The sequence below is a fragment of the Bradyrhizobium sp. 1200_D9_N1_1 genome (genome assembly GCF_052075915.1).
Taxonomy (GTDB): Bacteria; Pseudomonadota; Alphaproteobacteria; order Rhizobiales; family Xanthobacteraceae; genus Bradyrhizobium; species Bradyrhizobium diazoefficiens.
In genome coordinates this window covers 3,569,263-3,626,635 of record NZ_CP197226.1, presented here as the reverse complement: position 1 = coordinate 3,626,635, position 57,373 = coordinate 3,569,263, and the positions used below count along the sequence as shown (strand labels likewise).

Genomic DNA, 57,373 nt, shown 5'->3' with positions numbered 1-57,373 from the left:
GCACATGCCCTCGATCACCGCCGACTGTCTCGCCGTCCTCGCCCTGGCCTGCGCCGCGCTCGCACTCTGGATGACCTGGCTGTGGCGGGGAAGCCATGGCACCTTCAACGGCGGCATCTTGCTCTCCGCCGGCTTCATGACCGGCTGCGCGCTGCCGCTCCTGCCCTGGGCGGAATTGGCCACGGAGGCATCGGACCAAGTCGTTGCAGGCCTTCATCTTTTGGAGGCCGCCTACGTGATTTTGACACTGTAAAGATATTGCTTGACCCACGCGCGCGCCTGAAGTAGGAATCTTTCCATTGTAAAGATCGGCTCGACCGAGGCGACCCATGACAATTTTCCTGATCCTCGCGCCCTACGGCGCCTACACTTTCCTGATGCTGGTGACGTCGGCCACGGTCAGCGTGTTCGCGGCCTCCGCGATCTGCCTCGCCACCGTGGCCATCGACGTGGCGCAGGGCCGCTCGGTGAAGATCCTGGCTGCGGGCTCGGCGATCGAGTTCGCCGCGATCGGCCTCTACCTCGCGCTGCTCGACCCCACGCTCGGCACGCTCGGCATCAAGCTGTCGGTCGATGTCGGCATCTTCGTCATCTCGCTCGGCTCGATGCTGGTCCGCCGTCCCTTCACCCTGCAATATGCGATTGAATCGGTCCCGGCCGAGACCGCGGCGATGCCCGGCTTTCTCTATGCCAATTACGTCATCACCGGCGCTTGGACCGCGGCGGCGCTGCTGATGGCGGCCGCCAATCTCGTGCTGCTCTACGTCCCCGGCCTGCCGCTCTGGTCGAGCCTTGCGGTCGCCTTCGCCGCCCGCAACAGCGCGATCTACTTCACAAAATGGTATCCCGAGTATCGCCAGATCAAGTACGGTACGCCGGCCGCCGCGCTGCCCAACGCCCGCTGAACAGGATCGACGATGAAGGACGTATTCGCCCGCCTCGCCTCCGACTTCCTCTCCGCCATCGTCTTCCTTGTCGTCTACCTCATCACCGACAACGTCGTCCTGGCAACGTCGGTGGCGATTGCCGGTGCGATCGCGCAGGTGATCTACGCCCGCGTCAAGGGGCAGCAGCTCAACTACATGACCTATGCAAGCCTCGCGCTCGTCGTCGTGCTGGGCACGGTCACGCTACTGACCAATGATCCCCGCTTCATGCTGGCAAAGCCCTCGATCGCGCATTTCGCGATCGGCGCCATCATGCTCAAGCGCGGCTGGATGCTGCGCTACATGCCGCCGATCGTCGCTGAGACCGTTCCGGAATATGTCACCGCTGCGGGCTATGCCTGGGCGGCGCTGATGTTCGTGATCGGCGCCGGCATGATCGCGGTCGCCGCTACGGGCGATCTGAAGCTGTGGGCGTTCTACATCACGGTGGTCGCGGGCGGCGCCAAGATCCTCGCCTTTGCCGTGCAGTATGTCGTGCTCCGGCTCATCGTCACCAGCCGCCGGCGCGCCGCGGCCCGCGCCTAAATGCCTCCAATGCAGCGTTAGGCAGGCGCGCCGAGTTGGGTTATAGGCTCGCTCAGGACTGGCCGCGGATCGTCGCGGCCCGCCGGGATTTGTTCGGGAGACGGGAATGGCCGTAGACGGCAACTGGAATCTGACCATGACGACGCCGATGGGCGAGCGCAACTCGACGCTCAGCCTGAAGGCCGCGGGCGGCACGCTCACGGGCGCGCAGGTTGCGGAAGGTAACTCCGCCGAGATCTTCGACGGCAGCGTCTCTGGCGACAACGTCTCCTGGAAAGTCTCGATCGACAAACCGATGCCGCTCACGCTCGAATTCAGCGGCACCGTCTCCGGCGACAGCATCAGCGGCGAGATGGGCATCGGCCCGATGGGCAGCTTCCCGTTCACGGGCGCGCGGGCGTAAGGCCACGCAGCCATGCGCGTGCTCCGTTTCATCGCGGCGGCGATGCTGTGCGTCGTCACACAAGCAGCGCGCGCGGATGACACCGAACCGGCGTGGCGCGCAAGCGCGCTCGCCATGGTGCCGGCGGGCTTTGTGGCCGGCACCGCCTATCGGACCGACGGCTCGACCGGTTACCTCGCCGTTTATCCCGCGACATCGAATGATCCGAAGACGCCCGCAAGCGTGTTCGCCGCACGCCAGGCGCTCGTGGTCACACTGACGCCGGATGCGACGCGCGCCGTCTCAGCCGAGCTGAAGCCGCGCACCGGGCCGGACCCGGACAACGACGACACCGATTTCGCAAAACTGCACGCCGATCTCGCCGCCAAGCGTTCGTCGCTGCTCGACGGCACCGAGCCCTGCGATCTCGGCGCCTGGTCGATCGACAAGGACCCGAGCGGTCTCAACGTGCGCGCCGAGCCGTCAGTGAAGGCGCGCGTGCTCGGCACGCTGCCGCCGCCCTACCGGCTCAAGCTCGGTGGCAGCGAGAACACGCCCGACGGCGGCTGGCTGACCGAATTCCGCATCATCGGATTCAAGGACGGCTGGTTTCTGATCGAAGGCGCCAAGCCGCCGGGCAAGGACTACGAGGACGACAAGAGATATCCGCGCAGCGCGCCAAAGCCCTATGCCGGGCGCGGCTGGGTAGCCTCCAACAAGGTCGGCGCCGCCTATGCCAACGGCGCCACGCGCATGGGCGGGCTGTTCCAGGCGCCGTTCGTCGATGCCACATGGATGCCGGCCCAGCGCGAGCTCGGCGGCGCGATCGATACCGACGGCGGCCCCAAGCGCCTGCTCGCTTGCAGCGGTCTCTGGGGCCTCGTCGAGAGCCACGACGGCGTCCGCGGCTGGTGGCGCGCGCTGTGCTCCAACCAGGTCACGAATTGCAGTTGAACTCTTCCCCCTCGCTGCGCTTGCGGGGACGCGACGAGCTTCGCTCGCGCTGAGAGGGTTGAAGTGAGGGGGAGTCTCCGCGAGGACGGTGACAGTTGGACTCGTGGAGAGTCCCCCTCACCCGGACTTTGCGCGACGCGCAAAGTCCGACCTCTCCCCGCAAGCGGGGAGAGGTGAAGAGCTAGCCCAGATTCAACTCCTTGAAGAAGTCGTTCCCCTTGTCATCGATGATGATGAACGCCGGGAAATCCACGACTTCGATGCGCCAGATCGCTTCCATGCCGAGCTCGGGATATTCGAGCACCTCGACCTTCTTGATGCAGTGCTCGGCGAGGTTCGCCGCGGCGCCGCCGATCGAGCCGAGATAGAAGCCGCCATATTTCTTGCAGGCCTCGCGCACGGCCGGCGCGCGGTTGCCCTTGGCCACCATCACCATGGAGCCGCCCGCGGCCTGGAACTGGTCCACGAAGGAATCCATGCGGCCCGCGGTGGTCGGACCGAACGCTCCGGAGGCGTAGCCCTCGGGCGTCTTGGCGGGACCGGCATAGTAGACCGGATGGTTCTTGAAATAGTCCGGCAGCGGCTCGCCCTTCTCCAGCCGCTCGCGCAGCTTGGCATGGGCGGAATCGCGCGCCACGATCATGGTGCCGGTCATCGAGACCCGCGTCTTGATCGGGTATTTCGAGAACGTCGCCAGGATGTCCTTCATCGGCTGGTTGAGGTCGATCTTGACGACCTCGCCGCCGAGCGCCTCTTCGACCTGCGGCAGATATTGCGCCGGGTTGTGCTCGAGCTCCTCGAGATAGACGCCGTCCCTGGTGATCTTGCCGAGCACCTGGCGATCGGCCGAGCAGGACACGCCGAGCCCGATCGGGAGCGAGGCGCCATGGCGCGGCATGCGGATCACGCGGACGTCGTGGCAGAAATACTTGCCTCCGAACTGAGCGCCGACGCCGAGCGACTGCGTCATCTTGTGGATTTCCTTTTCCATCTCGACGTCGCGGAAGGCGTTGCCGTCGGGCGAGCCGTGGGTCGGCAGCGCGTCGAGATAGCGGGCCGACGCAAGCTTCACCGTCTTCATGCAGAGCTCGGCCGAAGTGCCGCCGATCACGATGGCGAGGTGATAGGGCGGGCACGCCGCGGTGCCGAGCGTGAGGATCTTTTCCTTCAGGAACGCGAGCAGGCGGTCCTTGGTCAGGACGGAAGGCGTCGCCTGGAACAGGAAGCTCTTGTTGGCGGAGCCGCCGCCCTTCGCCATGAACATGAACTTGTAGGCGTCGTCGCCCTCGGCGTAGATCTCGCACTGCGCCGGCATGTTGTTGGCGGTGTTCTTCTCCTCGTACATCGAGAGCGGCGCGACCTGCGAGTAGCGCAGGTTGCGGCGCAGGTACGCATCGCGCGCGCCTTCCGACAGCGCCGCCTCGTCGTCACCGTCGGTGATGACGTTGCAGCCCTTCTTGCCCATGATGATCGCGGTGCCGGTGTCCTGGCACATCGGCAGCACGCCGCCGGCCGCGATGTTGGCGTTCTTCAAGAAGTCGAGCGCGACGAACTTGTCGTTCGGGCTCGCCTCGCCGTCCTCCAGGATCGCGCGGAGCTGCTTCAAATGGCCGGGGCGCAGGTAATGGTTGATGTCGCCGAAAGCCGCCTCCGACAGCGCCCGCAGCGCCTCGCGCGACACCACCAGCATGTCCTTGCCCAGGACCTTCTCGACCCGGACGCCCTCGGACGAAATCTTCTTGTAGGGCGTCTCGTCCTTGCCCAGCGGGAACAGCGGGGTGTGCTTGTAGGGCGGAACGGGCTTTGCGGGGTCGGGGAAGGCGGTGGGAGCGTTCATGGAGCGAATCTCGGGGTTTTGGAGCCCTCGCGCGGGCCCCTGGCATAGAAGCGTTCTAAGCTTTTTTGCCGTAAAGGGAAGGCGTTCCGGCGCGATCGGGGCATCCCGATTCGACGTCATGACGGTCCTTTTTCGGTCACCGTCGGCCGGACGCAGGTGGCGATGATCGTGCCCGGCAGGCCTTGCGTCCACCCCTTGCGCTCGGCGCGCGACGAAGGTTGAATGCGCGCCCTAAGGGGCTTTTCATCATGATTTTCGAACCGAACGTCCGCGGCGCGATCCTGGTCGCCGCCGCCATCACCGGCCTTGTGACCCTCGCCTCGCCTGCCCGCGCGGACCAGTGCGATGACATCGCAAAGCAGCTTGCGAGCGGCATCGACAGGCTGAAGGTCAACTTCAAGGCCGCCAACATCATCTACCTCACCCACCCGGCGGCGAAGGAGCTCTCGCTCGGTTGCCGCGCGCAGGGGCAAAACTATTCCAACGAGCTCTATGCCAAGGGCGATCGCAAGCCGACGCCGCAGTTCTATGACCTCGTCGCGTCCGCGGCCGCGATCATCTTCACGGTGCCGAAGGACGACACCGCCAAAGGCGCAACGCGCTGCCTGAAGCGCATGGGCCTGCTCCGCGGCGACAAGGTGTCGATGCGCTTCAAGCGCCTCAACATGGATTGCTCGCGCACCAAGACGGAAGCCTCGATCGCGATCACGCGTCCGAAGGACGAGTAGGCCGGCGCGTCTGCCGCAGGCCTCGCGCTTTCCGCAGGCGCGACTCGCGTGTGTCGTAACGTCGCCCGCTGCATACTCCGTCATTGCGAGTCCCTCCGCGGAGACAGACTGGATTGCTTCGCTGCGCTCGCAATGACGGATGAGAGAGTTGGCGCCCGTTGAAATTGCACAATGACAGGCGCGAAGACGCCTCCCACCGCACCAGATCCCTCGCATTTTAACGATTGGCTTGAGGGAAATTTCCCTCCTCGCAGGACAGACTCAATTGTTTCCATGTGTGAGGATTTGTGGATGAGCGTTTCTACCGTTGCGCCGCCGCCGATCGCGATCGTGGTCCCGAGCTACGACACGACCAAGCAGCAGGACGATCAGGCCAAGACTGAGGATACCGACCCGACCTACAAGCCGCAGCCGCCCGTGCCGCTGCCGCCGGGTCAGGGCACGCGGATCGATCAGCTCGCCTGATCCGGCCTGCCGAAGTTGAAGCGCCCGATCCGGTCGATCGGGCTTTTCGCGTGTCCGGCCGCATCTTTGCCGGATAGCCGGGTCAATATGGCGCGGGATTGCCCCGGGACCTGCGCGCATGATCGCACGGCTCTTGTTGCAGAACACGGTCTTCGTCGTCGCGACGGGCGCGCTGCTGTTCGCGTCCGCCGGCACGCTGCAGTGGCCCGGCGCCTGGGTGATGCTGATCGCCTCCGCGCTACTCGGCCCGCTCTGCGGCTGGTGGCTCTACCGGCTTGATCCGGCGCTGCTCGCCGAGCGTCTCCGTCCGGTCATCCAGAAAGACCAGCCGCCCGCCGACAAGGCGTTCATCGCCGTGTTCGTGCTCGCGATACTGGCCTGGCTGGTCGCGATGGGCCTCGACCGGCGCCAGCTTGCCTCCGGCATGCCGCTCGCTTTGCAGGTCCTCGGCCTCGTGCTGTTCCTCGCCTCGACGCTGTTCACGATGTGGGTGTTCCGCGAAAACTCGTTCGCCGCGCCGGTGGTGAAGCTGCAAGCCGAACGCGCGCAGCACGTGATCTCGACGGGGCCCTACGCGCATGTGCGCCATCCCATGTACAGCGGCATGATCCTGTTCTTCGCCGGCGTCCCGCTGCTGCTGGGCTCGTGGTGGGGTCTTGCGATGGAGCCGCTCTTCCTCGCGCTGCTAGCAGTCCGAATCCGCATCGAGGAGCGCACGCTGCGCGAGGGCCTGCCGGGCTATGCCGACTATGCGATGCGGGTGCGCTACCGTCTGCTACCCGGCGTGTGGTGAGCGCGCATCTCTGTCCCGTGCAACTCCAGGGAAAAGCGCCTGCCCTCCTCCGATCGACTGACGTCGCCGCAACCGAAGCCCGCTAGAGGGAGCCCGCACCCACGTGAACGGGAGACGCGACGATGTTCTGCAAGCCCCCCTGCCCTGACGAGCATGACCTCGCTCCCGCCCCTGATGATTCAAACGATCGATCTGGTCCGGAGCGTTCACAGATGCTCGGGAGCCACGACGCGTTCGGGCGATTGATCGCGCCCGAAACGGCCGGTCCGGAACGGGGGCTGCCGCCAGCCTCCCTCCGGACCGGCTAACTATCGAGCTCCTTGTAGCGCCGGAAGATGCCCTGCTCGTTGAAGGCAATGCGACGCTCGCTCGCAAGGTAGGCCTTGATGTTCGGTCGCGCGGCGACGCGGTCGTGCAGGCCGACGAGGCCCGGTATGTCTGCCTCGAACGCCTTCATGCGCCTGGGGAAGGCATAGCGCAGCCCGGCGACGATCTGGAACAGCGAGAGGTCGACATAGGTCAGCCGGCGGCCGGTGACGTAAGTGCCGCCATTGCCGGCGAGCAGCTGTTCGAAATAGCCGAGATATTTCGGCACGCGCTCGCTCCAGAACTCGGCCGTGCGCTTCTTCGCCGCAGGCCGCGCGTCCTCGTAATAGAGCGAGGGCCCAAGTGGATGATGGGTGTCGTGAACCTCCAGCACGAGGTCGGTGATGGTGAGCTGGAGCTGGTGCACCCAGAGTTTGCCTGCTTCCGTCTTCGGCGCGAGGGCATGGCGGGCGCCGAGATAGAGCAGGATGTTGGCGGTCTGGCCGATGACGAGCTTGCCGGCTTTGAGGAATGGCGGCGCGAAGGGCGGCGTGCCCTCATGCGCGTCCATCATCTTCATCATCGCGGCCGTTCCGCGCGCGCCGCGCGCAACGTCGACGTAGGCCGCACCCGCCTCCTCCAGCGCCAGCCGCACATATTCGCCGCGGCCCTGAATCTCGGGCCAGTAGTAGAGCTCGTATTTCATGGAAACAGTCCGTGATTGCGTTGCGGCAAGTGTAGCACGCAACCACGAACTCGATAACGGTGGACGGTGTTCCGCGCCTCAATTCGCCGCGAAGCAATACAGCAGCCCGTCGCCACCCGTGCTCTTCAAATCGGCCTGCGAGCAGCCGCCATCGGGACCGCGCGAGGGGTGCGAGCTGTTCCACGATTTCGACGGCTCGTCGTCACGCAGGCCCCGCCGGTCGGCATGGCCGACGACCGCAGTACCTTGCGTGCTGGACGACCAGTTCTTGCAGGTCTTGTCGTCGCCGGCGGCAAATGCAGTGCCGTCGGGTTGCGTCCCCGTGAGAATGTCGTGGCGGTTCGGCGTATCGCCGACTCCGTTGGAGACCTCACCCTTCTCGCTGAGCGCCGTCTGCTTGGTCAGGTTGTTGGCGGGGCCATGAAGCTCGGCAACATCCTTGGCGATGACCGCGCCCTTCGCATTCTGCCACGGCCCCTTGCCGATGCGGTCGCGCGCGTTGACGGCCGGCTTGCCGTCGGCGGCCTGGGTCGAGAGATAGGCGCGCCAGGTTTTGGCGCCGGCGCCGACGGCCTGAGCGAGCTTCTGGCAGTGCGCATCGGCCCCTTCCAGGCCGCCGAGATCGGCACCCTTGCCCGGCCCGCTCGAGGTCACGAAGAAGGTCATATCGGCTGACTGCGCCAGCACCGATGGACTTGCGAAGACCGCGAGCGCAGCGCCTGCTGGTACGATGACCCTGGCAATAAAGTTCATCCTATCCTCCCGTTTGGTCCTGCGATTGCTCTTGGCTGGCCCGTCTTTGACCCTCTGACACGAACCCGTCACGACGGACATTATTCCGGCCGCCCACCGCGCGTCACCTCGAGCGGAGGCGCGGGACCGGCCGCCCCCGAAGGCCGTGTCGATTAATTGCTTCCCGGGACCGTAGCGCCGGGTGAGCATGCCAGCACGGGCCGATCCTCAAGCGATCGCCCAGGGGAGGACGCGGGAGTCCGTTGCGGAGCCGTTCAGGGCGGCATCCGCGATCATATCGGGGCTGCCGCCGGGCGCGGCGCGAGGGGAGATCGTCATGCACTGGAACACCGTCCGCCCAATTGCGGCAATTGCCGGCTATGCCGCGCTTTGCTGCGTTGCCATCGGTCCGGGCTGCGCCTCGGCCGCGGAATTGCTCAAAGCCCGGCTGGCGCAGAACCTCGGACCGATCTCCGGCCTTGCGATCGTCGCCAAATCGAAGGGGATTTTCGAAAAGAACGGACTGGACATCACGGTCTCGAACTTCACGTCCGGCAAGCAGTGCCTGGACACCGTGATCGGGGGCGGCGCCGACATCGCGACGACGGCGGAGGCGCCGGTCACCGCTTCGGCGATGGCAAACCAACCCATCGCCTTCGTCGCCGGCATGGAATATTCCGACCTCAAGACGGTCGTCGCGGCCAAGGCCGGCGTCAAGACCAAGGCAGAGCTTCGCGGCAAGCGAATCGGATTCACGGCCGGCACAGGCAGCGAGGTCTACACGGCGACGTTGCTGAAGTCGGCGGGATTGACGCCCAAGGATGTCACCCTCGTCAACCTGCGGCCGCAGGAAATGCTGCCGGCACTGGCAGCCGGAAGCATCGACGCGATCGACACTTGGGAACCCCACATCGCCAACGCGAAGAAGGCCCTGGGCGAAGCCGTCGCTGAGCTCGATACAACGGGCACCTACTCCGAGACGTTCAACATCGTCGTCATGAGGACCTATCTGGATGCCAACCCTGCGGTGGTCGAGAAGTTCATCGCCGCACTGATCGATGCCGAGGTCTGGATGAAGGCACATCAGGACGAAGCGATCACGGTGGTGGCGGACGCGGTCGGCATGAAGCGGGACGACCTCGCTCCCATCTGGGCCGACTATGTCTACCGGGTGCGTCTCGACGATCGGCTGATCGAGATTCTCAAGACTCACTCCGCATGGCGCCTCGAGAGCGGCAACCATCCTCCGGGAGCGGCGATGCCCGACTTCAGCAAGGTCGTCGTCGCCGAGCCACTGAAGAAGGTCGACCCCGCACGCGTCACCCTCTCGTGGAAATAGGCACCCGCACAGCCATGCAGGACGGCACTTCAGCACGACAGGAGATTGCTCTCCGGACCGACGGTCGCGGTCGGCGGCCGGATTCAGCCCGTCTTCGCCGCCTCAACATTCTGATCGGGGCGCTTTCGCTTCCCTTGTTCGTCGGCCTTTGGGAACTGGTCTCTCGTTCCGGGGCCGTCAACATGGTGCTGTTTCCGCCGCCGACGGTGGTTGCTGCGGCGGTCCTCGAGTGGATACGAAGCGGACAGTTCCTTGGCGATCTGCTGGCCAGCCTCTTTCGCGTCACCACGGGGTTCATCGTGGGCGGCGCGCTCGGCATCCTGCTCGGCATCCTCACCGGCCAATTCCCTGTCATCTCGAGCTTGCTCTCCCCGCTATTCCATATCCTGCGGCCAATTCCGCCGATTGCCTTCGTGCCGATCGTCATCCTCTGGTTCGGCCTGTCGGAAGCGGGAAAACTGTTCCTCGTCGTATGGGGCGTGTTCTTCACGGTTTGGCTTTCGACCCACATCGGCGTGCAGAAGGTCGACCGCGGCCTGATTCGGGCGGCGTTGATGCTCGGCACGCCACGGCGGCAGATGCTGCAGGAGATCGTGCTGCTGGGCGCGCTTCCCTACATCGTGGTCGGGTTGCGCACCGCCGTCAGCATCTCCTTCTACACGCTTGTCGCGGCCGAACTTGCCGGCGCTTTCGCCGGCATTGTCTACAGGATCGAGATTGCGCAGCAGAATTTGCAAACGGGCCAGGTCATGGGCGGGCTCGCAGCGCTCGGGTTGATTTCGTTCATTGCCGACCGGCTGTTTTCGGCGCTTGCAGAACGTACCGTCTGGTGGCGCTGATGTCGGGACCTCGATCGATCATGAAACTGGCTCTGGCAAGCTCGCCCGCCTCCGTCGAATCGGCGCGGAAACAACCGGCCATTCAAGTCTCAAGCCTGAGCATCGTATTTGACACCAATCGCGGGCAGACCATCGCGGTGGATCGCGTTTCCTTTGACGTGGCACCTGGCGAGTTCGTTTGCATCGTCGGGCCCTCCGGCTGCGGCAAGTCGACGGTGCTCAATACGATCGCCGGACTGGAAGTGCCGTTTGAAGGCGACATCCTGGTCGAGGGCTCGCGTGTCTACGGCCCGCGCCCCGATGTCGGCATGGTGTTCCAGCAGCCGCATCTTTTCCCCTGGAAGTCTGTCCGCAGGAACATCGCCCACGGCCCCAGGATGCTTGGGAAGTCCAGGACGGAAGCGAATGCCATCGCCGACGATCTGATCGCGATGATCGGTCTCAAGCGTTTCGCCGACGCCTATCCGAACACGCTGTCCGGCGGCATGCAACAGCGCGTGGCGATCGCGCGAGCGTTGGCCAATCAGCCCCGCGTGTTGCTGATGGACGAGCCCTTCGGAGCCCTCGACGCCCAGACCCGGGCGGTGATGCAAGACAATCTGCTGGAGCTGCGCGACCGGATCAAGGCGACGATCGTGTTCGTCACCCATGACATCGATGAAGCCATCGTGCTGGCCGACCGCGTTCTCATCATGAGCGCGGGACCCGGCCGCATCCTGCGCGAAGTCGCGGTCAAGCTGCCGCGCCCGCGGTCGAGTGCCGTCATGGTCGAGCCAACCTATCTTTCCCTCAAGAAGGATTGTCTCGACGTCATCCGCGCAGAAGGGCTGCGGGCGTTCAATCAGTCGGACGCGAGCTGATCGCCCAGAACTCGGAAATCGAGCAGCAGCCGGCAGCGCGCTGGCATGGTTCTTGAATAATCGATGCCGGGTCTCACAGTGGAGCCGGCGATGCACAGGGCGAATAGCGCGATAGCGGCAGGCGTGATGCTGGCCGAGTCGGACAATCTCGTCAGGCCGCTGCCCGGCTTGCTGGACGGTCTCAGCCGGGCCGATTGCAATCGGCTGCGTGCGATCGGACGCGAGAAGGCCCTGGAAGCCGGCCAACTCGTTTGGTCTCAGGGCGACACACAGGCCGGGATCTACCTGATCAGCGAGGGACGCATCCGCAGCTACTATGCGGCGCCGTCGGGGCGCGAGGTCACGCTCGCCTACTGGTTTCCCGGCAACTTCGTCGGCGGCCCCGATATATTCGGAACGGGCCCGCACATGTGGACATCGGTTGCGGCCGAACGCAGCCGGTTGACGTTCATGCCCGGACCGGCGCTGCGGCGGCTTGCGCTCGAATCGCCGACGATCGCCGTCGCCTTGCTGGATGCCCTGGCATTCAAGGCGCGATGCTATTCGGCGATGGCCCAGATGCTCGGGACGCGCTCGGTGACCGAGCGGCTGCACAGCCTGTTGATCTTCCTGTCGCACGTCTACGGCGTGAAGCGCGGCGGCGAGATCGTCGTCGGGATGCCGTTTACCCACGGCGATCTCGCCAATCTCATCGGCTCCACCCGCCAATGGGTAACAGTACAACTCGCGCGGCTCCAGGAGGAAGGCGTGATCAGGTACGACAGATCCGTGATTTCGATCCTGGATCTTTCGACGCTCGGGCAAGGGATGGAATAATATCCGCCCTTCAGCCGCCAGACTTCAATTCGAAAGCCGCTCGGCCTGCACTGGCCTCGAACCGCCGCGCCAGTCCGATCAGCGCGCGATCATGCCAGGCCGGCGCCAGCAGGGTCACGCCCATGGGCATGCCGTTCGGCAATGTCGCGTTCGGAACCGCCACGCCGCAGAGATCGAGCAGATTGGCGAAGTACGAGTAGTAGCCGAGGCGATTGTTGAGCGTGATCGGATCGCGATCCATCTCCTCCAGCGTGAACGGCCGCGGTGCGGTCGGGACCACCAGCGCATCGATACCCGCAAAGATCGCCTCGGCGTCGCGGCGAAGTCGGTGCAACCGGTGAATGGCACCAAACGTGTCGATCGCTGAATAGCCGGCGGCTGAGCCCAGCACGGTCCTCGTGACGTCAAGCAGGGAGCCGGAATCGATGTCCATCAGCGAAGCGATGGCCGAGTGCCGCTCCGCGACCCAGGGCCCGCTGAACATCAACTCCCCGGCCTGGCGGAACGGGGCGAAGTCCACCTCGATCGCCGTTCCTCCGATCTGCGTGAAACGCTCGCAGGCGCGCTCATAGAGCTCGCCGCATTCCGGCATGCCGAAGCATTCGAGATCGGCGGACGCGATGCGGCCGAACCGGAACGATGGCACCGTCCCTGTGGCGAAAGAAAAGGCCCTGGGCACGCGGCTGTAGGGATCTTCGAAATCGAACCCCTCGATAATTTCGATGATCGCCTCGCCGTCGCTGACGGTATTGCAGAACACCGAGACGCAATCGATCGTCGGGCAATTCGGCACCAGCCCGCGTGATGACACCAGCCCAACGGTCGGCTTGATTCCGACGATGTTGTTGAAGCCGGCAGGTATGCGGCCGGATCCGCCGGTATCGGTGCCGAGCGCGAACGCGACATGCCCGGCCGCCACGGCGACCGCGGACCCGGAACTGGAGCCGCCCGAAACATAGCGCGCGTCGGCAACCGACGCGCAGGGGCCATAGGGCGAACGCGCGCCGGACAGGCCTGTGGCGAACTGGTCGAGATTGGTCTTTCCGAGACAAATTGCGCCGGCCGCGGTGAGGCGTTCGACGCTGTGCGCGGAATGCCAGGGCGTGTAGCTGAACGCCGGGCATGCGGCGGTGGTCGGCATTCCCTCGACGTCGATATTGTCCTTCACACCGAAGGGAATGCCGAGCAGCGGAAGATTTTCGCCCGTCCGCGCGCGCGCCACCAGCTTGCGGCATTCTTCCAGCGCCTCCTCCCGCGGGCGGAGATAGATCCAGCAATTGCGCTCGCGCTCGGCCTCGATCCGGTCGTACGCCGTTTCGATCGCCTCCAGCGCCGATGACGAATTCCTGGCGATGGTTTCGTGATTTGTCCTGGAGCGCGCGACAGACTGACTCACCGAATATCTCCTTCGCTGACCGGCAGGCGCGAAATTGCGGGAGCAGCGCGCGGGCAACAAGCAATTAAGTGCTTCGCCCAAATGGTCGGCCGGATCGGGGATAAATGCGGCTCAAAGAAAAAGGCGCCGTGCCGAAGCACGACGCCCTGATTGTTCAATTCGCTCGCGATCAGTTGGTCTGCTGGATCGCCGACAATTCCCAGGTGCCGCCCGGGCGTCGGGCGAAGGTCCAGACTTCGGTGACCTCACCCGGCTGCTCGCTGCCGGCAACCACAGCGCCGGTGTTGCGGTCAAGCGTCTTGTCGGTGAGCGCGAAGCGCAGCGCCACCGTGGCGTAGTCGGTCTCGCCCTCGCGCCAGGCTTCCGCGAGGTCGCCCTGCAACAGCTTCACGTTCGTGACCTTGTTGACGACGTTGCGCGCGCGGTTCTGGCCGAGGTCCTGCTCGAAATAGGAGACCATTTCCGGCGTCGCGAGCGTGTGCAGCTTGGCCACGTCCTCGTTCGACCATGCGGTCTGGACATCGCCGAGCAGGCGCTCGAACGCCTCATAGTCGACCGGCTTGATCTCGAGCGGCGCGTTGTTGGCGCCGAAACCGAAGCCGCCGAGACCGCCACCGAGGCCGCTGCGATAGCTCGTCTGCGGTCCCGGACCGCTACCTGCATCAGCGTTGGCATAGGCCGCCTGCGGCGTGTGGCGGCGCTGCCACCACGACATCGCCAGCCGCACCACGAACACCACGAGCACGATCTGGATGATCAGGCCCAGGATCGACGACAGGCCGCCGAGGCCGCCGAACAGGCCGCCGCCGAACAGCATGCCCAAGAGGCCTGCGCCGAGGAAGCCGGCCGCAAGGCCGCCCAGGAAACCGCCGCCGCGGCCGAACAGGCCGCCGCGCGCGGGCGCGGTCGCGGCCGAATTCATGCCTGCGCCCGGCTGGGTGTAGGTGCGGTTGAACTGCGAGGTCGAGCCCGGCGCGGTCGTGGTTGACGGCGGCGCCGAATAGGTCCGCGAGCCGCGCGAACCCGACGACATGCCGCCACCGACGCGCGCGTCGGCGGACGAGATCGCCAGCGCTGTCGGCAGCGCAAGCGCCAGCACGACGGCGATCGTCTTGAAGAGACTGCGGGAGCGTTGCGAGAAATTCATGTTCGTTTCCCAAATCCCCGGCATGGGGACGTGCCCCTAAGATGGGCAGCCGGAGCGAAAAGTGAAGCCGGTTTCGGAACTTGTAGCTGCGGCCCTCAGTCGCGGGGATGTGGCAAAAGCCCATATTTGGCGGGGGTTTGGCCGGGCCGCGCGCGAAGGGCCATGGTCGCCCGTTACCGGCGGCCTTTAGGGCTAAAATTCCGCTTTTTCCTCGTCATTGAGCCCTTGCGACAAGGCAATCCAGTCTGGTTCCGCGGAGACAGTCTGGATTGCTTCGCCACGTTCGCAATGACGGTGTTGGGACAATTGCGCGCGGTCTCCTCGATGTCGTCCTGGCGAACGCCAGGACCCATTATCCCAAGAAGCGGTTTGGCGAAGACTGGTCGTTCCGGATTGGCCCCGCGCGCAATCGATGGATCACGCGGTATGGGTCCTGACGTTCGCCAGGACGACGGCGGAGATTGCCGCGCGGTGTGTGCATCCCACGCGCAGCGCTCACCCCTGCTTCGTCATCGTCTCCTTCACCGCCGCCACGAGCTGGCTGAGCGTGAACGGCTTTGGCAGGAAGTCGAACTGCTGGCCCTCGGGCAAGCTCTTCTCGAACGCGTCCTCGGCGTAGCCGGAGACGAAGATGAACTTGATATCAGGGTTCTTCTCGCGCATCGCCTTCAGCAGCGTCGGGCCGTCCATCTCCGGCATCACCACGTCGGAGACGACGAGATCGATCGCACCGCTCTGCTCCTCCAGCATCTCCATGGCCTCGACGCCGTTCTCGGCCTCGACCACGGTGTAGCCGCGCGAGCGCAGGCCGCGTGCGTTGAGGGCGCGCAGGCCTTCTTCATCCTCGACGAGAAGGATCGTGCCTTGTCCGGTCAGATCGGTGCGCGGCTTCGCTTCGGCCGTGGCGGGAACGGCTTCCTTCGCGGCGCCATTGGCCGTGCTGACCACTGCCGCGGGCTGCTCGACCTGCACTTCCGGCTCGGCATGGTGGCGCGGCAGGAAGATGTGGAACGAGGTACCCTGCCCCGGCTCGGAGTCGACATAGATGAAGCCGCCGGTCTGCTTGACGATGCCGTAGACGGTGGAGAGGCCGAGGCCGGTGCCCTTGCCGACTTCCTTGGTCGAGAAGAACGGCTCGAAGATCTTGTCGCGGATGTCGGCGGGGATGCCGGTGCCGGTGTCGGCGACCTCGATCCGCACATAGTCCGCCGCCGGCATGCCCTTGTAGGCGAGCTTGCCCGCATCCTCGGTGGCGACGTTGGCGGTGCGGATGATCAGCTTGCCGCCGTCGGGCATGGCGTCGCGGGCGTTCACCGCGAGGTTGACGATCACCTGCTCGAACTGGGAAACGTCGACCTTCACCGGCCAGAGGTCGCGGCCGTGGATCAGGTCGAGCTTGACCTTCTCGCCGATCAGCCGGCGCAGCAGCATGGTGAGGTCGGAAAGCGCATCGCCGAGATCCAGCACCTGCGGGCGCAGCGTCTGCCGCCGCGAGAACGCCAGCAGCTGCCGCACCAGCGTCGCGGCGCGCGTCGCGTTCTGCTTGATCTGCATGATGTCCTGGAACGACGGATCGGTCGGCTTGTGCGCGTTCAGCAGGAAGTCGTTCGCCATCATGATGGCGGACAGCACGTTGTTGAAGTCGTGGGCGATGCCGCCGGCGAGCTGGCCGACCGTCTCCATCTTCTGCGACTGGTTGATCTGGTTCTCCAGCGCGCGCCGCTCGGTGGTCTCGAGCATGTGCACGATGGCGGCTTCAGCGTCGTTCTCGGCAGCGTCGACCGGCGTGACGAAGAACTGGCCCCAGCGCTCCTTGGTTCCTTCCAGCGCCACCTCGACCGGCGCGATGTCGGCCTTGCCTTCCGCGGCCTGGTTGATGGCCGTGATCACCAGGTGGCGGTCACGTGAATTGATGGCGCGGAAGATCGACTTGCTGGCGCTGTCGAGGCCGAGGCCCTGCGCGAGCTTGGCGTAGCGCGCGTTCGCGCGCACGACGTTGCCGCCGCGGTCGACGGTGGCGATCGCCATCGGCGTGTGGTCGAAGAAGCGCATGAAACGCACTTCGGCGGCACGGTCCGGATCGCTGCGCTCGTCGCGGGCGCGGCTGATCACGAGCGTGCGCGACGGCCCCGGCGCGCCGTCGGCGCCGAAGGCGAGCTTGTGATAGAGCCGCACCGGCATGGTCTTGCCGGTGCGCATGCGCAGGTCGATGTCGAAGACCTCGGTCTTCACCTCGCCCGGCACGGCCACGATGGAGCTGAGCAGCGAAGCGCCGTCGCCGGAGACGATGTCGGCGAGCTTCAGCCCGCCCGAGCCGATCTCGGCGAGGTCGTAATCGAGCCAGTTCGCCAGCGTCGCGTTGACGTAAGCGAGCTCGCCGGCCGGATTGACCGAGAAGAAGCCGCAAGGCGCGTGATCGAGATATTCGATCGCATGCTGGAGCTCCTGGAACACGTCCTCCTGGCGCTCGCGGTCGCGGGTGATGTCGGCGATCGACCACACCGCGTATTTCGCCTCGCGCTTTCCGGTGCCGAGCGGGCGCACCCGCATGCGCAGCCAGCGGCCCTGGCTGCCGTCGTGGCCGGAGATGCGCACCTCTTCCTGCTGCCGCTTGCCTTCCCGGGCGGCCTTCAGCAGACGGAACACGGCTTCGGAGACGTCGGGATTGCCGATGAAGACGCGCTCGACGGGGCGCACGTCCTGCGGGCTCGTGGCACCGGTCAGCGTCAGATAGGCCGCGTTGGAATAGACCACATGGCCGCGCGGATCGGTCACGGCCAGCCCGTCGAAGCCATGATCGGCGATACGACCCACGACTGGATCGTCGAGACTGCGGTCGGCGAAGCGGATGATGCCGGCGGCGAAGGCGAACAGGTTGAACAGGCCGACCATCGCCAGCACGGCGAGGATTCCTAGGATATAGGGCTGCGCCTGCGCGCGGCCGAGCGTCATCAGCCCGACGGCGACCGCGACCAGGCCGGCGGCCACCAACAGCACCAGCGCAATGCTGCCCGAGCGCGGCGAAGGCTCGTGCGCCGCAACGGGCTCGCGTGTGAGGTCGTGGTCGGTCTCAGCAGTCATATCGAGCTGGCGCAGCCTGTCGGCAGAGAATCAACGCGCTGCGGCGCGCGTGGGGTCCTCCCTGCCTGAATCGGACCCGCAGGCGCAAGGGCAGCAAGGGCGAAAGGTACGCTGATTCCCAGATTACGGCCATTTCCGGTACTTTTCGGGTATTTTATCCCCGCCCGGCGCCGAATCCGCGCTTCAGCCGCATGACGTAGCCGATGACCTCGGCGACCGCATGGTAGTGCTCGGTCGGGATTTCCTGGTCGATCTCGACGGTGGCGTAGAGCGCGCGGGCGAGCGGCACGTTCTCGACGATGGGGATGTCGTGCTCGCGCGCGATCTCCCTGATCTTGAAGGCGAGATTGTCGACGCCCTTGGCGACGCAGATCGGTGCCTGCATGCCGCGCTCGTAGGACAGCGCCACCGAAAAGTGGGTCGGGTTGGTGATGATCACGGAGGCCTTGGGAACCGCCGCCATCATGCGCTTCTTGGCGCGCTGCTGCCGCAGCTGCCTGATCTTGCCCTTGATGTGCGGGTCGCCTTCGGACTGCTTGAACTCTTCCTTGATCTCCTGGAGCGACATCTTCTGCCGCTGGAACCAGCTTCGGTACTGGAAGAAGTAGTCGCCTATGGCGATGATCGCGAGCGCCGCGACCACCGCGCCGAGCAGGTGAATGGTCAAGCTGGTGGTGGCGCCGAGCATGGCGGCCGGATCGAGCCTGACCATCGCCTCCATGCGATGCCGCTCCGGCCACAGGATCGTGCCCATGACCACGCCGAGCACGATCAGCTTGCCGAGGCCTTTCAGGAAGTTCGCGGCCGCCTGCTTGCCGAAGATGCGCTTGAAACCGGCCGCGGGCGAGAGCTTGCTGAATTTGGGCTTGAGGGATTCGGCCGACCAGACCAGGCGGTGCTGGAGCATGTTGCCGGCAACGGCCGCCAGCACCAGCATCAGCAGGGGCACGCCAATCGCCGCGAGCACGGCGAATTCGATCTGCTGCAGCAGCGCCAGCAGGGCCCGGCCGTCGGTCTTGATCATCCAGGAATTGGCGAGCAGGTTGCGCATCGGCGTCACCAGCCCGCTGCCCACCGAGCCCGAGAAGGTCGAGACCACGAGCGTGCCGCCCGCGATCATGAACCAGGTGTTGATCTCCTGGCTCTTGGCGACATCGCCGCGTTCGAGCGCCTCGTCGAGGCGTTTTTGCGTCGGGTCTTCTGTTTGACTCTCTGGATCGTTGTCTTCCGCCATCGATCACCTACTTGAGCGGCATCATCTGGTGCATGACACCGATGAAATAGTCCAGAAAGGTGCCCATCATCGCCGTGAGCACCACGGCGAGCACCAGGAAGCCAGCGAAGATCGACAGCGGCACGCCGACGAAATAGACCTGCATCTGCGGCATTAGCCGCGCCAGCACCCCGAGCCCAATGTTGAAGACGAGGCCGAACACCAGGAACGGTCCGGAGAGCTGCAGGCCGAGGCGGAACGCGGCGGCGAAGGCGCGCGTTGCAAGCGAGGCGACGTCGCCGCTCGACACGGTCTCGCCCGGCGAGAAGATCGCATAGCTGTCGTTCAGCGCCGCGATCACCAGATGATGGCTGTCGGTGGCGAACAGCAGCGTCACCCCGAGCATGGTCAGGAAGTTGCCGACCAGCACGCCCTGCTGTCCCTGCGTCGGATCGACCGAGGTGACGAAGCCGAGCCCCATCTGCTGCGCGATCACGGAACCCGCAACCTGGAGCGCCGACAGCGTCACGCGCGCGGTTGCCCCCAGCACGATGCCGATCGCGATCTCATGCAACATCAGCACCAGAAGCGGCGCCAGCGAGCCCATGTCGACGTGATAGGCGCTGCGATGCAGCGGCAGGATGATCAGCGTGAGCAGGAGCGCGATCGACAGCTTCACCCGCGTCGGGATGTTGGTCTCGCCCAGGCCCGGCAACAGCATCACCATCGCGCCGACCCGGGCGAAGACGAGCATGAAGGCCGCCGCAAGCGCCGGCAGCAGCGAGACGTCGATGCGCATAATCTACGCATCTTGCCTCAGCCGCCGATGATTCGCGACGATATCCGCAGCATGTGGGCGTGGAGCGAGTCGGCCATGAACGGCAGCGCCAACAGCATTGTGGCGAAGATGGCCAGAATCTTCGGCACGTAGATCAGCGTCTGCTCCTGGATCTGCGTCAGCGCCTGGAACAGCGACACGATCACGCCGACCACAAGGCCGACCACCATCAGGGGCGACGACACGATCACGATCGTCCAGATCGCATCGCGCGCGACGTCGAGGGTCTCGGGTCCGGTCATTTTCGATTTCTCACTTTGAATTGTTTGTCGTCATTCCGGGGCTCGCGAAGCGAGAACCCGGAATCTCGGGATTCCGGGTTCGGTGCTTCGCACCGCCCCGGAATGACGTGCCTAAAAATCAGATCGGCATCTTCATGATGTCTTCATACGCCGAGATCACGCGGTCGCGGACCGAGACCAGCGTGGAGACGGCAACGTCGGTGTCAGCGACCGCCGTCACCACGTCCATCACGTTGGCCTTGCCGGCGGCCATCGCCACGGTCTGCGCGTCGGATTTGCGCCCGGACTCCATGACGCTGCCGACGGCGTCCTTCAGGAGCGAGGCGAAGGACTGCCCGCTTGCTTCGCTGCCCTTGCCGGCGCCGCTGTTCTCCAGCACGCGGGCAAGGTTGGCATAGGCGTTGGCGGCGATTGTCGGTGATGCCATGGCTCAAATGTCCTGTTCAGCTCTTGAGGATGTCGAGCGTGCGCTGGATCATCCGGCGCGTCGCACTGATGATGTTGAGATTGGCCTCGTAGGACCGCTGCGCGTCGCGCATGTCGGTCATCTCGACCACCGAGTTCACGTTGGGATATTTGACGTTGCCGGTCGCATCGGCGGCCGGATTGTTCGGTTCGTATTTGGTGCGGAAGTTCGACTGGTCCGGCTTGATCCTGCCGAGGGTGACGACCTGCGCGTCGAGCGTGCGGTCGAGCGCGGAGGAGAAGGTCGGCACCTTGCGCCGGTAGGGATCGCCGCCTGCGGTCTGCGACGTCGAATCCGCGTTCGCGATGTTCTCTGAGATCACCCGCATGCGCCCGGCCTGCGCGCGCAGGCCGGAGGTCGCGATCGCCATCGAGCGGGCAAAGTCGCTGCTGTCATTGGCCATGATGCGCCTCCTCTAGCTCTTCTGTTCCGGGATCATGCTCTAGCCCTTGCCGATCGCGGTCTTGAGCAGACGCAGGCTTTTCGAATAGAGCGAGGTCGCCGCCGCGTAATCCATCTGGTTGCTGGCGGCCTTCATCATCTCCTCTTCGAGATTGACGGCGTTGCCCGCAGGGCGGGTCTCGAAGCCGGCATTCCTGTTCTGGTCGAAACCCGAGGCCGCGCCCGATGGCGTCATATGAGACGCGCTGGTGACGGTCATAGCCAGCGGGCCCATCGACCCCGTGACCGCGCCAGCCCTGTCGAGCTTCGGCTCGACCAGGTCGCGCGGCCGGAATTTGGGCGTGTCGGAATTGGAGACGTTCTCGGACAGGACGCGCTGGCGTTCCTGATGCCACTGCATCTTGGTGCGAAGCGCCGACAGCACCGGGAGGTCGTTGATGGACATCGTCGCGGCTCCTTCCGCCTCTTCCGGACCCAGGGTCCGAAGCTAGGCAGAATTTGCCGCCTGTATGGTTAACAGGTGGTTAAGGATGTCACAGATGCATGTCCCGGGCCGGGACACGGATTCGTTCCCCCGTGATTCTACGCCTCCAAAAGTGGCATTAACCCAACCGCTTGGCGGCGCATGCACAGGCCAAGAAGTCGTTTTGGATCGGGCGATTCATAGGTTATTAAGAGTTGGGGACGGCAAAACTTGCCGTGGGACGTTAAGAGATCGCAGTTTGGGGCATCGTAGGCCGGTGGTTGGCGCGTCTGACCATTGGCACGAGAAGAGCGCCATTTCTCGGGGACAAGTATGCAAGGCAGCCCTATCACCTTCATCGTCGCGTTCATCGTCGTTCTGGCGTTGATCGGCGTCGCTGCATGGCTGGTTCGCCGATTCGCCAGCAGCCGGCTCGGCGCCAACACCCAGCGCGGCCGGATGCCCCGGCTCGCCGTGATCGATGCTGCCGCCGTCGACGGCCGGCGCCGCCTGGTGCTGGTCCGGCGCGACAATGTCGAACACCTCCTGATGATCGGCGGCCCGACCGACATCGTCGTCGAGCCCAACATCGTGCGCGCCGCGCCCGGCCGCGACCAGCTTCCGCAGCGTCCCAACGCCGCCGAACCGCCGCGCCTTGCCCCGATGCCCGATGCCGGCAGCTGGGCCGACGAAGTGCCGCGGCCCGAGATGCTCGATCATCCCGAGCCGCAAATGCCCGAGCCGCCGCCGCGGCCCGCGCGCCCGTCCTTCGCCGACGAAGTCCGCCGGCCCGCGCCCGCACTGGCCGAACGCCGCAGCGAGCCGCCGCTGGCGGGCTTTCCGCCCGAGCCGATCGCGCCGCGTCCCGAGCGCGAGCCGCGGCCTGAGCCGCTGCCGCTACCACCGCGCGTTGCCCGCAGCGAGCCGCCGCTGATGCCGCGTCCGCCGCGCCAAAGCGAGCCGGCGAAGGTGCCGCCCGTGCGCGCCGAGCGCGCGGTTGCGCCGCCGCCTCCGCCCGTGCCGCAGGCTCCGCCCGTTCCGCCGCCGCCCCCCGCTCCTGCTGCGCCCTCAAGCGCCGAACAGAATCTGGCCGAAATGGCGCAGCGGTTAGAGGCTGCGCTGCGCCGCCCGGCCGGCGAGACGGTCGCGCCTCCGGTTGCGCCGGAGCCGCCGGCCGCTCCCCCGCGCGCCGCACGCAGCGAACCGCCGGCACCCCCGGCCCCGCCGCCGAAGCCTGCCCCGGAAAAGACCAGCTTTGAGAATCTCGAAGACGAGATGGCCTCCCTGCTCGGCCGTCCGAAGCCGTCTTCGTGAGGCTGCCGGCCCTCCCGCGTAGAGTTCTTTTTCTTTCTGTCCTGATCGGCGCGGCTTCGCTCGCAAGCCTGGCGCATGCGCAGGACATCAGCATCAATCTCGGCGGCCAGGGCGGCGGCGTCACCGAGCGCGCGATTCAGCTCATCGCGCTGCTCACGGTGCTGTCGATCGCGCCGTCGATCCTGATCATGATGACGTCGTTCACGCGCATCGTGGTCGTGCTGTCGCTCCTGCGCACCGCGATGGGCACGGCGACCGCGCCGCCGAACTCGGTGATCATCGCGCTCGCGATGTTCCTCACCTTCTTCGTGATGGGGCCGGTCCTGCAAAAATCCTACGACGAAGGCATCCGTCCGCTCGTCGCCAACCAGATCGGCGTCGAGGATGCGCTCCAGCGCGCCTCGGTCCCGTTGCGCGGCTTCATGCAGAAGAACGTGCGCGAGAAGGATCTCAAGCTGTTCCTCGACCTCTCCGGCGAGCCGCCGCCGGCCACCCCCGACGAGCTCGCGCTCCGCATCCTCATCCCCGCCTTCATGATCTCCGAGCTGAAGCGCGCCTTCGAGATCGGCTTCCTGCTGTTCCTGCCCTTCCTGATCATCGACCTCGTCGTCGCCTCCGTGCTGATGTCGATGGGCATGATGATGCTGCCGCCGGCAACGATATCGCTGCCGTTCAAGCTGATCTTCTTCGTTCTGGTCGACGGCTGGTCGCTGGTGGCTGGGAGCTTGGTGCAGAGCTACGGGGGATGAGGCGACAGCCGTCCTCAGGCGACGAAGCCGGACCTGTCTCGCGTCGCGAGATTGCTACCGCGTCATCTTGATCTGCCGCAGGGCGGGGATCTTCGGCAGCGAGCCGGTGTGGTCGGTCTCTTCCTTGGCCTGCGGCCCGGATGGCGCGCGGGCGGTGGCGTCGGGGAAGCGTTGCTTCATCTCGCGCAGGAAGCCGTCGAGCGTGTCGACGCTCGCAGCCAGCTTGGCGATCTCGGCGAATTCGGCGCTGGAGGCCGCGGCCGGCTTGCTGGCGATGTCGAAGGCGACACGGTCGGCGCTCTCGCTCATCAGCGGCGCGTATTTCTCGCGAAAGCGCGACAGGCCGATCGAATCGTCGGCGAGCGCGTAGCCGACGGCGGCGCGGATGATGTCGCTCTTCTCCACCGCATTGAGCGGCTTGAAGTCGCGGAAGCGCTCGCCGTAATAGAGCTCGATCTGCTCGGCGGACTCGCGCCAGCGCCGCGCCGCCCAGAAGATGTCGGAGCGCAGGCGGAGCACCTCGCGTCCGGAGACGTTGGAGACGATGTCGAGCGCGAGATCGTGCCGGCCGACGTCGCTCTGCGCCCGCGCCTCCAGCAGCAGACGCTGCTGCCTGAGCTCGCCGGAGAGATCGCTGATGCGGCTCGCGCGCAGCGCCGAGATCGCCATGTCCGGCCTGCGGTTGGCGAGATAGATCATGGAAAGACGCGCGGCGACCTGGGCACGCGCGGCGCCTTCGAGACGGTGGTCGACCTGGTATTGCAAGAGCTCGGCGGCCTGGTCGAGCAGATCGATCGAGGCGAGACGGTCGGCGAGACGGCGGATCAGCTCGTCGCCGCGGCGGCCGATCGGCGTCAGCTCGCGGAACTCGTAGAACATCCCGAGCGCCTCGACCGGCGGCAACTCGTCACCCTTGGGCCCCAGGAAGATCTGCGTGAACAGGTCGGAGGCGAGATCCTGCGCCTGGCGCGAGGCTTCCGCGTTCGGCTGCAGCTTCGTCGCGGTGCGCGCCGCCGTGAGCGCGTCCCGGTAGCGCCCGTTCTCGGCATACATCTGCGACAGCATCTGGAGCGTCTTGACCTCGATCGCGTCGCCGCGCCAGGTCATCGACAGCGTCTCGAGCTCGCGCAGCGCGTCTTCCTTGCTGATCTCGTCGCGCTTCTGCCGCAACGCGACCTCGAGCTGCTTGGCTTCGGCCGCAGCCGGCCGGTCGCTCGAGGCGACCGCGAACTTGTAGTCGTCGAGCGCATCCTTGTCGTGGCCGAGCGCCTCGGCGAGCCTGCCGCGCAAAACGGCGAAGCCGGGCGCAGCCTCGGGCGATACGCCGACGATCTCGAGCTCGCTGCGTCGCTTGGAGGCGCCGGCATAGTCCTTCACCTCGAGCGAGGCGCGCATCGCGTCCATCGTCACGATGCGCTGGATGTCGAGCGGCAGCGAGGCGATCGCGAATTCGACGTTCTTGAACTTCTCGCGCGCGTCCGCCCATTTGCCCTGGCGCGCATGGGCGAGCGCCTTCCAGAGCTGGGAGTCGTGGCTGTTGCCGATCACGGGATTGGCGAGGTCCTTCAGGCCCTGCGCCGGCCGGCCGATCAGGATGCTCGCGATCGCGTGCATGATCAGCGCGCCGCTCTCCTCCTTATTGAGCGGATCGCTCAGCATCAATTCGGTCACGGCCTTGGCCTCGTGATACATCGCGCGTGACATGTAGAACTGCGCGAGGTCGAGCCGCGGCAGCGAGCGCAGCGCAGGCTCGACGGCCGAGATCGCCATGATCAGATCGCTCTGGCGCGTTATGAAGTTTTCCGACTGCCCCTTGCGCCAGGCTTCGGGGCTGAAGATCGGGCGCACCGCGGTCGGGGCGCGCTCGGCGGAGATGTCGACCGGCGACAACGTCAGTCCGCCCTTCTTGCCGAGAATGACCTTGTCGGATCCGACCTCGACGCCGACCTCGTCGGAGTTCGGCCGGATCGCGATGCCATGGGCGGATTCCAGCAGCGAGAGATCGACGAGGTCCTGACGCTTGATGAAGCCGCGCACCGGCCGCTGCGCGGTGACGACATAGAGCATGTCGCCGGCGTCGGGATCGGTGAGCTTGTGCAGCAGGCCCGGATTGGCGAAGGGAATCGCGATGTTGGCGAGCGCGGGATCGGTGATGTTGCGCGACATCATCAGCGGCAGCGGCGTCGCCTGGATCTTGTCGGCGAGCGTCAGCAGCCAGTTGGTCTCCTTGCCGACCTCCTCGCTCGTCAGCGAGTAGACCAGCGGCCGGGTGAGACGGATGCGTACCGCCTGCCCCTTGTCGAGGGGGATGCGGCCGACCTCGCCGATCATCGCCCCGCCCTTGGTCCGGATCGCCTCGACGTCGATCGGCTTCGGCGTGTCGAACACCAGCCAGACGGTATCGCCGCGGCGGAACGCCGCCGCAGGCGTTGTGACCTGAAGCGGGAACGTCACGCGCAAGCCGTCGCTGTCGCGGCGCGCATCGACGCTTGGTGCGGCCGGCTGCGGCGCGGCCGGCGCCTCGGCGGGCGCAGCTTTGGCTGCTTCCTTGACCGGCTCCTTCGCCGCTTCCTTCACGACCTCCTTGGGCGCCTCGACCATTGCCGGCTTGGCAGCCGCGGCCGGAGCTTCGGCAACAGGCGGGGTCGGCTTCGCGGCTTCCTTCGTCGCTTCCTTCGCCGCTTCCTTGGGCGCTTCCGCAGCGTGCGCAGCTTCGGCCGCGGGAGCCGCCGCCGGTTTCGGCGCTTCGGCGGCGGGCATCGCGGCGGGCGCTTCCGGCTTCACTTCGGGCTTGATATCGATCTTGGCTTCGCGCGCGATCGTCTCGGAGGTCGGCGGTGCGATCTCGCGATGGGCGTCCTTCTTCTCGGCCGCCGGCTTTTCCGCGGCCGGTGCCGGTCCATGGCCTTGGCTGGCAGGCTTGGCCTGCGCAATCGCGGCCTCCGGCGTCGCAGCCGCCTTGCCCTTGTCCGGCTGGAAGGAGACGTCAACGACGTAGTTCTTCTCGTCACGGAAGGAGTGCACGTCGGAATCGCCGATCAGCGCGATCTCGACATTGGTCTGGTCGATGTCGGCCTTCTGCTTGATCGAGGCGACGTTCGGCGGCGCGGCGACCACCGCGTCGGCGAGGTCGAAACTGAGGTTGGCGTTGAAGGCGAGCGTGAGCTTCTGCTCGTTGAGCACGGAAGACACGCCGACGCCGTCGGGCATCTCGAACACGAAGCGTACGAAGGTCGGCTGCACCGAAGCGCGCACACGGATCTGCGGACGCTTCCTGGTCTCGGCTGCGGCGCGCTGCGCACGCAGCGCCCGTTCGGCGACGCGCGCACGCTCGGCGAGTTCCTTGACCACGTCCATGGGCAGGCTCGGCGGCGGCCCCTTCCAGCCCTCGGGCAAGAGGTCGATGAAGGTGCGCTCGCCGGCATTCATGGTGTTGACGGTGACGCGCCGCGCCAGCGACAGGCGGATGGCGCCGCCGTCGGGATCGCGGCGGGCGGAGTTGACGTAGTCGGGCGCCCCCTCCGGAACCCGGTCGACGGGCACGTCGACCGGCCGGTCGAAACGGATGATGAGAATGGAGCCGGCCGTCGTGACCTCGGAGGGAACATCCTCGCCGAGCCTGATCACGAGACGCGCGAAGCCGCCGGCGGCCGAAAAACTGGCCTCGCCCCGGATCGGGTCCGCCCCAGCCGGGCTTGCGGCGATCAGGCCGACCAAGAGGATGGTTGCCAGCGCAGGTGCGTTGCGGACATGACGCGACACCCCCCACGCCAGGGCGCGGGCTCGCGACACAAATCCAGCGGCAGCCTTCTGCGCCATTGGCGGCATTTCTTCCGGTTCGACGACCCATACCGGCACATGGCGCCGGCACATGGCGTCGAATGTAGGTTTTGCCAATTAAGGACTTGTTAATGCTGTAATGGCGACTTGATCCGGCTCAGCGCGTCGCGACGCCTCGCGTGTGGGCTTAGGCGTTCGCGCTCCAAATCTGGAGAGCAAGTGGTTAAGGAGACGTTAACACCACGTCGTCACCGGCGCCGGGCGGGACCGGCGCGGCCCGGGCCGCAGCCTGCCGTCTCGACAAAATCCTCCACGATGATCGACGAGCCAGATCCAGTCGTGAACTCAGTCGCGACCGACGCCATAATGCGCGAACTCGTCGCCGATGTTGCCCTGAATCGTCTTTGCAGCCGAAATGTCGGAATCTCCGCCAATTGCGTCGCCCTGCTTCAGCTTGGCAAGCCCGCGGCCAAAAAGCGCGCTCGCCAATTCCGGGGCGGCTCGCAAGGCAGAATTGTAGTCGGCGATCGCCGCACCGAACTCACCCATCTTCAGGTGAATCAGCCCGCGCGAGTCGTACACGGCAGCACTGGTCGATCCGGATTGAAGCGCTCTGTCGCAGTCCTCCAGCGCGGCCTGCCAGGCACCAAGCACCGCCCGGGTCCAGCATCGTCCGCTCCGTGCGGCCTGCGAATCCGGCTGGAGACGAATAGCCTCGTCGTAGTCATGCGCCGCGCGCTGGTGGTCATTCTTCTTCAGATAGGCTCCGGCGCGGTTGACGAAGGCAGCGACATAGTCGGGATCGAGCTTGATCGCATCATCAAAGGCTTCGATCGCGAGCTCATACTCGCCTTTCCTCAAGTAAGCCACACCGCGGTTGTTGAAGGCCTTTGCGTATGTCGGCTTGAGCGCGATCGACTGATCGAAATCGCGGATGGCTTTGTCGTAGTCGCCCTTTGCGGTGTAGGCATTGCCGCGATTGTTATAGGCGATAGCCAGAGCTGCTGTCGTACCCTGACTCGCCTCTATGAAAGCCGTGCAGGCATCGATCCGGACATCGAGCGGGGTGGCACCCACCCCGTTGCACGGTTCAATATGACTGAGATAGTTGGTCTTCACCTTGGAATTCTGGGCCGCGACTGGCAAGCCAATCAACAGCAGGACGCCAAGCGCCACTCCGCTTTTTGCGACGGACGATCTTGGTTCCATGTCAGGCCCCCGTCCCCTGAGATCTGGCGATTGCGCGGAGGCTAGAACCAGCGTTAGCACCCGCGGCAGATGTTCAGATTGAGCTTGTGCTCGGCCCTTTGCTCGGGTCGCGGCGCCCCCGTGCCGCCGGACTTCTTCAGATATTTGTTCTTGCCCTCTTCGATAAGAGTGGAAAACCTGGTGGTTCCGTCATCTGAGATTTCGACATGAGGTGTCGTGCCTCGAACGCCCATCGTGGCGACCGGCGTTTCGATCCTCATGTCGCCGGTCTTCGCAACCTGGCCGGCAACAAAGACGAACGTCCCCTTGGTCAGGTTGAAGCTCGTCGAATTGGACTTTCCAGCCGGCTCGTAGACATATTCGTCCAATTTCATGCGGGCGTTGCTCGACAAGTTGAACGAAGTTCCGTCCACGAAGTTGATGCCGACCCGACTGTCGGCATCGGTTCGAACCACATCGCCCAAATAGACCGGATCGCCAATCTTGGTCTGGATGGATTCGCCCGGGACTTTTGCCTGGACAATGACAGCTCCCACATGCTCGATGATGACCGAGCCCTCGGCTGCCACAACTTTCCCGATTGGCTTTGACGACGAATCCAGGACGGCCCGCCGCGGAGAATCGCTCTGCGCCTGGACTGGGTGGGGTGACGAGGCGGCCAGCGCAAGGGCGATACCTGTCACGAGAACAGTCGCTGCGTGAGTGCGCATGGCTCACCCCTTTTTTAAGATGTTGTTTTGAGCATCCGAACGGCTCCGACGGTGTCGGCACCACCGGGCATCATGGCAGACCAGCGGCAACAAACCACGACAGGCAAACTGGTTATTCCGGATTAATCCGAACGGCTGATCGCCGTGCCCGAAAGAGCCACTATCCGTGCCGGGCAATTTCAACGAGCTTTTCCCCCGTGCCGTCAGGCGAAGCGACAGCAATTCTGCCGTGACTGGCCTGGGCGGAATTCTCGGAAACAACGACCTTCAGCGGGCCTGGCCAAGGTTGCCGGCGCAAAATTGCTCCCGATCGCGTGACGCGGCAAGCCAGCAAAGCTACGGCGATGTCTGAGGTCGACGCTGGGCAATCGAGGTCGAACAATGTCCGTCACGCCCGCTGGAAGGCCCGGGGACGAGCGCGAAGCCGCTGCGATCAGGCGTCACCGAGTGAACGCGGCCAAGAGCGGCCCTCTTGATGGACCCGTTGCGCAGATTCGCGAGCGGGCCTCTGCCGGCGGCTTCGGGATGCTGTCGCTCACGGCAATGCTCTTCTCGATGATCAAACAGGTCAAGGCCGCAGACCCGAACGTAACGTTCCTGGATGACGACGCCATTACTTACAAGGACCTTGCGCACGGTGCATACGAGCTTGTGACCAAGGAGCCGATCCCGCGGCACATCATCGTCGAGGATCCCGGCGAAACGATCGTCGTCAAAAAGGTCGGCTCCTCGGTCAGCGTGAACCAGGTCACGAACACGGCTGCTCGCATGGAGGAGTTGCGGGCGGCACAGCAGGACGCGCTTGCCAATCTGGAAGGGCGAGACCCCCACGGGTCGGGCACACCTCCTTTCGTCAAATCCCAGCCGCTACAGCCGATCAATTTCATTCCGCCCGAGGCTCCCGCGGCGCAAGATTTGCTGGCGCCTGTCTCACCGTTTTTCCTCCCTCCGCCTCTGATCATACATCCGCCGCCGACGCTGAACACCGGAGCCGGCCCGGCCGAACTCGATACCGTGGTGTTTGACACATTCACGGCGACGAGCGGGACGTTCACCGCAAGCAGCAGCAACACTGATGCCACACTGACCTTCGGTATCAGCGGCGGCACCAACGGCAACACGGTGTTGGGCGGGGTGACGTATGATGTATCGCAAACCGGCCCCTATGGCACCCTTTACCTCAACAGCGGGAGCGGCGCCTACACCTTCGTCCCAAACAGTGATGCGATCAATGCGCTGAAGGCGCCAACGACCACAAGCTTCATTATCACAGTGGCGGATGGCTCGCTCTTGGTCAGTCAGCCCTTCCCGATCACCCTCAACGGCGTCGAAGATGCGGCCATCATTTCCGGTACGACGACCGGCTCAGCGATCGCGGCCGGTGGCGTGGTCAATGCCTCGCCCGGCACGCTGATCGCGACCGGAGCGCTTACTGATACCGATCCCGACGACCCGCCCAATACCTTTACGGCGATCGGCTCGCCGGCCGCGAGCAAGTACGGCACCTTCACGATGACAACGGCCGGCGTGTGGACCTATACGCTCGACAAGGCCAACAGTCAGGTGCAAGCACTCCATGTAGGCGACAGTCTGACCGACAGCTTCACGGTGACCAGCATCGACGGCACCGCGCAGGTGGTCACGATCACCATCCACGGCCCGTTGGTTGAGGTGAGCGGAACGACCCCGTCGCTGACGCTGAGCGAGACGCATCTGACGGCAACCTCCCTGGACGACAACATCGCTGGCTCGGCGCCGGACGCGGCGCGGACGACGACGTCAGGCGACTTCTCGACGGCGTTCACCTCGGTTCAGGGGGCGAACGGTGCGACGATCAGCTACGCGCTGTCGATCACCGGTGGCAACGGCACGACATCGGGCCTGATCGACTCGCACACCGGCCAGGCCGACGTGCTGGTCCTGAACGGCAACACCATCGAAGGCCATGTTGGCACTACCGGCGGGACGCTGGCATTCACCATCACGCTTGATCCGACGACGGGGCTCGTGACCTTCACCGAATTCCGCGCGGTGACGGAGCCTTCCGGCACCAACCCGGACGGCGGGGAAGGCGTGTCGCTGACCGAAGGGACTGTGACCCTGTCGGCGACGATCACCGAAAAGGACGGCAACTTCCAGACCGCGAGCCGTGATCTCGGCAGCCGGCTGATCATCACCGACGACGGCCCGACGATTGCGGCGACGGGGACGGCTCCGTCGTTGACGCTGAGCGAGACGCATCTGACAGCTACGGCGCTGGACGACAGCATCGCCGGCTCGACGCCGGACGCGACGCTGACGACGACGTCAGGCAACTTCTCGACAGCGTTCACGTCGATCCAGGGGGCGGACGGTGCGACGATCGGCTATGCGCTGTCTGTCACCGGCGGCAACGGCATGGCGTCGGGTCTGCTCGACTCGCACACTGGCCAGGCCGATGTGCTGGTGCAAAAAGGCAATACCATTGAAGGCCATGTTGGCACCGTCGGCGGCACGCTGGCGTTCACTATCACGCTCGATCCGGCGACAGGAATCGTGACCTTCACCGAGTACCGTGCGGTGACGCAGCCTTTCGGTACCAACCCCGACGCCGGGGAAGGCGTCTCGCTGACCGCCGGGATTGTGAACCTGACGGCGACAATCACTGACAAGGACGGTGACTTCCAGACGGCGAGCCTTGATCTCGGCAGCCGGCTGACCATCACCGACGACGGCCCGACGATTGGAGGTTTTGGCATCGCAACCATCGTCGCCAAGGACGATCAAGTTGCGAACGGCACCTACAACGTGAGCTTCGGTGCGGATGGCGAGGGCGCGATGCGCGTGGCCGTCCACAATGGCACTGTTAATGGGTACGATCTGGCGACAACGGATCTGGGCGGCGGCATCACGTCGGTACACGTGACCGGGAATGGTGATGACTACACCTTCTATTATACGACCAAGGCGGTGAGCGGCGGCGTGGAGCTGGATGCGTTCTTCACCGATACAAGCGGGACGCTGAGCGATCCATACTTTAGGCTGCTGATCAATCCAGACGGAACCTACACGTTTGACATCGAGACCGTCGGCTTCTTGCAGCAGACGACGGTGACCGGCTCCGATTTCGGAGCATCCGGCAGTGGCCAGCCGTCACTCACCGCTCCGGACGGTCTGCTCGTCATCACCGGCGATTTCAATGGTGCCCCTGCTGACGTCAAAGCGTCGAGCAACGGCATCGCGGTCGGCGACACCGGACTGCAAATGGATCAACACGAAACCTTGAATCTGGCCTTCACGCCGGTGCAAACGGACGTCAGTTTCGCGCTGACGCAGTGGCAAGGAAACGGAGCTGCGGACGTCGTCTTCAAGGTCTTTGATGGCACCAACGACATCCACGACTTCAGCATAAACATTCCAAAGCCATCGGGTGACGCCCACGTCGTGGTGAAAGAGACTTCGAATCTCGCGCTTGTAAACACTTACTCGTTTGATGGCGCAACTTCGACCTATACGCTCTACGTTGGATCGGAATTCAACCGAATAGAGGTGTCGTACGATCACGCGGTAGCCGGCAACGCTACGTTTACCGTCAACAACATCACATACAGCGAGGGATCCAGGATCCCCAGCACCGATCTGCTGTTTGACGTGACGGCCGTCGACCGTGACGGCGATGCGTCAACGACCGGCCTGCAAGTAGACCTTCTGGGCAGCACTAACGTTGCGAGTGGTGTCACCTTGAGCGATCCCCCACAGCCGGTGACGACTGCCGTCAACGGCACCAACGATGGGGCCACTCTCTCCGGGACCGCGACCGGCTCCATGATCGAGGCTGCGGGCGGCGCGCCTGGCACGCCGACCGCTTCCGGTGCGCTCACCAACACCGACGTCAATCTGCCCAACACTTTCACAGCGGTGCGCTCGCCGACGACGAGCGACGGCGGCTACGGTATGTTCACGATGACCGCGGCGGGCCTGTGGACCTACACGCTGGACAACAACAATAGTGTGGTGCAGGCGCTCGATGTTGGCGACACGCCGACCGACACGTTCACCGTGACCAGCATCGACGGGACGACGCAGGTCGTGACCATCGCCGCCCATGGCGCCGGCGACGCCCCCAACGGTTTCGATAACCTGGCCGCTGGACCGGCCGTGACGAGCGATCCTCCCTTCGCCCCTGTGACTCACGGAAGTGAAACCATCGCGGCCAGTGGCGATGTGGGCCAGATCATCTCCACGGGCGCCGGCAAAGATACCGTCAACGGCACTGGCCAGGCTGACATTCTTCATGGCGGCTCCGGCAACGACACGATCAAAGGCAATGACGGCGATGACACGACGCACGGTGGCGCGGGAATCGATGCGGTCAACGGCAACAAGGGCAATGAAGCGATCATCGGCGGATTTGGCGCCGACCAATTGACCGGCGGCACCGGGAACGACCGTTTCGTCCATTTGTCCGCGGCGGATTCCAAGGCCGGCCAGTTCGGCACCATCACCGATCTCAACCCGGGATCCGACAAGATCGACTTGACGGCTCTCGGCGGGCTTGGCTTCGTTCTCCTGGCCTTGAGCTCGGCAAGCACGTCCGTGCCGGCTCACACGATCGCCTGGCTCTACGACAGCGCGGCCAATGAAACGATCGTGTATGTCAATCCGAGCGACCAGACCCTGCACATTGGCGATTCCGGCCTGATCGAAATCCATCTGCAGGGCATTGCGACCATCGACGCGTCGGATTTCACCCTGACGCCGGCGGCGGCAGCCGTGCTGGCGGCCGGCAGCGACCCGCTTGATCTCAGCGCAACGACACAAAGCGACGCCACCGCCGTGACGACGACCAGTTCGTCCGAGACCACACTCAGCGACGGCACGCTCCTCGCTGACTGGAACGCGACGGACAGATCAACCGACCAGGCCCACAGCGTCTTTGCCAGTTCGGACCAGTTTGCATGGACCGAACATCCCAGCTTCGCCAGCTCAGACGGGGTGCAGCCGCACGCTGCAGAGATTACCAGCAGTGACGCGGTAACGCCCGCACCGAGCGGGCTGTCCACGATCTTGCACGACGAGGCCGCACCGACGGCGACCAGCTTTGTCTTCGATCAGCTAACGCTGCCCGACAGCACCGATACGACGATCGGAAACAATGCCGCGATCGCCGGAAGTGCCCCCATGCCTGAGATTGCTTTCGCGGCGCTCCAAGATGCGGCCGAACAGCTCGCCCGGCACGGGCGTACGCTGGAGAAGGGCAACGAGGACCACGGTGCATCGGCTCCAGACAGCGCCCACAATGCTGCTCATGCCCACGGCGGCGCCAGTCATTCGCTTCCAAGCGAGGCAGCCGGACAGCACGATGCGCCGAAGCACGGCCCGGTGGATGTCGATCCGCCCTCTGCCGGTCATGCAGCGCACGGCTCTGCGCCTGCCGGTTCGCACCAGGTCGGCGACTCCTTTGACTTCAAGGATGGCGCTTCGCATGGCCAGGGTCCGGAGCACGGCGTCCAATTGGATGATCCCTCAGACCCGTCCGGTCATCACGAGCACGCCGGGAAAGCCCACGAATCCGAGGCGGCGTCAATGCACGAACTGTCCCCGTCGCATATTGATCCGGCTCACGGGGCAGGCACAACTGGCGCTCACGTGCTGCACGATCTGATCGTGTGACGCACACAAGGCGACCGTCTCTTCAGTGTTGCGGTCCCGCGCAATCCGGCGCGGAGGAGTTCTCTCGCTTGAGACCAGCGTCATCTTCAGCGTCGCCATCTTCCCCCTGCGGCGGCCATGCATGCTGATGGTCTAGCGCGGATGTCCAGGCGAACGTCATCGCCGCGATGAGCAGCCGATTGACGGCTTCGATTGCGCGTTCTGCTACGGACGAGTAGTTCATAGCTTCCTCCCGCGCTGCGGATTGCGAATGGCGGGAGCCTAGGACGAACTCTGCGGCGCCACTGTACTCCACTTCACATTTGTACGCGTCAACTCATCGCAGCCTCAGAAGATGCCTCTTGCTTCGGCTGCATCCGCAACGCGAGTCGACGTGCCTCGTGCGGCAAGGACGTCAAACTCGCGGCGATCACCCCACTCCCCGGCGCATTTGATCTGCGTGCTCGGTTGCCGAACAGGCGCGCACAACCTCAGGGGTGTTGCGGTCCATCAACGACTCTGAATCAGATGTGATCATTGCGATGCGAATTCGATTGGTCAACTTTTTGGGGGAGCAATCAATGAGCGAAGAAGCCAACTGCATTGTATGTAGCCAGGCAAGAGCGGTCGTAGCCGTCTTTCCAATCGCGCGGGGTTATGCACTGAAGGTATACGAGTGCTCCTGCTGCCACAGCACCCTTCATCTCGTGACTCGAATGACGAAGGCTGCGCTGATCAAGCAGCACTGCGAGACCCTCCTTCCCGTCGAGAAACCGCTGAGCTCGGCAGGTCGCAGGGTTCAGCAGCGGTTCGCGAGCTAGACACGCAAGGCGTCTAGCCGCGTGCAGGCCGAACGACCGCGCGATTGCGCGCAGGTTGCCGTAACGCGCCGCGGCTCTCGAGCCCTCAATTCGGCTTTTGCGTCGGCTTGCCGTCGATCTTGGGCAGGTCGCCGGCCGAGGCGGATTGATCGCCGCCGCCATTAGCCCGGCGGGCCATTTCGACGGTCAGCCGCTCGGCGGCCTCCGGTGACATCAGCCCCAGGATGTCCGACATCTTTCGCGGCGCGATGGCCGAGGCGATCTCGATCAGCACGCCCATCTCGAGGCGGTCGAACACCCGCGCGGCGTCCTTCGGCTTCATGCCCTCATACATGGTGACGAGGCCCTTCATGCGCTGGGCTTCGGCGGCCTTCTGCTCGGCCTGGGTCGCCGAGATGCGGGATTCCACCGCCTTCATCTCCTCGACCTTGTTCTCGATGCGCTTCTCGGCCGATTTCAGCAGGCTCTCGCGGATGTCGATCTCGCGCTGGCGGGCCTCGATCTCCTGGCGGCGCGACTGCAACCGCTCCAGGATCGCGCGCTCCGAGGCCGAGACCTGCGGCTGGGCTTCCTCCACCTTGACCACGGTGCCTTCGGCCTTGGTCTCGGGCGCGGCCGGCTTCGGCGCCTCCTTCGGCGCGCCATGGGTCGAGCCGGTGATGTCGGGGTCTTCCCGTCCCGTCGGAAAGTTCAGATTCTCCTGCGCCCAGGACTTTTTGGCCTGGTTTGGCTGGTAGTCGAAGACATAGCCGCCATTTATCACGAGGCCCGCGACCTTGAGCGTGGCGAGACCTGCGACGGCAACCAGGACGACCGGTATGACGCGGATGTTGCGAAAGGACTTCATACCCCTGACTTCATGCGGCAAGGCCGTTGGATCGTCGGCGCTCGGAGAAGGCTTCGGCCGCAGCCGCCACCGCCTTCGCCGACGAGGGCTTGGCCACCGGCACGGCAACCGGTTCCGGGTTGGTCACGGGGCGCGCGGCGATCGCGATCTTGGACAGGCGCCGCACCACGTTGTCGGCTTCGCCCAGCTGCTTGTAGAGCTGGTCCGACATCTGGGTCGCCGCCGCGAGCTGGCTGCCGAGGTTCTCGTTGACGTCGCGCACGGCGAGCTTCAGCCCGCCGATCGCGCGCTCGGCGATCTCGGTCGCGGTGATCAGCTCGGCGATGACCGCCTTCAGCGAATGCTCGTCCGCCTTCAGCCGCGTCAGCCGCTTGTTCAGCAGGATGCAGTAGCCGATCGTGAGCATCAGCAAGATAGCCACCAGCGTCTCGATCGCCATTCCAAGGGAGTGGTTCATGGGGCCTCCATCATCTTGTTCTGCTCGTCCACCTTCTCGAACATCGCAAGTGTCGTACTTGGCTTGCGCAGGGGTTTCGTCACCCTGATCGCGACGCGGTCGCCGACCCGGCCCATGCGTCCTTCGGTGATTGTGACGTCGCCGCAGCGCACGGTGACGTTGGCATCCGCGCGCATGTCCAGCGGCAGCGTGTCGCCGACCTTCAGCCGCATCAGCTGCTTGAGCGGGATGTCGGCCTCGTAGAGCACGGCATCGACGGAGATCTCGGCCTGGCCGATCTCGGTGGCGAAATGGCCTTCCCAGACCGGGTCGCGGCCGAACTTTTCACCCATGAACATCTGGAGCAGGACGCCCCGGATCGGTTCGATGGTCGCGTAAGGCAGCAAGAGCTCGATATTGCCGCCGCGGTCTTCCATGTCGATGCGCAGGCGCACCAGGATCGCGGCGTTGGCGGGACGGCTGATCGCGGCGAAGCGCGGGTTGGTCTCGAGCCGGTCGATCGTGAAGGTCACCGGCGACAGCGGGCGGAACGCCTGCTCGGCGTCGGCCAGCACCACCTCGACAAGCCGCTTGACCAGCTCGGTCTCGATCGTGGTGTAGGGCCGGCCCTCGATGCGGAGCTGGCTGGTGCCGCGGCGGCCGCCGAGCAGCACGTCGATCATCGAGTAGATCAGGTTGGAATCGACCGTCGCCATGCCGAAATTGTCCCACTCCTCGGCCTTGAACACCGAGAGCACGGCCGGCAGCGGGATCGAGTTCATGTAGTCGCCGAAGCGCACCGAGGTGATGCGGTCGAGCGAGACTTCGACGTTGTCGGAGGTGAAATTGCGCAAAGACGTCGTCAACAGCCGCACCAGGCGGTCGAAGACGATTTCGAGCATCGGCAGACGCTCGTAGGAGACCATCGCCGAATCGATGATCGCGCGAATGCCGGAATGGTCGTCGAGCGTGACGTCGCCGACGGTGAAGCCGAGGAGGTTGTCGATCTCCTCCTGCGACAGCACCCGCTCGCCGGAGTTCTTGCCGGAGCCGAGGTCGCGGCTGCCGTCCTCGACCATGGCCGCCCATTGCAGGGCCATGGTCTCGGAGAGTTCGTTTTCGGCAGCGGCCTTCGCGGCCTCCGCGGGATCCTCGGAATCGAGCGAAGCCTCCCATTGGGCGGCAATCGCATCCTGGTCCATCTGCTCGTTGCCGGCCATGACGCTAGCCCACTACCTTCCCTGAGCCGTCACTGGATCACGACTTCCTTGAACAGCACCGCGCTGACCTGGACCGGCGCGACCGCCGCGTTGACACGCTTGGTCAGCTCTTCCTTGAGGCGGAAGATGCCGGCGGAGCCGTTGAGGTCGGAGGAGCGCAGCTCGCGCACATAGGTCTGGAAGATGTCGGTGACGCGCGGCATCGCCGGCTTGATCGCCTCGATCTGCTTTTCTTCCTTCAGCTCCAGCACGATCTTCAGCTTCAGATATTGCACGCGCTCGCCCGGAGCGCCGGCGAGGTTGACCATCATGTCGGGCACCTCGACGAAGGCCGGCGGCTTCGGCGGGGGCGCCGCCTCGGCATGGTGCTCGTCGTCGCTGTGGCGGAAGAAGAAGAACCAGGTCGCCGCGCCGCCGCCGAGGACGGCGAGCAGACCGACGGCCATGATGATGAGCTTGAGCTTGTTCTTCGGGGGAGCGGCTTCCGCGCCTTCGGCGGCTGCGCCGCCTTCCGCTTCATTCTCTGCCATGGTCGCCCGGCTCGCTCATCTCTTATAGGAATCGAAAGAGCGAAGCCCCCTGGCAGACAATGACGCGATACAAATGCCCCAGCGCAATGCGCTCCTCTTGCACGCAAACGCTACGGTAATAATGGTTAACGGAACCTTTCGATTGGGCCGCCACTAGGAAAAATCTGCCGGGCAAACATGGCTAACAGAACCTTTCTGCCGCCCTCCCGCGCCCTCGAAAAATCAGCAAGACATTGATATTTAACAATTTTCCGCGTTGGCACGGCTTTCGCTGAGAAAGAGCCGAGACCCGGGGGTTTGGGAGAACCTGACGGTCTCGTTCACGGGGTCCGCCAACGCGCTTGGGAGAGCGAGGAGGCAGATCTCACTCAGGGGAGATATTCCGATGCAGAACGCGCTTCTGATCGGCTTGTCACGGCAGATGACGTTGGAACGGCAGATGGATGTCATCGCCAACAACGTCGCCAATGCCAACACCAACGGCTTCAAGGCCGACCATTCGCTGTTCGAGGAGTTTCTCAACTCGAACGCGCGTGAGGACAATTTCGTCGGTTCCGACCGCCGGGTCTCCTATGTGCAGGACCGCGGCACCTTCCGCGACGTCGGCCAGGGGCCGATGGAGGCGACCAACAACCCGCTCGACATGGCGATCAACGGCAACGCCTTTTTCGCCGTGCAGGCCAATGGCGCCGAGCGTTACACCCGCGACGGCAAGTTCACGCTCAGCAGCACTGGCCAGCTCGTCACCTCCGACGGCAACCTCGTGCTCGGCACCGCCGGCCCGATCACCTTCCAGCCGACCGACCACGACATCAATATCGCCCCCGACGGCACCGTCACGGTGCTCGAGGGCACGGCCAAGACCGACTCGATCCGCGGCAAGATCCGCATGGTGACCTTCGACGATCCGGCCAAGCTCACCAAGCTCGGCGCCAACCTCTACAGCGCCGGCTCGGCCAACCAGCAGGTCGACACCAAGTCCACCGTGCAACAGGGCTACATCGAGAAGTCGAACGTCAACTCGGTCGGCGAGATGAGCCGCATGGTCGAAGTCATGCGCAGCTACACCGCCATCGCCAATCTGCTCCAGCAGCAGAGCGACCTCCACAAATCGGCGATCGAGAAGCTCGCCGACGTTCCGGCCTGATTAGGGGATCACTGACATGCAAGCGCTCCACACCGCTGCGACCGGAATGGCGGCCCAGGAACTCAACGTCCAGGTCATCTCCAACAACATCGCGAACCTGCGCACCACCGGCTTCAAGAAGCAGACCGCAGCGTTCCAGGACCTGATCTACGAGCACGTCCGCCGCGTCGGCGCGCAGGCCTCGGACCAGGGCACCATCGTGCCTGTCGGCGTCGACATCGGCGGCGGCGTCAAGACCGTCGGCACGCCGCGCAGCATGACGCAGGGCACGCTGTCGCAGACCGGCAACGACCTCGACCTCGCGATCTCGGGCGAAGGCTTCTTCAAGATCCTGATGCCGGACGGCACCTTCCAGTACACCCGCGACGGCACCTTCCAGATGGACAACCAGGGCCGCGTCGTCACCGCGCAGGGCAACCCGGTGCAACCGACCATCACCATCCCGAACAACGCCTCCGGCCTCACCGTCAACGAGCAGGGCCAGGTCTCGGTGACGCTGCCGGGTTCCTCGACGTCGGCCGTTCAGGGCCAGCTCGGCCTGACCCGCTTCATCAACAAGGCGGGCCTCCAGCCCGTCGGCAACAATCAGTTCACCGAGACGCCCTCTTCCGGCCCGCCGCAGGACGGCACCGCGAACACCGAAGGCTACGGCAAGATCACGCAGGGCAGCCTGGAGCAGGCCAATGTCGACGTCGTCTCGGAGATGAGCGACCTGATCGCCGCGCAGCGCGCCTACGAGATGAACGCCAAGGTCATCAGCGCCGCCGACCAGATGATGCAATCGACCACGGCGCTGTTCCGCTGAGGCAATGACGATGATCCGCACCACCCTCGCCACGATCTCCGCTCTCCTGCTGCTGGCACTGCCGGCGCAGGCCGCCGACGACGTCATCGCGGCGCCGACGCTGCGCGCGAGCGTCACCGTGACCTCCGACGTGGTGCGGGTCGGCGATCTCATCGACAATGCCGGCTCGGCCGCGCTGATCCCGGTCTACCGCTCGCCCGATCTCGGCACCACCGGCGCGCTGCCGGTCGCGCATGTCCTGTCGGTGTTGCGCGCAAAGCAGGTGATCGGCGTGATGACCGGCGACATCAGGGAAGTCCAGGTCACCCGCCTCGCCCGCACCCTCGCCAACAAGGACCTCGAAAACGCGGTGGCTTCCGCGCTCGAGCGCCGCTTCGGCCTTGGCGATGCCGCCAACATCACCGTCACCTTCGACCGCGGCGTCGCCGACATGCGGCTGGACGCCTCCAACACCGGCGCGCTCCAGCCGGTCGCGACGCGTTACGACGCCCGCGGCGGCCGTTTCGACATCGCCTTCGAGATCAACAACGACAACAATCCGGCGCCGACCAAGCTGCGCTTCACCGGCACCGCGATCGAGACCGTGGAAGTGGCCGTGCTGACGCGCGACATCGACCGCGCCGACCTCCTGAAATCCTCCGACGTCACGCTGGAGCGCCGGCCCAAGGCCGAGGTCACCGGCGAGGCCGCCTCGCGCGACCGCACCATCGGCATGCAGCTGCGCCGGCCGATGCGGGCGGGCACGCCGATCCGCGTCGCGGACATCGTCAAGCCCGACTTCGTGCAGCGCGACCAGAACGTCACCATCATCTACCAGGTGCCCGGCCTCTACCTCACCACGCGCGGCAAGGCGATCGAGAGCGGCGCCGAGGGCGACACCGTCAGCGTGCTCAACCTGCAATCCAAGCGCACGCTGACCGGCGTCGTCACCGGCCGCGGCCAGATCACGGTCCAGGGCGCGAGCCAGTCGCCGCCGATGGCGCCTGCAGTCGAGCGGACCTCCTCGCTCAAGCGTGACGAGGTGCCTGCCCCTGCGGCTGCGGCCGCAGCGCTCGCCCAAAGCCTGATCCAGGCCCCCACGTCTCCGGCCCAGATCGCACAAGCCCAGATCCCGCAAGCCCGCGTCTCGCAAGCTCCAGCCAAGTCAGAGTAAGTCATGTCCCCGTTCAGTTCGGCTTTCCGTCCTCGTCGCATCGCGATCTCTGCCCTGCTGCTGGCCATTGGCGCGCTGGCAAGCGGCTGCTCCTCGATCGACCGCCTGTCGCAGATCGGCGAGCAACCGAAACTGTCCGCGATCGACAATCCGACGGCGCAGCCCGGCTACAAGCCGGTGCAGATGCCGATGCCGAAGCCGGAAGTCGCCTCCTACAATCCGAACTCGCTGTGGCGCAGCGGCAGCCGCGCCTTCTTCAAGGACCAGCGCGCTCACCAGATCGGCGACCTGCTCACCGTGACCGTGAACATCACCGACAAGGCCAACATCGCCAACGAAACCCAGCGCAGCCGCACCGCCAAGGAAGATTCGGGAATTACCGACTTTATCGGCAGCCAGACGGTCACGCAGCCGCTCAAGGTCCTGCCCGGCCGCCTTCTCACCACCGACTCGACATCCTCCGCCGACGGCAAGGGTTCGGTCAATCGCCAGGAAGCGTTGCAGACCAACGTCGCCGCGGTGGTCACGCAGGTGCTGCCGAACGGCAACCTCGTGGTCGAAGGCAAGCAGGAGATCCGGGTCAACTACGAGATCCGCGAGCTCGTGGTCGCCGGCATCGTCCGCCCCGAAGACATCCAGAGCGACAACACCATCGACTCCAGCAAGATCGCGCAGGCCCGCATCGCCTATGGCGGCCGCGGCCAGATCATGGACGTGCAGCAGCCGCGCTACGGCCAGCAGGTCATGGACGTGCTGCTGCCCTTCTAAGCCTCTTTAGGAGCTCCCACATCGTGTTCGCGAACCTAGGCGCGAACGACGATGTACTACGCGGCCCTCGCTAGCTCCCCTGGCGAGGGCCGCATGTATTTTGCGATGGTGCGCCACGCTCAACCAGGCCGGTCGTACAATGATAGCGACGCAGTTGCCCCAAACTCCGTCATTGCGAGCGTAGCGAAGCAATCCAGAAATGCGCCCGCGGAAGGATTCTGGATTGCTTCGTCGCAAGAGCTCCTCGCAATGACGGAGAAGCGCGGTTGCGCCCCTCACTTGAACTCCGCCTCCACCACGCCCAGCCCGTCCAGCTCCATCCGCACCTTGTCGCCGGCCTTCAGCCACAGCGTCTTCACCAGGCTCCCGGTGAGCACGAGCTGCCCCGCGTGAAGACCCTTGCCCTCGGCGGCGAGATGGTTGGCGAGCCAGGCGAGCGCGTTGTGGGGGTGGCCGAGCACGTCGGCGCCGGTGCCGTTGCCGACCTCCTCGCCGTTGACGATGGCGCGGCCTTTGACCGCCTTCAGGTCCGGCACCGACGAGCGCGGAACCGACGGCCCCAGCACGCAGCCGGCGGCGAAGAAATCGTCGGCGATCAGCGTCGGCGCGCCCATCGTCTCCCACTTCACATAGCGGTCGTCGACGATCTCGATCGCGGGATGATAGGCGTCGACGGCCTCGCCGACCCATTCGGCCGTGAACGGCGCCTCGCCGGCGGCAAGGTCACGCTGGAGCCGCACCGCGATCTCGCATTCGACGCCGACCCGGACATATTTGGAAGCCGCGAGCTTCACCCCGCTATCGTGCACGCCCTTCTGGAACACGCCGCCGGCGCAGGGATGCGGGATGCCGATATAGTCCTGCATCACCTGGCTGGTGCAGCCGATCTTGTAGCCGACGAGCGGCCCGGCATGCGGCAGCAGGAGATCATGCAGCGCACGCTGGACCTGGTAGCCCTCGGCCTCGTCGGCTGGCGGAACCTCGAGCGCCGCAAGCGGCGCATGGTTGCGGCGCGCCAGCGCGATCGCCTTTGCGGCTTCGAGAATGTTGTCCATCGGCGCCGCCTCCCACGCTACGCATTCGAGGGCGGCACTTCAGCATCCCCGCTGCGGCCTGACAAGCGCGGCCCAAAGGACGGTCCTAAGGTCGGCCAAACAGCGGCTTCATGCCCTGACCAGGCCAAGCCGGATCAGGCTCTCGGCCGTCGCGAGGATCGCCTCATCGTTGGAACGCGGCTGCCAGCCGAGCAGCGACCGTGCCTTGGCGCTGGTGGAATGCCGCACCCTTCCGAGCATCGGCACGACCGCACGCAGCAGCGGAATCCGGTTGGCGGCCAGGCGCACCAGCCAGTCCGGCGCCTGGAGCCGTGGAACCCGGCGTGCCCTCGGTCCGAGTTCCCGCCGCAGCACCCTGGCGATATCGAGGATCGACATCGCCTCGCCGGAGACCGCGATGAAGCGCTCGCCTTTCGCCTCAGGCGCGGTCATCGCCCGCAGATGCAGGTCGGCCACGTCGCGCACGTCAACCACGCCGAAATAGACCCGCGGCACCGCCGGCATGGCGCCGTCGAGCAGCGATTTGACGATCTCGATCGAGCCGGAGAAGTCCGGCCCCAGCACGGGACCGAAAATGCCGGCGGGGTTCACGACCGAGAGCTCGAGCCCACCGCCTTCGCGCGCCACGAAATCCCAGGCCGCCCGCTCGGCCAGCGTCTTGGATTTGATGTAAGCCTGCACGTCGGCACCTCCGAGATTGGTCCAGTCGGTCTCGTCGAACGGTTTTTCCCGCGGCTTGTGGCCATACCCGATCGCACCCAGCGACGAGGTGATCACCACGCGCCTGACGCCGGCCTCGCGCGCGGCCCGCAGCACCCGCAGCGTGCCGTCGCGCGCCGGGATGATCATCTCGTCCTCATCCTTAGGAAGACTGGTCGAGAGCGGCGAGGCAACATGGAGAACGTAGTCGCAGCCCGCGACGGCCTCACGCCACCCCTCGTCCCGGACGAGGTCGGCGGTGAAGAAGGACAGGCTCTCGGGCGATGCCGCCCCGCCCTCGCGCAGCATGGCCAGCACGTCGGCCTGCCGCTCCGGCCGGCGCACCGTCGTCCGCACCGTGTGGCCGGCGGCCAGAAGTTGCAGGACGACGTGGATGCCGACGAAACCCGACCCGCCCGTGACCAGAACAATGCTCATTGCCAAATTCCCCTCGTTGCACGGACCGGCGAATTGGTTCCATCAAGGCCCTGCTCAAGGCGGCATCTGGTCACTATGTGCTTGCGAACAAGTAGAATGGATTTCGAGACCGGTATGGAAAACCTGACCAGTGCCTGCGACGGCGACTGCGATTGCAGCCCCGACCCTGCCCTGCTCGCCGACTTCAAGCGGGCCATCCACGCGCTCGGCGGCAAGTGGAAGCTGGAGATCCTGTTCGCGCTGATGAACGGCGCGGTCCGTTTCGGCGCATTACGGCGATCGATCGGCGGCATCACCCAGCACATGCTGACCACGCAGCTGCGCGAGCTCGAGCAGGACGGACTGGTGTCGCGAACCGTCTTCGCGGAGAAGCCCTTGAGGGTCGAGTACGAGCTGACGGATGCGGCCTACGGCCTGTTGCCGGCGTTTAAGGAAATATTGAGCTGGTCCAGGCTTTATGGGGCCGCGCGCCTCGTGGCGTCGCACCAGGCCTGATTGCAGCGATGCTTGATGCAGCTGGATCGGTGTCTCAGCGTTCGAGTCGATCCCGTTGATGCGACTCGCAAAATCTCCCGCACCTGAAGTGAAGGCTGTTTCTCATCCGAACTCACGTGAGCTCGGAGGATGTGACTCTAGCTCATTGATCGCGATTCATTTTTCGCGATTGCGGTCGCGCGTTGAAGCGCGACGGCAAGCGACGGGCAATATCCTGACCGCGGCGCGAAATGGCGCCTTGCGTCCATATGCCTCCACATTAACACCGAGTCTCCTAAACCATTGAACTTGCTTGATGTCGCCACAAGTGAACGAGCCGGCTTTGACTCTAGGAACAGGACGATCAGCAGCTTCGGACGATAAGATCGAGTCGCCCGGTGCAACCCATTGAAATCCTTACTTCCGGAGGGCTGGCTTGCGGAGACGCGCATTTCCCCATGTGCACCATTTCGATACCCGGGAGCGCGCCTACGTGCACGATCAGGGAACCTAGCGCTTTAGTTCCCCGATTAAGGCGGCCAGGCGTGCATCGTTGGGCACCAGCTGCGCCAGCCGCTCGGCATATTGGAGCGCGGCCGCCTTGTCCCCCTTCTCTCGGCTGAACGAAATCCCTGCCGAGAGCAGATCGAGATTGTTGGGATGGGTACGGAGGCTCTCTTTCAGGACCGCCAGGGCATCGTCCCGACGACCGGCGGAATGGAGCCCGACTGCGTAGACATAGGCGTAGCGGGCCTGCTGGGGATCAAGGACGGCCGCCTGCCGCAATTCATCGAGCGCCGCTTCATTGCGTTTCTGGCGCACCAGCGCTAGGCCGAGCGCGTGATGGAGCGCAGCGTCCTGCGCCGATGCCACTACAGCCCCACGCAGGACCTGCTCGCCGTCATTGTCCCGTCCGAGCTCTCGGTATAGGTCGGACAGGTTGATGGCGGCGCCGGCGAACGAAGGATCGAGCCGGAGCGCGGCCCGAAACTCGATCTCCGCCTGGCCCACATTAGCCTGGCGCGCGAAGAAGCTGCCGAGGGCGGTCCGCGCATCCGGCCGATCGGCGTTCAGCCTCTGCGCGGCCACGAACTCGGCCGCAGCCCGCGCGAATTTGTCCCGATCGGCCGCCGGCTGGCGAGCCGGAGGCACGGCCGCGAGCAGCTCGGCAGCGCGGATGCGCACGCCACGAACCGGATCGCCAAGTTGGGACGAGGCGAGCGGCCAAAGTTGATCGATCGCCGCTCCTTCCAATCCATCGAGCGCTCCGAGCCTCACGACCGGATCCGGATCGGAAAGGCCGCGGCGGATCAAACCGAGATCGGGCGCCTGGAGCTCGGCCAGCGCACTGGCGCGGACGAAGCCCGGTGCGTCGCCCGATCTGGCGATCGCCGCCAGCAGTGCTTGTCCGTCGGCGGCTTCGCTCCAGGCCGCATGGAATGCGGGCGCATAGGTCTGATAGCCCTGTCGCTGCGGTCCGAACCAGGTTTCGACCTGCTGCGCGGCCCATGCGGAGGACCGGTCGCGGTGGCAATCGTTGCACGCATTCGGGGTCCCTAGCTGCACCGACAGGTCCGGGCGGGGGATGCGGAATCCATGGTCGTGGCGGCGGTCGACGACCATGTAGCGGCGCTCCGGCATGTGACAGGCGGCGCAGCTTGGCGGCGGCGAGACATCGGCGTGGTGCCGGTGGGTGGGCGATTCATACCGGGCGGGTGCGTGGCACTGCGCGCAGACGACATCGCCGGGCGCCTTCAAGGATGCACTGTGCGGGTCGTGGCAATCGCTGCAGGTCACGCCCTTGGCGAACATCTTGCTCTGCTTGAACGGGGCGTAGTTATAGGTCTCCTCATCGTCGAGCATCTGGCCGTCGGCATGGAAGCGCTGCCGGTCGAGCAACGAGACCCGGTGAGTTTCTGAGAGCGGCCGTCCTGGCGTCCAGCCTTCCGAAAGCTGGCCGCGGCGCGCATGGCAGCGTCCGCAGGTCTCGACCTCCTTGCGCAGCGCCGGCGCGGGCACGCTACGTACCGGACTCGATGTCCCGGTGTCAGCCGACCAGGTGATGCCCGTGCGCTCATCGAACCTGACGAGGAGGCCGTTGTCGCCCTCGCGGGCTGCGGACTTCCGGTGCGCCCAGGCAACATGCCGCGACCCAGCGCCGTGGCAAGCCTCGCAGCCGACGCGGATCTCCGAGAACGTGGTCGCGAAGCTGTTCTTGTCCGGATCATAGTTCTTGTGCACGTCGGTCGAGTGGCACTCGGCGCACATGAAATTCCAGTTCTGGTTCAGCTTCGTCCAGTGCAGGGGATCGGCACGCGTGACGGCGCCCTCGGGATAAAGATGAAACCAGCGCTGGCCGCCCTGCTCTTTTGGCCGAGTATCCCAGGCAATCGACAGGGCCTGGATCCGACCGTCTGGAAACTCGATCAGATATTGCTGCAGCGGGTCGATGCCGAGCGTGTACTTCGCTTCGAAGACGGCGAGCTTGCCGTCGGCCCCGTCGGTCTCGACGAGGAATTTGTCGTCCTTACGAAAGAAGCGCGAGCGTGTGCCTGCGTAGTCGATGGTCGCATCGTTGAAGTCGCCGCGCACGGTCTGTGCGGTCGCATGATCCATGGCGTGGCGGTGCTGGGAGCCTTGCCAAAGCTTCGCTTCCGTCGCGTGGCAGCCGCTACAGGTCTGGCTGCCGACGAAGCTCGGCGCCGCCGCCGCGTGCGGCTCGATCGGAGAATCCGGTCGCGCGAAAAAGTAGAGCGCGCCGGCAGCCACAAGAGCCAACAGGCCGAAACCGATCGCCGGTCCGAGGCCGCGCTTCCGTGAGACGGGTTGAGGCCGTTGCGGCGCCTCGGGCGACAACGCCCGCTTCGCGCTCGCCTGGATCCGACGCTTGCGGTTCTTTCCGAAGCCTTTTGCCACGTCCGCCTGCCGATTCGAGTGCCTTACCTTGCATGCGCGGTCTTGGTCGGGAAAGAAGTTTGACGTGCCGTCGCATTATCGAATCGGCTCGACCTTGGCCGCCATGTCCGGCGCGCGGCTGATCCTGTAGGTCGCGTTGCTGCACTTGAGCACCCAAACCCCGTGATCGGGCTTTGATCGTCGCCGGTCGACGGTTGTACTGAGCGCCTTGTCACAGACGAAGCCTTGCGAGCGGATCTGTACCGCGAGCATGGACTGCAAGGTTTCCTGAACGGTCTCGGCACGGGAAGTCGTCGATCCAACCATCGTGCCTGCCAGCACCAGCAAACTGAGTGTCTTGTACATGTCGCTTTCCAATATCACGAGGGACCTGCAGTCGTGCAGGAACAACCGTCAAGCTCTAGTTCAACCGCTAAATCGAGAAGTCCTCGCCGTCTCCCAGTCTCTCATTCCACGCCATGAGCGACCGAGGAGGAAGAAGAATATCGCGTGCAGCGCGACCGCCGGCCACAGCAGTATGCCCGTCAACTGGCCCCGATGCCAACATAAGCAAGGTAGATCGCCGCCAGCACGTTGTAGAGCAGCAGCGCACGATTGGATGACGCAAGGCTGCTCGCAGTGGCCGATGGCCAGGTAGCGAGCGTCAATCCTAGTAAAGCAAATCATGTGAAGTCTATTATGCCGCGGGACCGCCCGAGGCGGCCCCGCGGCATACGGCATCACTGCTTGACGCATTCCTGGACGAACTTGATACGCTCCACCATGCCGAGATCCTTCGCCTCTGCCTGCTTGCGGCAGCCTTCGCGCTTGTCGATCCGCAACTGGATCTTGTCGACGAGGCTCAGGCCGACGGTGCCGACTTGCGGCTCGGCGGAGGCCGTCTTGCCGGGATCGACCGAAGGGCCATCGCCAGCCGCGCGCGCGGCCTCCTGCAACCGCTTGACGTCGTCCGGGCTCAGCTTCGGCCGGTCGATGTCCAGCGTGAGCTTGTTGAGCTTGCCGGTAAAGGCGAACGGCGTCTGATAGTCGTTGTCGTCAACCGGGGTGCCGGTGTCGGAGCCGATGTCGAACGCCTCGTCCCATTGCAGGATGAAAGGAAGCGTATGCTCCATCTTTTCCGTCGCCACGACGTTCCCGTCGACCTTCAGCGTTCCCGTGCCGCCCTGTCCGATGCCGGTGTAGTTCCCGAACACCATGGTGCCCGCACCGAGACCATCATACTTGAATGCGAACTCGATCACGTGCTTGCCGGGCGTCAGTTCGGCGCCCTCCCAGCGCACTCGCTTGAGATCGACTAGGTTCCAGGTGAAGACGGGCTTGTTCTTCAGGACATAGAATCCGTAGCCGCCGAAACGGCCGCCCTGGGTCACCAGCATACCCTCGGCGCCGCCCTCGGGAATCTCCACGTCGGCCTTGAAGACATAGGACGCGTTGAGCAGGCTAGGCGCATCGCCGTTCGGCAATCCGGTCATCGGACGCGACCAGGCAAAGCTGGTGCGGCCGGCACTGAGGCTCGGGCGCGGCGTGATCATACGAGTCGCTACCGACGAGTCGAGCGGCAGCACCTGGTATTTGTCCGCCTCCTTCCAGAACAGTGCCTGAAGCTCCTTCAGCTTGTCCGGATATTTGGCCGCGACGTCGTCATACTGCGTCCAGTCGTTGCGCAGATCGTACAGCTCCCAGGGATAGTCGCCGGGAGCCGGCAGCTTGGCAACAGTCACCCACGGCGGCCGCAAGACCTTGGTGCTGGCGATCCAGCCGTCGTTGTAGATGGCGCGATCGGCGAACATCTCGAAGTATTGCGTCGTGTGCGTCGTCGGCGCGTTCGTGTTCTTGGCATCGAACGTGTACATCATGCTGACACCCTCGATCGGGCTTTGCTTGATGCCGTCGACGATGTCCGGCTGCTTGATCTGCGCGGCCTCAAGAATGGTCGGCACGATGTCGATGACGTGATGGAATTGGGCGCGGATGCCGCCCTTGTCCTTGATGACGTCAGGCCAGGAGATTGCCATCCCCTGGCGCGTGCCACCGAAGTGCGAGACGATCTGCTTGGTCCATGAGAACGGCGTGTCGAATGCCCAGGCCCAGCCGATCGACATGTGGTTGTAGGTGCGGTCGGTGCCCCAGACGTCGTAGAAATATTTGAGCTGATCTTCGACCGATGGAGTAATTTGGTTGAACATCGCCACTTCGTTCGGCGTGCCGGTCGGCTGGCCCTCCGCGCTGGTGCCGTTGTCGCCCTCGATGTAGATGACCAGGGTGTTGTCGAGCTTGCCGAGGTCATCGATCGACTGGATCACCCGGCCGATCTCGTCGTCAGCATAGGCGACGAAGGCGGCGAACACGTCCGCCTGGCGGATGAACAGCTTCTTCTCGTCAGCCGAAAGCTGGTCCCATTCCTTGATCAGGTCTTTCGGCCATGGGGTCATCTTCGCATTCTGCGGAATGACGCCGAGTCGCTTCTGGTTCTCGAAGATCGTGTCGCGCAGCTTGTTCCAGCCCTGGTCGAACAGATGCAGGTCGCTGATCTTCTTGACCCACTCCTTGGTCGGATGGTGCGGGGCATGCGTCGCGCCGGGCGCGAACTTGATGAAGAACGGCGTATCGGGCGCCAGCGCATTCATGCGGTTGACGTAGTCAATCGCTTCATCGGCCATCGCCGTCATCAGGTTCCAGCCGGGCTTGCCGACATAGGGATGGATCGGCGTCGTGTTGCGGACGAGGTTGCCGGGCTCCCATTGATTGGTGTCGCCGCCCATGAAGCCGTAGAAATATTCAAAGCCCATGCCGGTCGGCCATTGGTCGAACGGGCCGGCCTGGCTCGACTGATATTCGGGCGTGTTGTGGTTCTTGCCGAACCAGGCCGTGTGATAGCCGTTGTCGGTCAGGATGCGGCCGATCGTGGCCTTGTCCTTGGTGATGATGCTGTCATAGCCGGGATAGCCGGTGGCCTGCTCGGCGATCACACCGTAGCCGACCGAGTGATGATTGCGTCCCGTGATCAGCGCCGCGCGCGTCGGCGAACACAGCGCCGTCGAATGGAAGTTGGTGTAGCGCAACCCGTTCTGCGCGATGCGGTCGAGCGCCGGCGTTGGTATCACCCCGCCGAACGTGCTTGGCACGCCATAGCCGGCATCGTCGGTGATGATTAGCAGGACGTTCGGTGCGCCTTTCGGCGGCACCACACGCGACGGCCAATAGGGTTTTGAGTCCTTGGCATCGCGTTCGATCTTGCCGCCGAACTTTTGAGGCGGCGGCGGAAGCTGATCGCCGGGAATGGTGATGGTTGCGGCCGGCGAGCCCGGCGCAGGCGTGGTCGTTTGCGTTTGCTGTCCGATTGCGGGCGCTGACAAAGCTGACGTCAGGATCAGCACGGCAAAGGTCTTGCGAAAATTCATTGCAAAATTCCTCCGTGAGGCGTGCACGCGAGAGCTGCCATTTGAAGCGCAGCGAAGTTCGCGGGCGTTGATTCAAATCAAGAAGGCCACGGCGATCTGTTCGCTTGCAGGCCGGTGGATGCGCAAGCGTGACGAGGTTCATCTGCTTTCTTGTGCAAGGGAGTGGGTCGAGTGGCCGAGGGCGCCATCGTCGCTTCTTGTGCGGCAGGCAAGATCGACGAAACCGGGTGCGAAGATACCGCCGCCCGCAAACGTTAGTGTCCTTTCAGTTACACTACGGTATGAACCGTCGCGGCTACCACGATTGAGGTATGGCACCGCGCGACGCACTTGTTAGGTTGCGGCCCATTCTGTGCTCAATCTCGATGTTGGGCTGCTTCGTGGATCACCGGGGGGCACCATGAGAATGACGAAAGCCTTTGTCGCCATCGCGTTTGCCGCCATTGCGTCTGCGCCGACAATCGCCTCGGCCGACGAAGGCGGCGTCAGCTTCTGGTTGCCTGGATTCTTCGGCAGCCTCGCGGCCGCCCCCGCCCAGGCGCCGGGCTGGTCGGTGACCTCGATCTATTGGCACGATTCGGTTTCCGCCGGTGGCGACGTGGCGCGCGCACGCGAGATCGAAATCGGTCGCATCCCTGCGAACGTGACCGCCAACGTCAGCGCCAATCTCAATGCCAAACTGAATCTCGGCCTTTTAGTCGGGACGTACACCTTTGCGACCCCGGTGCTGGGCGCCCAGGCGTCGGCCAGCCTGATGGGAATCTACGGCTCCAATTCCACGTCGCTGGCGGGATCGCTCACCGGGACGGTGACGGGACCTGGCGGCGGCACATTCCCGTTCTCGCGCTTCGACAGCATCGACAGCTCGCTCACGGCGTTCGGAGATTTGTACCCGACGTTCATGCTGAAATGGAACGCCGGGGTGAACAACTTCATGACCTATGTCACCGGGGACATCCCGGCCGGAGCCTATCAATCGACCCGCCTCGCCAACATCGGCATCGGGCACGGCGCGATCGACGCCGGCGGCGGCTACACGTATTTCAACCCGCAGACGGGACATGAATTGTCTGCGGTGCTCGGATTCACCTACAATTTTAAGAATACCGACACGCAATATCAGAATGGCGTCGACATGCACCTCGACTGGGGCGCGTCGCAATTCCTGACCAAGCAGTGGCAGGTCGGCATGGTGGGCTACCTCTATCAGCAGATCGGCTGCGACAGCGGCTCCGGCGATCGTGTCGGCTGCTTCCGGTCGCGGGTGGCCGGCGTCGGCCCGCAGGTCGGTTACATTTTCCCGGTCGGAGACATGCAGGGATACCTGAATCTCAAGGCCTACGGCGAATTCGCCAATGAAAATCGGCCCGCGGGCTGGAACCTGTGGCTGACGTTCAATCTGTCGCCCGCGGCGGCAACCCCGACCACGACGCCGAAGCGGATGATCACGAAGTAATTGCGGCAAGGGTTCGTTCTTGAAGCGAACGTCGGGTCTTCCGCAAAGTGTCAGCAGACGGAACGTAGGATCCGCTCATCGTCTCACCAGCCGGCGGGTTTCCGGATCGCGAGCGAAGCCTAGCTCACGAATGAACTGGGAAAAGCAGGTATAGGCGACCTTGATCTTCTCTCGCTCCATGAAGTCCTTGTGCAGCGCGTACGTGCTGCGGGCGGAATCTTCCTCGATCAACTCAGTGATGCTCTCGGCGTGCGGATCCAGTTTTCCCGCAGGCTTGATCCGGCCGGAGGCTTCGAACGCCTTCATCCATTTCGCGACGGTCGTGGGGTTCACGCCCATGCGCTGGGCGACGTGGTGCGGGGTCAATCCGCTTCTGACCCCGGCGATCGCCTGTTCCTTGTCCTGCAGCGAGATCCTGTGCTTCTGCCGAGGCTGTATGACGACCTCTTCAAGAGGTTTCGGCTGCAGGTGGAGCACGGATTCGAATTGGAGGCGGTCGTAAACTTTGGCGCTCTTGCCTCTCAAGGTGGCGACCGGCTGGACCCCGACGGTCTTGAGCCACCGGTTCAACTGCGCGCCCTGACCGAAGACGCTGCGCCGGATCATCTCGGGGCCGAAGACGTATCGGCTTGCCACCTGCTCGACTTCCGCGCGGGAGAACATGGCGAAGTGCCCTTCTCTCTTCGTCAGGAATCCTTGTTTGCCCAGAAGCCAGACGATGGTCTCGTCGACGCCGAGAAGCTGGGCCGCTTGGTCGCGGGTCAGCCACGATTCCTTGCCGCCGGGATCGGTCGGCCCGCCGACGCGTTCGAGGAAGCGACCGAGCTCGGCCTTGTCGACGGTGACGGCGTATCGCCAGTCGCGACCGAACGGCTTTTTGGAATAGATCCGTAACGCGCCCGTCGTGATTCCTTCGACGATGTCCGCCCAGGGTGCTGCGCGCCCGGATCTGCGGACGGCGACGATGAGCTTGACCCGCCGTCCGCTTTCGCCGTCTGGCTGCGCCCGCTCGCGGATCGCGATCAGGAGGGCCTTCGCCGAGGTCTCCCGATAATACCTGCGCCCGCGGAGCATCGCGGCCACTCCTCCTTCGGCGGGCTCGATCAGCGCACGCCTGGCGAGCTCCTCGATCGCGACGTCGGGAATGCGCAGGAAGGCCCTCACCCCCCGGACGAGGACGCAGTCCTTGTATGCCGCCGCAAGGGGCGCGACCTCGGCGATCTTCATGAGGACCGGCGACAGTTCGCCGCCGGCGCGGCGGACCTCGACGGCGCCGCTCTCGGACAGGCGACCGAGCGCATGTTTCGAGAGGCCGAGCTCGGATGAGAGCGCGTCCATGGTCAGCCAGGCTCCGGCCGGCACGTCCGCCAGGCGCGGCACGCTGCGGCGGACGAAGCCGTCGTCCCGGGTGCGGGCGAGGTCGCGGGCGATGGCGTCATTGGCGAAGCTCCGGACGGCGGGGCTGAGATGCCGGTCAAGCGGCATGGCGGCCAAGGGCCCGAGCTCCTTGTAGAGCCCGTGCGAAGCCGTCCTCTCGTCGGCGGAAAGGCGCATCCTGGCGGTCAGGGCGGCAAATCCGTCCTCCCCGCCGATCAGGGCCCGCCCGGCTGCCCCGAGCATGTCCGGGGTGATGGCGGCGAAATCAGGCGCGCGCAGCGGCCGGCCTGCGTCGGTCATCTTGGTGGACGCTTCGGGGCGCAGCGCGCTGGCCATGCACATGGCGGCCTCGAACAGGTCGCCGTTGGTCGCGCCGGCGAGCTCGGCGGGGACGAGGCCCATGACTGCCCGGCGGCGCTCCGGATCCGGATGCACCAGGTTTGCGACGAACAGGACCGCCTCCGGATCCGCGATATGAAGAAGCGGCTGCGGATGGTCGCGCAGGTCGGTCGAGGGATAGCCGTCGGCATCGGTGCAGTGGTCGCACTTCGTGGGCCCTCGCATGAAGACCCATCCGAACCGGCGTCCGCACACCGGGCAGGTTTCGAGCAGCGGCTCGTTGTTCTCGGGGTCGAAGCCGAAGGCGCGTATTTCCCAGCGGGCCTGGTGGACAGGCCGCACGGCCAGGGCGCGAGGGGAGACGCGGCGGTAGCGGGATTCCCAATATTGGGAGCGGATCGTGGTGCCGAAGAACTCCATCGTGGCCGAGCTGCCGTGGTCGCGCCGGTACCACCGTTGCCTCACCTCCTCCGGATCGAGCTTGAACAGGGCAGCGATGCCTGCGACCGCTTCCTCGGTGAGCTTCGATGCGTTCGGCGTCGCATTGGGATCCGGATGGAAGCCGGCCATCCGGAATGCGTGCCGCACGTTCCGGATCATCGTGTTCTGGAGCGCCCTGTCCATGTAGCCGAGCAGGCTTTCGTCGGCGAAGATCGCCGGCATCTTGGCGACGAACGGCCGGACGGCGGGGTCCCTGGACATGGTCAGGCGGCCGCCGGCTTCGACATCTCGCGGATGATCTCCAGCGTCGTCGGGCGGGGGTTGGAGACGAACGGATCGAAGATTTCGATCGGCTCGCCGTTCTCGTCGACCTGCTCGCGCTTCCAGGCCCAGAACGCCTGTTTGATGTCGTCCCAAGAGATGACGCGGCGTCCGTCGCGCTGCGAGATGCGCAAAGCGCCCATCAGGATGCGGCTGACGATCCCGGAGATGCCTTGCGACATGTCGTAGACCATTGCCCGACTGCGGACGTCGTCGATCAGCCCGATGGGTTCGTCGATGATTCCGTCCCTCACCATCTGCCGGTCGATGCGTCCGACGAACTTGTAGAAGTAGTGGTAGTGGTCGGGACGGCGGAGATCGACCGGTTCGAGCGAGACGCCCCCGAACTTGCGGTTGTTGAGCTCGCCGCTCATTTCGAAGAACAGTTCGGCGTCGGACGTGCCCATCACGACGATGGCGAACAAGCCGTCGTTGACGAGCGATTTGAAGTGCGATGCGATGGTCTCCGCCCACTCGCGCTTGTTCTTCGTGCCCAGCGGAGTATGGGCTTCGTCGAGCACCACGACGTAGGTGCCGGCCGCGCGGGCGACCTTGCGGATCGACCTCGTCACGATGTCCTGTTCGTAGCGGTCGGCGAACTGACGGGCGAGCACTTCCTTCGCCTGCGGATCGCCGAACGCTTCGAGGATCAGGGCCTGCAGCGCCTTCATGGTCCTGGTATTGGACCTGCATTTGACGACGAGCACCGGCGTGCCGGGATAATCCCGCTTGAGGTTCTGCGCCACGCGCAGGATGGACGTCGTCTTGGTCGATCCGCTCGGGCCGATGATCGGCATGACCAGCAGTTCGTCGTAGTTGAAAGTCTGTCCGGGCGCGGGATCGGCATCGTCCGATGAGAGGTCGTCCGCCATCAACGCCTTGGTTTCCGCGACGAGTTCGCGGATGTACCGTTCGATCATGTCGAGACGGCTGTTTTCGACCACCATCCGCTTCAGCTTGGCCCTGAGTGCGGCCTGTTCGGCGAACCGGCCGCGATCCTCCTGTTTCATGGTCGTTCACTCCTCGTCGAGATACTTGTCGATGTCTTCGCGACTCGCCCGCTCCCCCGCGGCCGGCTCCTTCGTCCGGGGCGCGGGCTTCGGAGCGGCGGCCTTGCGCGCGCGTTCCTTCGCGTGCTCGACGGCCTGCTCGGCGCGTTCTTCGGTGGCGTCCTGTGCCTTCTCGCGCAGCTTGCGGGCGGCCTTCGCCTGGCCCTTTGTTCCGGCGCCGCGCCCCTTGGGCTGGAAGTATTCTTCCTCCTCGCGTTCATAGGCAGCGACCTGCTGCGGGATCGGGGTGGCGCGCTCCATGCCGCTCGGCGTCGACGGCGCGGTGGCGAACACCACCTGCGAGGCCTCCACCGCCAGCGGGGGCGACTTCACCGTCACCAACTGGTCGAACGGAGCCTGCTGCTGAGCGAGTCCGCGGATCGCGTCCTTCGATTCCCGCAGCGGCAGCAGCCCCGCGATCTTTTCCCACTTCGCGCGCAGCTTGTTGCGCGCGACCCACTTCTCCTCGTCGGTCCGGAAGCGGAGGCTGTTCTTCTTCGCGTATTCCCGGATCTGCTCTGCGTGCCAGAAGGAGAGCGGGATCGGGAGCTCGCGGCGCGGGTCGCGCTGAGCGCCGTCGATCTTGACGCCATAGACGAACTTGCGGTCGCGATTTGGCAAGGTCTCCCAGCGCGGCGGCTTCTCCGCATCGTTCCAGATCCGGACGCAGGATGCATTGAGGTCGTCGAATCTGATCTTGGCCCAGCAACGGGCGCTGCCGACGCGGGAATGCGACTGGTCGCGCCGCTTGGCACGCGCGGACATTGGGCCGAGAATCCGGCTGACGACGGCCGCGTCGAGGAAGGTTTG

The 57,373-nt window shown here is 64.9% G+C and carries 48 protein-coding genes (1 of these 48 cut by a window edge); 21 read left to right on the top strand and 27 right to left on the bottom strand.

Annotation, left to right across the window (positions count from 1 at the left end; translation table 11 throughout):
• The 5 genes from AB5K84_RS17270 to AB5K84_RS17250 all read left to right on the top strand — a co-directional run.
• Positions 1 to 253, top strand: the 3' portion of a protein-coding gene (locus AB5K84_RS17270; RefSeq protein WP_110116565.1) for a hypothetical protein. The gene continues 2 nt to the left of window position 1, outside the view; 253 of the gene's 255 nt are visible here — the last part of the coding sequence; its start codon straddles the left edge of the window (only 1 of its three bases is visible, at position 1); it ends in the stop codon at positions 251 to 253.
• Positions 254 to 329: 76 nt separating this feature from the next.
• Entirely contained in the window at positions 330 to 905 is a 576-nt protein-coding gene (locus tag AB5K84_RS17265) for a hypothetical protein (RefSeq protein ID WP_011088536.1), read from the top strand.
• Positions 906 to 917: 12 nt separating this feature from the next.
• Entirely contained in the window at positions 918 to 1,472 is a 555-nt protein-coding gene (locus AB5K84_RS17260) for an inner membrane-spanning protein YciB (protein WP_011088537.1), read from the top strand.
• Positions 1,473 to 1,578: 106 nt separating this feature from the next.
• Positions 1,579 to 1,875 carry a hypothetical protein gene (locus tag AB5K84_RS17255; RefSeq protein WP_011088538.1) on the top strand — a complete coding sequence of 99 codons (297 nt, stop codon included), beginning with the start codon at positions 1,579 to 1,581 and terminating at the stop codon, positions 1,873 to 1,875.
• 12 nt (positions 1,876 to 1,887) lie between these two features.
• Positions 1,888 to 2,808: an SH3 domain-containing protein gene (locus AB5K84_RS17250; RefSeq protein ID WP_110116566.1), complete on the top strand. Its 921-nt coding sequence runs from the start codon at positions 1,888 to 1,890 to the stop codon at positions 2,806 to 2,808.
• Positions 2,809 to 2,989: 181 nt separating this feature from the next.
• Here AB5K84_RS17250 and AB5K84_RS17245 read toward each other — a convergent pair whose 3' ends face one another.
• Positions 2,990 to 4,645, bottom strand: coding sequence for a fumarate hydratase (locus tag AB5K84_RS17245; RefSeq protein ID WP_028173309.1), 1,656 nt, complete (start codon positions 4,643 to 4,645; stop codon positions 2,990 to 2,992).
• A gap of 248 nt (positions 4,646 to 4,893) precedes the next feature.
• Between AB5K84_RS17245 and AB5K84_RS17240 the strand changes: the two genes are divergently transcribed.
• From AB5K84_RS17240 to AB5K84_RS17230, 3 genes are all read left to right on the top strand, one after another.
• Positions 4,894 to 5,373, top strand: a complete 480-nt coding sequence (locus AB5K84_RS17240) for a hypothetical protein (protein WP_097532186.1) — start codon at positions 4,894 to 4,896, stop codon at positions 5,371 to 5,373.
• A gap of 291 nt (positions 5,374 to 5,664) precedes the next feature.
• A complete protein-coding gene (locus tag AB5K84_RS17235) occupies positions 5,665 to 5,838 on the top strand; it encodes a hypothetical protein (protein WP_166465998.1) in 174 nt (57 codons plus the stop codon).
• A 118-nt stretch (positions 5,839 to 5,956) separates the two neighbouring features.
• Positions 5,957 to 6,631 (top strand): methyltransferase family protein, encoded by a 675-nt coding sequence (locus tag AB5K84_RS17230; protein ID WP_011088543.1) that lies wholly within the window; start codon positions 5,957 to 5,959, stop codon positions 6,629 to 6,631.
• A 304-nt stretch (positions 6,632 to 6,935) separates the two neighbouring features.
• On the opposite strand, the gene AB5K84_RS17225 is transcribed toward AB5K84_RS17230, so the two are convergent.
• The gene (locus tag AB5K84_RS17225) at positions 6,936 to 7,643 is read right to left on the bottom strand and encodes a glutathione S-transferase (protein WP_110116568.1); all 708 of its coding nucleotides are present in this window, start codon (positions 7,641 to 7,643) and stop codon (positions 6,936 to 6,938) included.
• 78 nt (positions 7,644 to 7,721) lie between these two features.
• On the bottom strand, positions 7,722 to 8,396 hold the full coding sequence (locus tag AB5K84_RS17220) for a hypothetical protein (protein WP_028173306.1): 675 nt from the start codon (positions 8,394 to 8,396) through the stop codon (positions 7,722 to 7,724).
• A gap of 316 nt (positions 8,397 to 8,712) precedes the next feature.
• Between AB5K84_RS17220 and AB5K84_RS17215 the strand changes: the two genes are divergently transcribed.
• The 4 genes from AB5K84_RS17215 to AB5K84_RS17200 all read left to right on the top strand — a co-directional run bounded on the left by AB5K84_RS17215 (position 8,713) and on the right by AB5K84_RS17200 (position 12,229).
• Positions 8,713 to 9,714: an NrtA/SsuA/CpmA family ABC transporter substrate-binding protein gene (locus AB5K84_RS17215; protein ID WP_162603634.1), complete on the top strand. Its 1,002-nt coding sequence runs from the start codon at positions 8,713 to 8,715 to the stop codon at positions 9,712 to 9,714.
• A gap of 14 nt (positions 9,715 to 9,728) precedes the next feature.
• Complete coding sequence (locus AB5K84_RS17210) at positions 9,729 to 10,553, top strand: ABC transporter permease (protein WP_342714407.1); 825 nt, start codon at positions 9,729 to 9,731, stop codon at positions 10,551 to 10,553.
• A gap of 20 nt (positions 10,554 to 10,573) precedes the next feature.
• On the top strand, positions 10,574 to 11,413 hold the full coding sequence (locus tag AB5K84_RS17205; RefSeq protein WP_162603635.1) for an ABC transporter ATP-binding protein: 840 nt from the start codon (positions 10,574 to 10,576) through the stop codon (positions 11,411 to 11,413).
• A 90-nt stretch (positions 11,414 to 11,503) separates the two neighbouring features.
• A complete protein-coding gene (locus AB5K84_RS17200) occupies positions 11,504 to 12,229 on the top strand; it encodes a Crp/Fnr family transcriptional regulator (RefSeq protein WP_028173302.1) in 726 nt (241 codons plus the stop codon).
• A 10-nt stretch (positions 12,230 to 12,239) separates the two neighbouring features.
• On the opposite strand, the gene atzF is transcribed toward AB5K84_RS17200, so the two are convergent.
• The 9 genes from atzF to flgB form a co-directional block, all read right to left on the bottom strand.
• On the bottom strand, positions 12,240 to 13,625 hold the full coding sequence (gene atzF, locus AB5K84_RS17195) for an allophanate hydrolase (RefSeq protein WP_110116571.1): 1,386 nt from the start codon (positions 13,623 to 13,625) through the stop codon (positions 12,240 to 12,242).
• 169 nt (positions 13,626 to 13,794) lie between these two features.
• Positions 13,795 to 14,796, bottom strand: coding sequence for a Tim44 domain-containing protein (locus tag AB5K84_RS17190; RefSeq protein WP_011088551.1), 1,002 nt, complete (start codon positions 14,794 to 14,796; stop codon positions 13,795 to 13,797).
• A 471-nt stretch (positions 14,797 to 15,267) separates the two neighbouring features.
• Positions 15,268 to 17,853: a cell cycle histidine kinase CckA gene (gene cckA, locus AB5K84_RS17185; protein WP_011088552.1), complete on the bottom strand. Its 2,586-nt coding sequence runs from the start codon at positions 17,851 to 17,853 to the stop codon at positions 15,268 to 15,270.
• 154 nt (positions 17,854 to 18,007) lie between these two features.
• The gene (flhB, locus tag AB5K84_RS17180) at positions 18,008 to 19,087 is read right to left on the bottom strand and encodes a flagellar biosynthesis protein FlhB (protein ID WP_011088553.1); all 1,080 of its coding nucleotides are present in this window, start codon (positions 19,085 to 19,087) and stop codon (positions 18,008 to 18,010) included.
• Between the two features lie 7 nt (positions 19,088 to 19,094).
• Entirely contained in the window at positions 19,095 to 19,865 is a 771-nt protein-coding gene (gene fliR / locus AB5K84_RS17175; protein ID WP_011088554.1) for a flagellar biosynthetic protein FliR, read from the bottom strand.
• 17 nt (positions 19,866 to 19,882) lie between these two features.
• Positions 19,883 to 20,146 carry a flagellar biosynthesis protein FliQ gene (gene fliQ / locus AB5K84_RS17170; RefSeq protein WP_011088555.1) on the bottom strand — a complete coding sequence of 88 codons (264 nt, stop codon included), beginning with the start codon at positions 20,144 to 20,146 and terminating at the stop codon, positions 19,883 to 19,885.
• A 118-nt stretch (positions 20,147 to 20,264) separates the two neighbouring features.
• Positions 20,265 to 20,573 (bottom strand): flagellar hook-basal body complex protein FliE, encoded by a 309-nt coding sequence (gene fliE / locus AB5K84_RS17165; protein WP_011088556.1) that lies wholly within the window; start codon positions 20,571 to 20,573, stop codon positions 20,265 to 20,267.
• Between the two features lie 16 nt (positions 20,574 to 20,589).
• Entirely contained in the window at positions 20,590 to 21,015 is a 426-nt protein-coding gene (gene flgC, locus AB5K84_RS17160; RefSeq protein WP_007602149.1) for a flagellar basal body rod protein FlgC, read from the bottom strand.
• 39 nt (positions 21,016 to 21,054) lie between these two features.
• A complete protein-coding gene (gene flgB / locus AB5K84_RS17155; protein WP_011088557.1) occupies positions 21,055 to 21,459 on the bottom strand; it encodes a flagellar basal body rod protein FlgB in 405 nt (134 codons plus the stop codon).
• A 351-nt stretch (positions 21,460 to 21,810) separates the two neighbouring features.
• On the opposite strand from flgB, the gene AB5K84_RS17150 reads away from it, so the two are divergent.
• Positions 21,811 to 22,791, top strand: a complete 981-nt coding sequence (locus AB5K84_RS17150; protein ID WP_011088558.1) for a flagellar biosynthetic protein FliO — start codon at positions 21,811 to 21,813, stop codon at positions 22,789 to 22,791.
• Complete coding sequence (fliP, locus tag AB5K84_RS17145; protein WP_028173298.1) at positions 22,788 to 23,540, top strand: flagellar type III secretion system pore protein FliP; 753 nt, start codon at positions 22,788 to 22,790, stop codon at positions 23,538 to 23,540. Before AB5K84_RS17150 ends, fliP begins: the two co-directional genes overlap by 4 nt.
• A gap of 54 nt (positions 23,541 to 23,594) precedes the next feature.
• Here the strand turns inward: fliP and AB5K84_RS17140 are convergent, their stop codons facing one another.
• From AB5K84_RS17140 to AB5K84_RS17130, 3 genes are all read right to left on the bottom strand, one after another.
• Positions 23,595 to 27,359, bottom strand: a complete 3,765-nt coding sequence (locus AB5K84_RS17140) for a tetratricopeptide repeat protein (RefSeq protein ID WP_162603825.1) — start codon at positions 27,357 to 27,359, stop codon at positions 23,595 to 23,597.
• A gap of 306 nt (positions 27,360 to 27,665) precedes the next feature.
• Positions 27,666 to 28,529 (bottom strand): tetratricopeptide repeat protein, encoded by an 864-nt coding sequence (locus AB5K84_RS17135; protein ID WP_038967162.1) that lies wholly within the window; start codon positions 28,527 to 28,529, stop codon positions 27,666 to 27,668.
• Positions 28,530 to 28,582: 53 nt separating this feature from the next.
• The gene (locus tag AB5K84_RS17130) at positions 28,583 to 29,239 is read right to left on the bottom strand and encodes a FecR family protein (RefSeq protein WP_097532197.1); all 657 of its coding nucleotides are present in this window, start codon (positions 29,237 to 29,239) and stop codon (positions 28,583 to 28,585) included.
• Positions 29,240 to 29,686: 447 nt separating this feature from the next.
• On the opposite strand from AB5K84_RS17130, the gene AB5K84_RS17125 reads away from it, so the two are divergent.
• Positions 29,687 to 34,891 (top strand): DUF5801 repeats-in-toxin domain-containing protein, encoded by a 5,205-nt coding sequence (locus AB5K84_RS17125; protein WP_441232553.1) that lies wholly within the window; start codon positions 29,687 to 29,689, stop codon positions 34,889 to 34,891.
• Positions 34,892 to 34,913: 22 nt separating this feature from the next.
• Here the strand turns inward: AB5K84_RS17125 and AB5K84_RS17120 are convergent, their stop codons facing one another.
• The 5 genes from AB5K84_RS17120 to fliL all read right to left on the bottom strand — a co-directional run bounded on the left by AB5K84_RS17120 (position 34,914) and on the right by fliL (position 38,724).
• A complete protein-coding gene (locus AB5K84_RS17120) occupies positions 34,914 to 35,114 on the bottom strand; it encodes a hypothetical protein (RefSeq protein ID WP_162603637.1) in 201 nt (66 codons plus the stop codon).
• Positions 35,115 to 35,776: 662 nt separating this feature from the next.
• Entirely contained in the window at positions 35,777 to 36,538 is a 762-nt protein-coding gene (locus AB5K84_RS17115; protein ID WP_011088566.1) for a MotE family protein, read from the bottom strand.
• Between the two features lie 10 nt (positions 36,539 to 36,548).
• Complete coding sequence (locus AB5K84_RS17110; protein WP_110116575.1) at positions 36,549 to 36,995, bottom strand: DUF6468 domain-containing protein; 447 nt, start codon at positions 36,993 to 36,995, stop codon at positions 36,549 to 36,551.
• Positions 36,992 to 38,194 carry a flagellar motor switch protein FliM gene (gene fliM, locus AB5K84_RS17105; protein WP_011088568.1) on the bottom strand — a complete coding sequence of 401 codons (1,203 nt, stop codon included), beginning with the start codon at positions 38,192 to 38,194 and terminating at the stop codon, positions 36,992 to 36,994. Before fliM ends, AB5K84_RS17110 begins: the two co-directional genes overlap by 4 nt.
• A 29-nt stretch (positions 38,195 to 38,223) precedes the next feature.
• Positions 38,224 to 38,724 carry a flagellar basal body-associated protein FliL gene (gene fliL / locus AB5K84_RS17100; protein ID WP_110116576.1) on the bottom strand — a complete coding sequence of 167 codons (501 nt, stop codon included), beginning with the start codon at positions 38,722 to 38,724 and terminating at the stop codon, positions 38,224 to 38,226.
• 385 nt (positions 38,725 to 39,109) lie between these two features.
• On the opposite strand from fliL, the gene flgF reads away from it, so the two are divergent.
• Genes flgF through flgH form a run of 4 tightly spaced genes read left to right on the top strand, consistent with a single transcriptional unit; the run spans position 39,110 to position 42,597 of the window.
• Entirely contained in the window at positions 39,110 to 39,871 is a 762-nt protein-coding gene (flgF, locus tag AB5K84_RS17095) for a flagellar basal-body rod protein FlgF (protein ID WP_011088570.1), read from the top strand.
• A 16-nt stretch (positions 39,872 to 39,887) separates the two neighbouring features.
• Positions 39,888 to 40,676, top strand: a complete 789-nt coding sequence (gene flgG / locus AB5K84_RS17090) for a flagellar basal-body rod protein FlgG (RefSeq protein ID WP_011088571.1) — start codon at positions 39,888 to 39,890, stop codon at positions 40,674 to 40,676.
• A gap of 10 nt (positions 40,677 to 40,686) precedes the next feature.
• Positions 40,687 to 41,829, top strand: coding sequence for a flagellar basal body P-ring formation chaperone FlgA (gene flgA, locus AB5K84_RS17085; RefSeq protein WP_162603638.1), 1,143 nt, complete (start codon positions 40,687 to 40,689; stop codon positions 41,827 to 41,829).
• A 3-nt stretch (positions 41,830 to 41,832) separates the two neighbouring features.
• A complete protein-coding gene (flgH, locus tag AB5K84_RS17080) occupies positions 41,833 to 42,597 on the top strand; it encodes a flagellar basal body L-ring protein FlgH (RefSeq protein ID WP_011088573.1) in 765 nt (254 codons plus the stop codon).
• 275 nt (positions 42,598 to 42,872) lie between these two features.
• On the opposite strand, the gene AB5K84_RS17075 is transcribed toward flgH, so the two are convergent.
• Entirely contained in the window at positions 42,873 to 43,652 is a 780-nt protein-coding gene (locus AB5K84_RS17075; RefSeq protein ID WP_110116578.1) for a 2-keto-4-pentenoate hydratase, read from the bottom strand.
• Positions 43,653 to 43,760: 108 nt separating this feature from the next.
• Entirely contained in the window at positions 43,761 to 44,789 is a 1,029-nt protein-coding gene (locus AB5K84_RS17070) for an SDR family oxidoreductase (protein ID WP_110116579.1), read from the bottom strand.
• Between the two features lie 96 nt (positions 44,790 to 44,885).
• Between AB5K84_RS17070 and AB5K84_RS17065 the strand changes: the two genes are divergently transcribed.
• Positions 44,886 to 45,284, top strand: coding sequence for a winged helix-turn-helix transcriptional regulator (locus AB5K84_RS17065; RefSeq protein WP_028173287.1), 399 nt, complete (start codon positions 44,886 to 44,888; stop codon positions 45,282 to 45,284).
• Positions 45,285 to 45,773: 489 nt separating this feature from the next.
• Here the strand turns inward: AB5K84_RS17065 and AB5K84_RS17060 are convergent, their stop codons facing one another.
• The 3 genes from AB5K84_RS17060 to AB5K84_RS17050 form a co-directional block, all read right to left on the bottom strand.
• Positions 45,774 to 48,179: a cytochrome c3 family protein gene (locus AB5K84_RS17060; RefSeq protein ID WP_441232552.1), complete on the bottom strand. Its 2,406-nt coding sequence runs from the start codon at positions 48,177 to 48,179 to the stop codon at positions 45,774 to 45,776.
• Between the two features lie 75 nt (positions 48,180 to 48,254).
• Complete coding sequence (locus AB5K84_RS17055) at positions 48,255 to 48,524, bottom strand: hypothetical protein (RefSeq protein ID WP_110117331.1); 270 nt, start codon at positions 48,522 to 48,524, stop codon at positions 48,255 to 48,257.
• Between the two features lie 374 nt (positions 48,525 to 48,898).
• A complete protein-coding gene (locus AB5K84_RS17050; RefSeq protein ID WP_441232551.1) occupies positions 48,899 to 51,580 on the bottom strand; it encodes an arylsulfatase in 2,682 nt (893 codons plus the stop codon).
• A gap of 406 nt (positions 51,581 to 51,986) precedes the next feature.
• On the opposite strand from AB5K84_RS17050, the gene AB5K84_RS17045 reads away from it, so the two are divergent.
• Positions 51,987 to 53,036 (top strand): SphA family protein, encoded by a 1,050-nt coding sequence (locus tag AB5K84_RS17045; RefSeq protein WP_110459789.1) that lies wholly within the window; start codon positions 51,987 to 51,989, stop codon positions 53,034 to 53,036.
• A 75-nt stretch (positions 53,037 to 53,111) separates the two neighbouring features.
• On the opposite strand, the gene AB5K84_RS17040 is transcribed toward AB5K84_RS17045, so the two are convergent.
• Positions 53,112 to 55,415 (bottom strand): helix-turn-helix domain-containing protein, encoded by a 2,304-nt coding sequence (locus AB5K84_RS17040; RefSeq protein ID WP_441232550.1) that lies wholly within the window; start codon positions 55,413 to 55,415, stop codon positions 53,112 to 53,114.
• A 41-nt stretch (positions 55,416 to 55,456) separates the two neighbouring features.
• Positions 55,457 to 56,524 carry an ATP-binding protein gene (locus AB5K84_RS17035; RefSeq protein ID WP_441232549.1) on the bottom strand — a complete coding sequence of 356 codons (1,068 nt, stop codon included), beginning with the start codon at positions 56,522 to 56,524 and terminating at the stop codon, positions 55,457 to 55,459.
• Positions 56,525 to 57,373 lie beyond the last annotated feature (849 nt).

Coding starts and splice junctions, on each gene's coding strand:
- AB5K84_RS17265 (WP_011088536.1), top strand. CDS start 330: ATGACAATTTTCCTGATCCTCGCGCCCTACGGCGCCTACACTTTCCTG.
- AB5K84_RS17260 (WP_011088537.1), top strand. CDS start 918: ATGAAGGACGTATTCGCCCGCCTCGCCTCCGACTTCCTCTCCGCCATC.
- AB5K84_RS17255 (WP_011088538.1), top strand. CDS start 1,579: ATGGCCGTAGACGGCAACTGGAATCTGACCATGACGACGCCGATGGGC.
- AB5K84_RS17250 (WP_110116566.1), top strand. CDS start 1,888: ATGCGCGTGCTCCGTTTCATCGCGGCGGCGATGCTGTGCGTCGTCACA.
- AB5K84_RS17245 (WP_028173309.1), bottom strand. CDS start 4,645: ATGAACGCTCCCACCGCCTTCCCCGACCCCGCAAAGCCCGTTCCGCCC.
- AB5K84_RS17240 (WP_097532186.1), top strand. CDS start 4,894: ATGATTTTCGAACCGAACGTCCGCGGCGCGATCCTGGTCGCCGCCGCC.
- AB5K84_RS17235 (WP_166465998.1), top strand. CDS start 5,665: ATGAGCGTTTCTACCGTTGCGCCGCCGCCGATCGCGATCGTGGTCCCG.
- AB5K84_RS17230 (WP_011088543.1), top strand. CDS start 5,957: ATGATCGCACGGCTCTTGTTGCAGAACACGGTCTTCGTCGTCGCGACG.
- AB5K84_RS17225 (WP_110116568.1), bottom strand. CDS start 7,643: ATGAAATACGAGCTCTACTACTGGCCCGAGATTCAGGGCCGCGGCGAA.
- AB5K84_RS17220 (WP_028173306.1), bottom strand. CDS start 8,396: ATGAACTTTATTGCCAGGGTCATCGTACCAGCAGGCGCTGCGCTCGCG.
- AB5K84_RS17215 (WP_162603634.1), top strand. CDS start 8,713: ATGCACTGGAACACCGTCCGCCCAATTGCGGCAATTGCCGGCTATGCC.
- AB5K84_RS17210 (WP_342714407.1), top strand. CDS start 9,729: ATGCAGGACGGCACTTCAGCACGACAGGAGATTGCTCTCCGGACCGAC.
- AB5K84_RS17205 (WP_162603635.1), top strand. CDS start 10,574: ATGAAACTGGCTCTGGCAAGCTCGCCCGCCTCCGTCGAATCGGCGCGG.
- AB5K84_RS17200 (WP_028173302.1), top strand. CDS start 11,504: ATGCACAGGGCGAATAGCGCGATAGCGGCAGGCGTGATGCTGGCCGAG.
- AB5K84_RS17190 (WP_011088551.1), bottom strand. CDS start 14,796: ATGCCGGGGATTTGGGAAACGAACATGAATTTCTCGCAACGCTCCCGC.
- cckA (WP_011088552.1), bottom strand. CDS start 17,853: ATGACTGCTGAGACCGACCACGACCTCACACGCGAGCCCGTTGCGGCG.
- flhB (WP_011088553.1), bottom strand. CDS start 19,087: ATGGCGGAAGACAACGATCCAGAGAGTCAAACAGAAGACCCGACGCAA.
- fliR (WP_011088554.1), bottom strand. CDS start 19,865: ATGCGCATCGACGTCTCGCTGCTGCCGGCGCTTGCGGCGGCCTTCATG.
- fliQ (WP_011088555.1), bottom strand. CDS start 20,146: ATGACCGGACCCGAGACCCTCGACGTCGCGCGCGATGCGATCTGGACG.
- fliE (WP_011088556.1), bottom strand. CDS start 20,573: ATGGCATCACCGACAATCGCCGCCAACGCCTATGCCAACCTTGCCCGC.
- flgC (WP_007602149.1), bottom strand. CDS start 21,015: ATGGCCAATGACAGCAGCGACTTTGCCCGCTCGATGGCGATCGCGACC.
- flgB (WP_011088557.1), bottom strand. CDS start 21,459: ATGTCCATCAACGACCTCCCGGTGCTGTCGGCGCTTCGCACCAAGATG.
- AB5K84_RS17150 (WP_011088558.1), top strand. CDS start 21,811: ATGCAAGGCAGCCCTATCACCTTCATCGTCGCGTTCATCGTCGTTCTG.
- AB5K84_RS17140 (WP_162603825.1), bottom strand. CDS start 27,359: ATGGCGCAGAAGGCTGCCGCTGGATTTGTGTCGCGAGCCCGCGCCCTG.
- AB5K84_RS17135 (WP_038967162.1), bottom strand. CDS start 28,529: ATGGAACCAAGATCGTCCGTCGCAAAAAGCGGAGTGGCGCTTGGCGTC.
- AB5K84_RS17130 (WP_097532197.1), bottom strand. CDS start 29,239: ATGCGCACTCACGCAGCGACTGTTCTCGTGACAGGTATCGCCCTTGCG.
- AB5K84_RS17120 (WP_162603637.1), bottom strand. CDS start 35,114: ATGAACTACTCGTCCGTAGCAGAACGCGCAATCGAAGCCGTCAATCGG.
- AB5K84_RS17115 (WP_011088566.1), bottom strand. CDS start 36,538: ATGAAGTCCTTTCGCAACATCCGCGTCATACCGGTCGTCCTGGTTGCC.
- AB5K84_RS17110 (WP_110116575.1), bottom strand. CDS start 36,995: ATGAACCACTCCCTTGGAATGGCGATCGAGACGCTGGTGGCTATCTTG.
- fliM (WP_011088568.1), bottom strand. CDS start 38,194: ATGGCCGGCAACGAGCAGATGGACCAGGATGCGATTGCCGCCCAATGG.
- fliL (WP_110116576.1), bottom strand. CDS start 38,724: ATGGCAGAGAATGAAGCGGAAGGCGGCGCAGCCGCCGAAGGCGCGGAA.
- flgF (WP_011088570.1), top strand. CDS start 39,110: ATGCAGAACGCGCTTCTGATCGGCTTGTCACGGCAGATGACGTTGGAA.
- flgG (WP_011088571.1), top strand. CDS start 39,888: ATGCAAGCGCTCCACACCGCTGCGACCGGAATGGCGGCCCAGGAACTC.
- flgA (WP_162603638.1), top strand. CDS start 40,687: ATGATCCGCACCACCCTCGCCACGATCTCCGCTCTCCTGCTGCTGGCA.
- flgH (WP_011088573.1), top strand. CDS start 41,833: ATGTCCCCGTTCAGTTCGGCTTTCCGTCCTCGTCGCATCGCGATCTCT.
- AB5K84_RS17075 (WP_110116578.1), bottom strand. CDS start 43,652: ATGGACAACATTCTCGAAGCCGCAAAGGCGATCGCGCTGGCGCGCCGC.
- AB5K84_RS17070 (WP_110116579.1), bottom strand. CDS start 44,789: ATGAGCATTGTTCTGGTCACGGGCGGGTCGGGTTTCGTCGGCATCCAC.
- AB5K84_RS17065 (WP_028173287.1), top strand. CDS start 44,886: ATGGATTTCGAGACCGGTATGGAAAACCTGACCAGTGCCTGCGACGGC.
- AB5K84_RS17055 (WP_110117331.1), bottom strand. CDS start 48,524: ATGTACAAGACACTCAGTTTGCTGGTGCTGGCAGGCACGATGGTTGGA.
- AB5K84_RS17050 (WP_441232551.1), bottom strand. CDS start 51,580: ATGAATTTTCGCAAGACCTTTGCCGTGCTGATCCTGACGTCAGCTTTG.
- AB5K84_RS17045 (WP_110459789.1), top strand. CDS start 51,987: ATGACGAAAGCCTTTGTCGCCATCGCGTTTGCCGCCATTGCGTCTGCG.
- AB5K84_RS17040 (WP_441232550.1), bottom strand. CDS start 55,415: ATGCCGGCGATCTTCGCCGACGAAAGCCTGCTCGGCTACATGGACAGG.
- AB5K84_RS17035 (WP_441232549.1), bottom strand. CDS start 56,524: ATGAAACAGGAGGATCGCGGCCGGTTCGCCGAACAGGCCGCACTCAGG.